Below are 55,459 nucleotides of genomic sequence, written 5' to 3' on the forward strand. Positions count from 1 at the left end.
CGGGACCCCTGAGGGAATCTGATTCCCTCAGGGGTCCCCTCACGGACTTTCCGGCCGTCTGGCCTCAGGTCAGCGCGAGAGGCAACGTCCTCCGCACCGCCGCCTCGTGCCCGCCATGCAGCGGAACCACCGAAACCCCCTGCGGCACCGGCACTTCCGCCGCCCTCGCCCCGACCCGGATGGTCAGCTCCAGCTTCTCCCGCCCGCCCGGCGTGCGCCGCAGCGTCGCGGACGTAGCGGTGAACGCCGCCCCCGGCACCGCGACCCCGAGCGTCCGGGCGAGGCCCCGGGAAGACCTCGGCGAGTAGCACGCCTGCGTGAGCCCGCCCCACTTCCACGCGCGCCAGAAATCCCCGTCGGACTCCGGGTCCCCGGTCGAAACGCCCAGTGCCACCCGAAGCTCGTTGGTCAGCTCGCCGGCTTCCAGCACCGTCGACGGGTGCCCGGCTTCCGCGAGCGCCACCATCAAGCTCAACGCCGCACTCGCCGTGCTCCGCAACGCCCCCAGTTCGCCGCCGCCGCGCGCGAGGGCGGCGATCGGCGCGTCGTCCGGCCGGTAGCGCACCGCGAGCCAGCGCACCCGGTACACCCGCGAATCCCTTGGCACTGCCCACGTCAGCAGCTGCACGGCGGCCAGCGGGATGTCCGTGCCCTGGAACGCCGTGCGGAGGATGGCCAGCAACTCGTCCGTCGAGGGCTCCCCGGCGCCGGGGGTGAGGCGGACGATCGCACTCCAGTCGCCGTCGACCTCGGCGACGCCGAACCGGTTGCCCGCGCGGTCGACGTGCTGGCGGACCTTGACCGGACCGGCGACGCGAAGCAACGAGTCCGGGCTGTCGCGGCGGCTGTCGTGGCGGCGCAGGCGATGCGCGAGCCACGTCCACGCCCATCCGGCGAAATGCCGTCCGGCGACCCGCACCGACGTCGTCGCCACCAGCAGCCCGGCCAGCGCGGCGACGGTGATCCGCATCGGCTGGGCCAGGCCGTGCACGGTGAACGCGAGCAGGATCGCGAGCGCGGCGATCTCCCATCCGGCCGCCTGCAGCGGACGGATCGGCAGCAGCCACGGCCACGGCGCGGTGCCCGAAATCCCGGCGGTCCCGGGGGCGTGGGCACGGGCATGGGCCGGGGCAGGCGGCGCGGACACGGACAACGCATTCCCCTCTTCCCCGGGCATCGACCCGGCCCCGCGAACGCTAGCGTTCCCGCGCGGGCGCGTGGGCGTAAAAATTACCCTCGTGCGCCTCCTGGGGAGCTGTCTAGCCTGCGCGGGAAGCGATGTGATCTCCAGGGGGCCGGGACAGCGTGTGGACGCAGCGGGACCAGATCCAGGCGTACCAGTTCCTGCGCCGCCGTCTCGTGTCCGCGCTCGTCGCCGCGGACGCCAACCATCCGGTGTCGCCCAGCCGCCGTCTCGTGCTCGGCACGCTGCTCGGCGTCGGCGCGGCCCTGCTCGTGACCGCGGTCTTCGGCGTGATCGGGTTGGTCAGCCCGTCCGGCGGGAAGGACTGGCTGGCCGGCGGCAAGGTGATCGTGGAGGAGGACAGCGGGGCGAGATTCGTGCTCGGCGCGGACGGCGCGGTGCACCCGGTGCTCAATTACGCGTCCGCGCGGCTGCTCGCCGGCGGCAACGGCCATGAGACGGTCACGGTGCCCGCGGAAAAGCTCGGGACGGCCCCGCGCGGAACCCAGATCGGCATCGTCGGCGCGCCGGATTCGTTGCCCAGCACGCTGATCACCACCCCGTGGACCAGTTGCAGCCGCACCACCCAGGACGCGCCCGCTTCGGCGGAACCGCTCGTCGGCGTGCTGCTGGAAGCGGCCGCGTCCGGCACCGAGCTGCCGCGCGATTCGGGCGTGATCGTCCGCGTTCCGCAGGGCAGCCGGTTCCTGCTCGCGGGCGGCCACCGGTACCGGCTGAGCGACGAAGCCGCGGCGGCCCTGCAATTCGACAGCTATCCGACGATCACCGTGTCCGCCCGATGGATCGACACCGTGCCCGCCGGACGAGATCTCGGTGAGATACCAGTCGACGGCGCTGGAAACCGCGGCCCGCGGGTCGGAACGCAGGAAACGCGCGTCGGTCAGGTGCTGTCGGTCGTCGACCCGATGGCCGGGCCCGCCACCGCCTCGACGTACTACCTCGTCCGCCCGGACGGGCTCGAACCCGTCGGCCAGACCGAAGCCGCGCTGCTCGTCACGACCCCGGCGAACGAATCGGCGTACTCAGGCCGTCCGGAACCGGCCCGAGTGCGCGCCGCGGACGTCGCTGGGGTGAAGAAGGTGAGCGAACCCCGTTCCGGCGGCGCGGATCCGGCCGCTTACCCCGACCGGATCCCCGGCAAGGCGCCGATCACCGGCAGCGCGGTGACCCTGTGCGCGCAGAACGGCCGCGTGACGGTTTCGGCGGATCTGCCGGTCCCGGCCGGTGCCCGCGCGCTGCCGGTGCAGAGCCGGACGGACGCCAGGGTCGCGGACGTCGTCTACGTCCCGCCCTCGCGCGGCGCGGTCGCGACCGACGCCGGGTCCGGAACGATTTATCTCGTCACGGACACAGGACGAAAATATCCGGTGGCGAACGGGACGGCGCTCGCTTCGCTGGGCTACGGTGCTGGGTCCGGGCATCCGGTCGCGGGCGGGCTTCTCGCGCTGATGCCGACCGGTCCAGCGCTGGATCCCGCCGTGGCCGGGCAGCCTGCGGGAACGGGGTGAGCGAACCGGTGACCACGACAGCGCAGCGATCCAGCGGCGTAGAGGACCCGGAACCGGAACACCCGGAACCCGCGCCTTCCGGTCGCGTCCAGGTGGCCGTCATCGAAGACCACCCGCTCTACCGCCGCTCGGTGGAACGCGTCCTCATCGAAGCCCCGGACGTCGAACTGGGCGCGGTGGTCGACTCGGTCGCCCGCTTCCACGTCGCGCGCCAGCCGCCCGGGAGCGTCGTCCTCCTCGACCTCGGCCTGCCCGGCGTCGCCGGCGCGGCCGCGGTGCTCGAAGTGGCGGAGCTGGGCCATCACGTGCTGGTCGTGTCCGCGCAAGCCGAACCGGAGACCGTGCTCGCCGCGATCGCCGCCGGGGCCAAGGGATTCCTGTCCAAGGACGTCGACGTCGACGAGCTGCTGATCGCCATCCGCGCGGTCGCGGGCGGCGGCGCGTACGTGTCGGCCGTCGTCGCCGGAATGATCATCAAGGACAACACCGACCGCCCGGTCACGCGGCCGGAAATGGAGCTGTCTCCGCGCGAAGTGCAGGTGCTGCGGCTCGTCGCGGCGGGGGAGCGGGACGTCGACATCGCCCGGATCCTCGGCATCGGCGTCCGCACCGTGCGCGGCTACCTCGACCGGATCCGCGACAAGACCGGCGAACGGCGGCGCCCCGGCCTCGTGAAGGAAGCGATCCGCCGCGGCCTGGTGGGGAAGGAAACAGTGACGTGAAAGCCGACGAGGGGCGGCGCCGGAGCGGACCCATCCAGGTCGGGGTGATCGAAGACCACCCGCTGTACCGGGACGCGGTCGCGCGCGTGCTGAACGAGGCCCCGGACATCGAACTGGGCGCGGTAGCCGACTCCGTGGCCCGGTTCGCGGTGCAGGACCAGCCGAAGGGCAGCGTGGTCGTGCTCGACCTGAAACTGCGCGGCGTCCAGGACGCGGCCGCGGTGCTCGAGGTGGGGCAGATGGGGCACAAGGTGCTCGTGGTGTCCGCACACGCGGAGCAGCCGGAGGTGCTCGGCGCGATGCAGGCCGGGGCCAAGGGATTCCTGTCGAAGGACGTCGACGGGGACGAACTGCTGCGCGCGATCCGGACGATCGCGGAGGACAACGCCTACGTCTCGCCGACGCTGGCCGGGATGATCATCCAGGACAGCGACGAACGGCACGCGGGGCCGAAGATCGTGCTGTCGGAACGGGAAAAGCAGGTCCTGCGCCTGGTCGCGGCGGGGGAGCGGGACGTCGACGTGGCGGAGATCCTGGACATCAGCGTCCGGACCGTGCGGTCGTATCTGGACCGGATCCGGGACAAGACGGGGGAGCGGCGGAGGGCGGGGTTCGTCCGGGTGGCGATCCGGGAAGGGTTGCTGCGCTGAGGTTTCGCCCCAATGCCGCATTGGGTGCGTCAGACGCACCGAACGCCGCATTGGGTGCGTCGCATGCACCCAATGCCGCATTGGGGGTTTCTCAGTAACGAGGGCAGTGTCGACAGGCCCTCCCGGGCTGGGCGGCGCTTCCCCTCACCGGGCCGACAAAACCCGGGTCACAGCCGCCGGTTCGCCAACGCCCCGGTAGCCGTCCGGGCCTTCCCCGCCACCTCCGGCTCGACGTCCACCACCAGCATCTCCGCCCCGGCCCCGGCCTGCGCCTCCACCCGGCCGAACCCGTCTGCCACCAGCGAATACCCGATCCCGGTCGGCGCCTTCGGATTGACCTCCACCCCGGTCACCGCCGGGTCAGCCTGCCCGCAAGCCGCCACCCAGCAGCCCGAGTCCAGCGCCCGCGCCCGCACCAGGACCTCCCACTGCTCCCGCTTCCCAGCCCCCGCACCCCACGAAGCCGGGACCGCCACCACGTCCGCCCCGTCGTCGGCCAGCCGCCGGAACAGCTCCGGGAACCGCAGGTCATAGCAGGTAGCGACCCCGAAAACCGTCCCTTCCGCCGAGAACGTCACGACCTCCGACCCCGGCGCGACGGTGTCCGACTCGGCGAACCCGAACGCGTCGTAGAGGTGGATCTTGTCGTACCCGAGATGCTGCCCCAGCCCGGTGACCAGCAGCGTGTTCCGCACCCGTCCCTCGTCCGCCGGCGTGAACATCCCGGCGATCACCAGCACGTCGTGCTCCGAGGCGATCGCCGCCACCGCCGACGCCCACGGGCCGTCCAGCTGCTGCGCCACCGGGGCGAGCGGGCGGCCGAACCGGGCCATCGCCGCCTCCGGGAACACCACCACTCGCGCGCCTTCGGCAGCCGCGGCCTCCACGCCGGAGCGAACCGCTTTCAGGTTTTCTTCCGGGTCGTCGCCCGAGTTGAGCTGGCACAACGCGATCCGGGGCACACGAGCCTCCCTGGTCCGGGGACAGCGGGTCGTCACCGAGTATCCCTGCCGGGCGTGCGCGGGCCACCTCGTACCCTGGTGTCCATGTTGAACCGCACCGACCTGCGCGGGCAGGTCCCCTCCGCTGCCGAACTCCGTGCCGCGCTTCCGCGCGCCGAGTACGACGTGGACGCGGCGCTGCATCAGGTCCGGCCGGTGGTCGAGGCTGTCCGGGACCGCGGGGTCGAGGCGGTCCTCGAGTTCACCGAGCGGTTCGACAAGGTGCGCCCGGAGACGGTCCGGGTGCCCGCCGAGGAGCTGGCCAAGGCGCTGTCCGAGCTGGACCCGCAGGTCCGCGCCGCGCTGGAGGAGTCCATCAAACGCGCCCGCAAGGTGCACGCCGACCAGCGCCGCCAGGACGTCACGACGCAGGTCGTCCCCGGCGGCACGGTCACCGAGCGCTGGGTGCCGGTCGAGCGCGTCGGCCTGTACGCGCCGGGCGGGCTGGCGGTGTACCCGTCGACCGTGGTGATGAACGTCGTCCCGGCGCAGCTGGCGGGCGTGCGCTCGCTGGTCGTGTGCTCGCCGCCGCAGGCCGCGTTCGGCGGGCGGCCGCACCCGACGATCCTGGCCGCGGCCGCGCTGCTCGGCGTGGACGAGGTCTGGGCGGTCGGCGGCGCGCAGGCGGTCGCGCTGGTCGCCTACGGCGGCGTCGACACCGACGGTGCCGAGCTGGCCCCGGTGGACATCGTGACCGGGCCGGGCAACATCTTCCTCACCGCGGCCAAACGCCTGGTCCGCGGCGTGATCGGGATCGACTCCGAGGCGGGCCCGACCGAGATCGCGATCCTCGCCGACGAGACCGCCGACCCGGTGCACGTCGCCGCCGACCTGATCAGCCAGGCCGAGCACGACCCGCTCGCCGCGAGTGTCCTGGTGACCACGTCGGAGGAGCTGGCCGACGCGGTCGAGCGCGAGCTGGCTGCCCGCGTCCCCGCGACGAAGCACTCCGAGCGGGTCGGCGAGGCGTTGGGCGGCAAGCAGTCCGGCGTCATCCTGGTGTCCACTGTGGACGACGGACTGCGCGTGGTGGACGCGTATGCCGCCGAGCACCTGGAAATCCAGACCGCGAACGCCCGCGAGGTGGCCGCGCGGGTGCGCAACGCCGGAGCGGTTTTCGTCGGCGCGTACGCCCCGGTTTCGCTGGGCGACTACTGCGCGGGTTCGAACCACGTGCTGCCCACCGGCGGGTTCGCCCGGCACTCCTCGGGCCTGTCGGTGCAGAGCTTCCTGAAGGGGATCCACGTGGTGGACTACTCCGAGGACGCCCTGCGCGAGATCGCTCCGCGCGTCGTCGCGCTCGCGGACGCCGAAGACCTGCCCGCGCACGGCGAAGCCGTCACCGCACGTTTCGAAGGAGACGGCCGATGAACGAAGCGACCCCCGGCGGCGAGGTCACCCTCGCCGAACTCCCGCTGCGCGAAGACCTGCGGGGCCGCACCCCGTACGGCGCGCCGCAGCTGGACGTCCCGATCCGGCTCAACACCAACGAAAACCCGTACCCGCCGCCGCCCGAGCTGGTCGACGACGTCGCCGAGGCGGTGCGCGCCGAAGCCGCGTCGCTGCACCGGTATCCGGACCGCGACGCGGTGGCGTTGCGCACCGATCTGGCGGACTACCTCACGGTGTCCACGCGGGTCGTGCTGTCCGAGGCCAACGTGTGGGCGGCGAACGGGTCGAACGAGATCCTGCAGCAGATCCTGCAGGCGTTCGGCGGCCCCGGCCGCACCGCGCTGGGCTTCGAGCCGTCGTACTCGATGCACCCGATCATCGCGACCGGCACGCGCACCGACTGGCTGCCGGTGCCGCGCCGCGCGGACTTCTCGCTCGACACCGAGCGGGCGGCCGAAGCGGTCGCCGAGCGGAAACCGGACATCGTGTTCGTGACCAGCCCGAACAACCCCACCGGCGGATCGATCCCGCTGGACCAGCTGCGCGGCGTGCTCGACGCGGCCCCGGGGATCGTCGTGGTGGACGAGGCGTACGCGGAGTTTTCCTCGCAGGCCAGCGCGATCGAGCTGATCGCGGAGTACCCGGCGAAGCTGATCGTGTCGCGCACGATGAGCAAGGCGTTCGCCTTCGCCGGCGGACGGCTGGGCTACCTCGCCGCCGCACCGGCCATTGTGGACGCTCTGCAGCTGGTCCGGCTGCCGTATCACCTTTCCAAGATCACCCAGGCGGCCGCCCGCGCCGCCCTCCGGCACGCCGACGCCACCCTCGCGTCGGTGCACCGGCTCTCCGCCGAACGCGACCGCGTCGTGGAAGCCTTGCTGGGCTTGGGATTCACCCCGGTGCCGAGCGACGCCAACTTCGTCCTCTTCGGACAGTTCAGCGACGCGCCGGCCAGCTGGCAGTCCTATTTGGACCACGGAGTGCTGATCCGGGACGTGGGCATCGAGGGGCACCTGCGGGTGACCATCGGCACCCCGGAGGAGAACGACGCTTTCCTGGAAGCGAGTAAGGAAGTCAAGCGATGAGCCGCGTCGGCAAGGTGGAGCGCACCACCAAGGAGTCGTCCATCCTGGTCCAGCTGGACCTCGACGGGACCGGGCAGGTGGAAATCGCCACCGGCGTGCCGTTCTACGACCACATGCTCACCGCGTTCGGCGTGCACGGCTCGCTGGATTTGAAGGTCGAGGCGACCGGCGACGTCCACATCGACGCGCACCACACCGTCGAGGACACCGCGATCGTGCTGGGCCAGGCGCTGCGCCAGGCCCTCGGCGACAAAAGCGGCATCCGCCGCTTCGGCGACGCGTGGATCCCGATGGACGAAACGCTCGCGCACGCCGCGATCGACGTCTCCGGCCGCCCGTACTGCGTGCACGTTGGAGAACCGGAGCAGTTCAACACCTTCACCATCGGCAACAACTACCCGTTCGTCCTGACCCGGCACGTGTTCGACTCGCTGGCCTTCCACGCGCAGATCGCGCTGCACGTCCGTGTCGTGCACGGCCGCGACCCGCACCACATCGCGGAGGCGGAGTACAAGGCCGTGGCGCGGGCCCTGCGGGCGGCGACGGAACCGGACCCGCGGGCGGGCGGGATTCCGTCCACGAAGGGCGTGCTGTAGCGGTTCGAGGGGGCGCGGCACCGCGTTTGCTTGTCCGGCGGCGGCTCAGCTTCCGCCGGGCAAGTGGTCGCGCTGGTCCCGTTGCGCGGGCAGAAGGAACGCGAGCGCGGCGACCAGCGCCATGAACGCGGTGATCACCGGAAGTCGAGTCCGTAGTCGGCGGCGGGCTTCCGGGAGCCTGCGTCCGGCTCAGCTTCCGCCGGGCAAGTGGTCGCGCTGGTCCCGTTGTGCGGGCAGGAGAAACGCCATCACCGCGACCAGCACCATAAGCACAGTGATCACCAGGAACACCAGCCCGTAATCCGACGCGAGGGCCTCCGGGGCCGGGCTGTGCGGTGCGGCGACGGTGACCAGCACGGCGAGGCTGAGGGCTCCGCCGACCTGTTTCGTGGTGTTCATCAGCCCGGAAGCCGCCCCGGCCTCGGATCTGGCCACGCCCGAGGTGACCGCGGCCGTGCTCGGGGTGGTGAGCAGTCCGCCGCCGATCGCGAACACGATGGCGGGGCCCAGGATCCCGGCGAGATAACCGCTGCCGGGGGTCAGCTGGCTCTGCCAGGCGAATCCGGCCGCGGCGATCAGCGCACCCGCCGCGATCAGCAGCCGTCCGTCGACGCGCCGCATCAGGCGCGGGGTCAGCCGCGCGCCCACGAGAATGGCGACCAGAGTGTGCGGAAGGAACGCGAACCCGGTCTGCACCGGCGAGTACCGCAGCACGTTCTGCATGGACAGGGTGAGGAAGTACCACAACGGATTCAGGCACGCGCCCGTCAGCAGCATCACGGCGTTCCCGCCGGAAACCGCGCGAATCCGGAACAACCGCAACGGAATCAGCGGAGTTTCCGCGAACCGTGCTTCGACGAGAACGAACAGCCCGAGCAGCACCGCGCCGAGGGCGAGACCGGCGATCGCGGACGGAGCGGCCCAGCCGGTGCTGCCCGCTTGGGAGATGCCGTAAGCCAGCGCCGCCAGCCCGGCCGTGGCCAGAACCGCGCCGGGAACATCGAGTTTCCGGCGTTGCGCGCCGTCGCGGTCGCGGGGCACGAACCGGACCGCCAGCACGATCGCGACCAGGCCGATCGGGACATTGATCAGCAGCGTGGACCGCCACGACAGGTACTCGGTCAGCACCCCGCTGAGCAGGTTCCCCGCCGTTCCGCCCGCGACCCCGACCGCGGTCCAGGTGGCCAGCGCGCGCGTGCGTGCGGCTCCTTCGGGGAAGGTCGCGGTGAGGATCGTCAGCGTCGCCGGGGCCAGCACCGCGGCACCCAGCCCCTGTCCCGCACGGGCGGCGATCAGCAGCCCGGCCGAGTTCGCCAGGCCCCCGGCCAGGCTCGCCGCGACGAACACCGCCAGTCCAGCGGCGAACACCCGCTTGCGGCCGAACAAGTCCGCCAGCCGCCCGCCCAGGAGCAGCAGCCCGGCGAAGACCAGGGCGTAGGCGTTGGCCACCCACTGCTGGCCCGTCGCGCTCAGCTCCAGCGCCCGCTGGATCGAAGGCAGCGCGACATTCACCACCGAAATGTCCAGCACCACCATGAACTGCGCCGCGCACGCCAGCGACAACACGACCCGCGACGCTGCGCCGGCCCGCACGTCCGGCGCGACAGCACCCCACTGGCTCATCGACCAGTCGCCCCCATTTCCTGATACAGCCGTACCATATACAGCTGTACCATAATTTCGCCGCCGTCCGGGAAGGGATTACGCAGTGCCGCGAACCGTCGACCACGCCGAACGCCGTGCGCACATCGCCGACGCACTCGTCCGCGTCGCCGCTCGCGACGGCCTGCACGCGGTCACCATGCGTGCGGTCGCGGACGAAGCCGGGGTGTCACTGCGCTTGGTCCAGTACTACTTCGAGACCAAAGCCCAGCTCATGATCGGTGCGCTGCGCCATCTCGAAACCGAGAGCCGCCGACGCTGGGCCGGCCGCCTCGCCGAACTGCCCGACCCCGCACCGCCGCGGGCGTTCGTCGAAGCGTTCCTGGCCGAAGCACTGCCCACCGACGAACAAAGCCGCGTCCTCCACCTCGTCGGCTCCTCCTACGCCGCACTGGCCATGACCGACCCCGAACTCGTCGCCGAACCGTTCGTCCACGGCATCGACGACCTCGACCGGCAACTGGCCGACGCCCTCCGCCAGGCCCAAGCCGACGGACAACTCGTCCCCGGGCTCGACCCCGCCCTCGAGGCGGCGCGGCTGCTCAGCCTCAGCCACGGTCTCGGCACCAGCGTCCTGCTCGGGCAGCGAACCCCACAGGCAGCGACCGAGATCGTGAACTACCACCTCGATCTTTTGTTTCGCTGAAAGTTCCCGCGCAAGGTGCTGAGGGGCCAGTCGCCGGCGGCTCACACGTGGAACACTGTGCGCGGCGCGGCGTAAGCCACCGGTCCGGAAAAGTGTTCTGCGGCTAGGCGAACCGCGTCGCGTGCGGTGACTGTGTGGCCGAGATGCGTGAGCACCAGCCGCGCCGCTCCGGCGGCCGCGCGGCCCGCCTCCGCCGGGGTCAGATGCTCCGCGGACGGCTCGACGCTGTCCGCCTCGCACAAGAACAAATCCGTTCCCTCCGCCAACGCCGAAAGCGCCGCGCACGGCCCGGTGTCCCCGGAGTACGCGAAAACCCTTGCCCCGTCAGTGATCCGCACCCCGAACGCCGGAAACCCGTGCGACACAGCCACTGTCTCCAGCCGCAGACCTCCGACCCGGGTCCGATGTCCGTCGTGCAGCTTCCGGACCGCGAACGCCTCCTCGATCGGCGCACGGCCGGTGTTGCTGAGGAACGCGGAGATCCGCGCCGCGGTGCCGGGCGGGCCGTACAACGGAATCGGCCGCCGCGGTCGCAGATTCGCGAACAACAGCGCGTATACCGCGGGCAGCAGATCCGCGACGTGGTCCGCGTGCAGATGGGAGATCCAGATCGCGTCCAGTTCCGCCGGCGAGACGTGTTCCTGCAGCGCGGCGAGGGTGCCCGGACCGGCGTCGACCCAGATCGCGGTGTCGTCGTGGCGCACCAGGTACCCGGAGCAGGGCGCGTCCGGGCGCGGGTACGGCGTCGCGCTGCCCAGTACCGTCACGGTGAAGGCCATGTGGCACGCTAACCCCTGTGAGCAAAGAGCTGATCGCGGTCCTGCTGCTGGCCCTCGGCGGCTTCCTGGCCGGCGGGGTCTACTCGCTGTGGAAGACCGCGAAGTTCTTCGCTGTGGTGCTGGGCATCGCGGCGGTGCTGGCGATCGGCGGGGCCATCGCCTGGCTCGTCAGCTGACCAGCTCGGCTCCTGTTGACCAGCTCGGTTCCAGCTGGCGAATTCTGCTCCGCCTGGCGAACTCGGCTCCAGTTGAAGAACTTGGCTCCGGCTGGCCAGCTTGGCTCTAGCTGGCCAGTTCGGCTCCGGCTGACCAGCGCGGCTCAGCTGGCCAACTCAGCTCCAGCTGGCCAACTCGGCCCCACCTGATCAACCCGGCCCCAGCTGACCAACTCGGCCCCTACCGCTCCAACGGCTGGTAAATGCACTCGCCGATCGTCGCGTGCTTCTTCCACCCCAACGTCTCGTACAGCGCCCGCCCGGCGTCCGTAGCCCCGAGAACGCCGAGGACCGCACCGTCCGCGATCGCGCGGTCGGCGAGCGAGCGCATCACGAACCCGCCCAGCCCGCGCCGCCGGTGCGCCTCCTCGGTCACCACCCGGTCCACGATCACCGCGTCGCCGACCGCCGCCATCTGGCCTTTGGCCGCCTGCTCGCCCGTCGCGTCCAGCACCCGCAGGAACGTCACGGCCCCGCTGGTCTCCGCCGTCACCGTGTACCCCTCCGGCGCGACCGGGTTCGTGGCCAGCAGATCCGTCGCCATCAGATGCCCGGTGTGCTCCCAGGCGACCACCCAGCCGTCCGGGATCCACGGTTCCAACGTCTCCGGTTCGGCGGGGGCCTTCAGCCACGTCCGAGGTTCACTGACCGCGCCGGCAGCGGCGCGGACCAGCGACTCCTCAGCTTCCGGCAGCACGTGCCTGCCCGTTTCCGCGGGATTGTCCGGGACCTCGACGTACAGCCCCCACGGCTTCTCGACCGGCGGCGGCGTCCGCCGCGACAAGGCCCATCCCGCTACCCAGGTCCGTACCGTTTCCTCGATCATCATGCCCCCAGTGGTCATGAGGCGATGGTACGAACCGGTACCGACAAAAATCAGACCCGCGTCAGCTCGCGCTCGTCATCGCCGGGAGTGCCGAGCTCGCGGACGAGGCCCTCGCCCTCGACGTCGACGTTCGGCAGGATCCGGTCCAGCCACTTCGGCAGCCACCACGCACCGCGCCCGAGCAGCGACATCACCGCGGGCACGATCGTCATCCGGATCACGAACGCGTCCACCAGCACGCCGAAGGCCAGCGCGAAACCGATCGACTGGATCAGCGTCGATTCGGCGAGCACGAACCCGGCGAACACCGAGATCATGATCAGCGCCGCGGCCACGACGACCCGCGCGCCGTGCCGGAACCCGGTCACCATCGCCTCCTGCGGTTCGGCTCCGTGCACGTGTTCCTCGCGCATCCGGGTCACCAGGAACACCTGGTAGTCCATCGCGAGCCCGAACAGGACCCCGATCAGCAGGATCGGCAGCATGCTCATGATCGGGCCGGTCGAGGCGACGCCGAGCAGATCGGTCAGCCAGCCCCACTGGAACACCGCGACCACCGCGCCGAACGTCGCGACCACCGAGCCGAGGAAGCCGAGCGTCGCCTTCAACGGCACCACGACCGACCGGAACACCAGCATCAGCAACAGGAACGCCAGTCCGACGATCAGCGCGAGGTAGGGCAGCATCGCGTCGGACAGCTTCTGCGACACGTCGATGTTGGCCGCGGTCTGGCCGGTCACCGCGAGGCTGCCGCCGGTGTTTTCCTGCAGCGGCGCGGATTGCGCGCGGATCGCCGCCACCAGGTCTTCGGTCTGCGTGCTGCTCGGGCCGCTCTTCGGGATCACCGTCAGCAGCGCGGTGTCCCCGGCCGGGTTGACCCGCGGCGGCGTCACGGCGGCGACGTCCGGCAGCTTGCCGATGTCCGCCGCGGCCTGCTTCAGCGCGGCCGGGTTGTGGTTCGGGCCGGTGTCGACGACGACCAGCAGCGGGCCGTTCGCGCCCTCGCCGAAGCCCTTGCTGACCAGGTCGTACGCCTTGCGCTGGGTGGTTTCCGGCGCAGCGGTCGAGTCGTTGGGCAGGCCGAGCTGCATGCTCAGCGCCGGGATCGCGACCACGGCCAGTCCGACGAGCGCGGTCAGCAGCACCGGAACCCGGTGCCGCGCAACGAAACGCGCCCAGCGCTCGCCGTGCGTCGGGCCTTCGGTGCGGCGGCGCACCCGGATTTTGCTGTTGCCGACGCGGGCGCCGGCGAACCCGAGCACGGCGGGCAGCAGCGTCAACGCGATGAGCACCGCGACCACGACCGTCGCCGCGGCGGCGACGCCCATCTGGCCGAGGAACGGGATGCCGACGACGGTGAGCCCGGCGAGCGCGATGATCACGGTGAGCCCGGCGAACACCACGGCGGAGCCCGCGGTGCCGACAGCTCGGCCGGCGGCCTCCTCGGGTTCGCGGCCCTCGGCCAGTTCGTGCCGGTACCGGGAAACGATGAAGAGCGCGTAGTCGATGCCGACCGCGAGGCCGATCATCAGCGCCAGCACCGGGGTGTTGGAGTTCAGCTCCATCGAGCCCGACGCCAGCATGATGCCCGCCATCCCGACGCCGACCCCGATCAGTGCGGTGAGCAGCGGGATGCCGGCGGCCAGCAGCGAGCCGAAGGTGATGATCAGGACGACCGCCGCGACCGCGACGCCGAGCCCTTCGGTGGCCCCGGTCGCCGGGATGCCCTGCACCGCGTCGCCGCCGTACTCGACCTGATATCCCAGCTGCTTCGCGTGGTCGCCGGTGGCGAGCAGCGCCTCGCGGTCGGAGTCGCTGAGTTCGAAGCCCTTGACGTGGTAGCTCACCTGCGCGAGCGCGACCCGGCCGTCGGGGGAGACGGACTTCGCCTGGAACGGGTCGACGACCGCGGCCACCTTCGGCGCGGACTTCAGCTTGCCCACCACGGCCTCGACAGCCGCCTGGCCCGCCGGATCGGTGACCTTCTGCCCGTCCGGCGCGGCGATCGCCACGCGTGCGGTGCCGCCGCCCGCCGCGGCCTGCGGGAAGTGCTCGGCCAGCCGGTCGATCGCCTGCTGGGATTCGGTGCCGGGGATGGTCACCGAATCGGACAGCTTGCCCGACAGCGTGAGCGCGCCCGCGCCCAACGCCGCGAGGACAAGCGCCCAGACCGCCGCTACGAGGGCCCGGCGGCGGAAGGACAGCCTGCCGAGCCGGTACAGGAAAGGTGCCACGAGTCGTCTCCGTTTCGCGCCCGAAGCGGGCTTTCCGCACTGGAATCGCCCTTTCGAAGCTAGCCGTTCGGCAAGGAGCTGCCAAGCCGATCGGCTAGGATGTGACTAGCCGCACGGCAAGTGTCGGACTAGTCGCCCGGCTAGTACCATGATGTGCTGCGGAGCGGCGCACTCCGCTTGACGAGGAGGGCGCGATGACGACCGTCGAACCGGTCGCGGACACCCGGACCAGGCTGCTCGCCACTGCGCTGCAGCTGTTCTCCGAGCACGGCGTGGAGGGCACGTCGCTGCAGATGATCGCCGACGAGCTCGGCGTCACCAAGGCCGCCGTCTACTACCACTTCAAGACGAAGGCGGAGATCACCGAGGCGGTCGCGGAGCCCGGCATCCGGGAACTGGACGAACTGGTCGTCGAGGCGGCGAAGCACCGGCGGCACGGTGCGCGCGTGGACCATCTGCTGGACGGTTTCGTCGATCTCGTGGTGCGGCACCGGGTGCTGGTCGCGCTGTTCTCCAGCGATCCGGGCATCGACGCGGCGCTCGCGAAATCGAGGCACGGCGTCGAAGGGTTCAAACAGGCGCTGATCTCGATCGTGGCCGGGGGACCGGAGCTGGACGTGACCGCTCGCGTGACGGCGATCGTGGCGTTCACCGGCATCGCGATGGCGGGCGGAGCGCCCGATCTGGCCGAGGTGGACGACGAAACCCTGCGCCGGGAACTGGTCGACGTGGGCAGGCGGCTGCTCGGGCGGCCGCGCCGCCGGGTCTGCTGAGCATTTCCAATATTTGAGAACTTTGTTGCAGTATCTGGGAACCGCCTCCTAGTCTCGAACCATGTCTCCGGAACGCGCGTACGGGCAGGGACACGCGGAAAGCGTTGTACGTTCCCAACTCTGGCGGACCGTCGACAATTCGGCGGCCTACCTCGCCCCGGAACTCCTTCCCGGGCGCAGCGTGCTGGATGTCGGCTGCGGTCCAGGGACGATCACCGCGGACATCGCCCGCCGGGTGGCCCCCGGCGAGGTGGTCGGCATCGACGTGTCGGAAGCCGTTCTGGAGCAGGCGCGGGCCCACGCGCGGCGCGAAGGGGTGTCCAACGTCCGGTTCGAGCACGCCGACATCACGACGGCTGCGGGGTTCGGCAGGTTCGACGTCGTGCACGCGCACCAGGTGCTGCTGCACCTGACCGAGCCGGTGGAAGCGCTGCGGCGCATGCTGGCACTGGCCCGGCCCGGCGGTGTCGTCGCCGCCCGCGACACCGATTACGCCGCGGCGTTCTGGTGGCCGGCGGACTCGCGGCTGGACCGCTGGCTGGAGGTGTACCGCGCGGTCGCGCACGGCAACGGCGCCGAACCGGACGCGGGACGGCGGCTGCTGGCCTGGGCGCGTGCTGCGGGGGCCCGCGACGTCAAGCCGAGCGCTTCGATCTGGTGCCATTCCACGCCGGAGGAACGGGCGTGGTGGGGCGGCATGTGGGCGGAACGGATCCTGGATTCCAAGATCGCCGAGCAGGCCGTGGCGGGCGGGCACGCGACCGTCGAAGACCTGCGCGACATCGCCGCCGCGTGGCGCGCATGGGCAGCCGACCCGGACGGCTGGTTCGCGATTCCGCACGGGGAAATCCTGTGCCGCGTCGCCGAATCCGGCTGAGTCGGCGGACCGATCGCGGCGGAAACGCCCCCCATGCTCCCGCTGAAGTCCGTGAAGGGCTCCTTGAGGGAATCAGATTCCCTCAAGGAGCCCTTCACGGAATCGCCCACCGCAGAATGTGGGCATCGGTCGGGGGAGACCCCTCGCGGCGGTGCCTCAGCGGGGGATGGTCCGCGGAAACCCGGGCGACGCCGCGGAACCGGCGGCACACCGGGCATTTCCGCACCCGGCGGTCGCCGAGCCGGATCGTCTTGAGCGACCCGAACGGGAGCCAGACCGTGGAGAAATAGCGGCCTCGGCTGCATTGGACGATCGGGTAGGTCGGGCACGCCCCTTCGACGCGCGGCGGACTCAGTATCCGCTATTCGACCACTGCCAGAAATTCAGGCGGCACCGCTGAAGTGAGCCAAACTCCGTTGTCGCTCACCTGAAAAACGTGCCCGCGCGCGGCCATTTCCCCGGCCGCGACCGTCAGCACCACCGGTTTCCCGTGCCGTGCCCCGACTTTCCACGCCGTCTCGCGGGTCGCCGACAAATGCACCGCGTGCCGCTTCATCGGGCGCAACCCCTCGGCCCGGATCGACGGCAGGAAACGCGTCGCCGTGCCGTGGAAGAGGATTTCCGGCGGCGGCGCGTCGGACAATTCCAGATCGACGCGGACGCTGTGCCCCTGGTTGGCGCGGATCAGCGTCCCCGTCTCGTCAAAGGCGAACCGCTGTTTGGTGCAGTTCGCGACGACCTCGTCCAGCTCGGCCCGGCTCACCGGGAACCGGTTCCGGGCCAGTGCCGCGAGCAGTTCGCCGACCGGGACCCAGCCTCCGGGGGCGAGGGTCAGGCCGAGCCCGCCGGGATCGTGGCGCAGGTGCCGGGACAGTCTTTTCGATACTCGAACTCGATGTTTCTCGTTCATTGCTGCCCGCGAGTAACCCACACCGGCGCACTGGCGCGCAACGGAATTCAGATGCCGCCCTCCAGCACCGGGCGGAGTTTGCTGGCCCCGGGCCCGAACCGGGCGAGTTCGTCGTCCGCGTTGTACAGGCCGCAGCTGCGCAGCGACAAACAGCCGCAGCCGACGCATCCGGTCAGCCGGTCCCGCAGCCGCTGCAGGGCGTCGATCCGGGCGTCGAGTTCGGTCTGCCATTCGCGCGACAGCCGGGCCCAGTCCGCCTTCGTCGGCGCGTGGTCGGCGGGGAGCGTCTCCAGCGCCGCGCTGATGTCTTCCAGCGACAGCCCGACCCGTTGCGCGGCGCGGATGAACGCGATCCGCCGCAGCACCGAGCGCGCGTAGCGGCGCTGGTTGCCCGCCGAGCGCTCGGAAGTGATCAGACCGCGCTCCTCGTAGAACCGCAACGCCGTATGCGGCACCCCGCTGCGTTCCGCGACCTGCCCGATGCTCAGCTTGTCCGCCAACCTCGTCATTGGTCCAGGTTAGCGCTTGACCTTCAGTTTGGTCGAGGTTGCATGGTCGAGACCATGACCACGACAACGCACGAGCCGGGCTACGCGGACCTGCCCCGGCTGATCTCGCTGATGACCGGCGACGACAAACACCACGCGGCCGCGGAGTCCACAATGGACGTCCTGTGGGTGCTGTTCGACCGGGTGCTGGAGCTCGGCCCGGAGACCGCCCGGCAGCCAGGGCGCGACCGGTTCCTGCTGTCCAAGGGGCACGGGCCGATGGCGTACTACGCGGTGCTCGTCGCGAAGGGCTGGCTGGACGAGGACGAGCTGGCCGGCTGGAGTTCGGCGCGTTCGCGGCTCGGCCACCATCCCGACCGCGTCCGCGCGCCCGGCGTCGAAATCTCCAGCGGCTCGCTCGGGCACGGACTGCCGATCGCGATCGGCACCGCGCTCGGCCTGCGCGCCCGCCGGTTCAGCTCGCGCATCGTCACGCTGGTCGGCGACGCCGAACTCGACGAGGGCTCCAACCACGAGGCGATCGTCGTCGCCGCGCGGCTCGGGCTCGACAAGCTGACCGCGGTGGTCGTGGACAACCAGTCCTCGACGCACGGCTGGCCGGGCGGCATCGCGCGCCGCTTCGAAACGGAAGGCTGGGCCGTGCGGACAGTCTCCGGCCGCGACCACGAAGCGCTGTACGACGCGTTCACCACCCCTCATCCCGGACGGCCGCTCGCGGTCGTCGCCGTCGTGGAACCGAAAGGCGCGCACTGATGCCGAACATGCGGGACACCTTCCTGGCCACTGCCGAAGAAATCGTCAACACCGATCAGGACGTGGCGATCGTCCTCGCCGACATCTCGGCCGCGTCGCTCGCCGAGGCCGCGCGACGGCATCCGGACCGGGTGATCAACGTCGGGATCCGCGAGCAGCTGCTCGTGAGCACCGGAGCCGGGCTCGCGCTCGCCGGGCTGAGGCCGATCGTGCACACCTTCAACGCGTTCCTCGTGGAGCGTGCGTTCGAACAGATCAAATTGGACCTCAGCCACCAGGAACTCGGCGCCGTGCTGGTGTCGTACGGCGCTTCCTACGACATGCCGATGGAAGGCCGCACGCATCAGGCTCCCGGCGACGTCGCGCTGATCGATTCGCTGCCCGGCTGGTACGTGCACGTTCCCGGCCATCCCGACGAGGCGCGGCGGCTGCTGCTCGATTCGGTGCCCGGGGACAGCCGGACGTACCTGCGGCTGTCCGCGCAGGAGAATTCCGAACCGCACCTCGGCGTCGGGCTCCAGACGATCCGCCAGGGGACGCGCGGCGTGGTGATCGCGGTCGGCCCGATGCTCGACCGGGTGCTGCGGGCGACCGAGGGCATGGACGTGACAGTGCTCTACACCTCGACGGTGCGCCCGTTCGACGCCGAGGGACTGCGCGCCGCGATGACCGACGTGGCTGACGTGGCGCTGGTGGAGCCGTACCTCAGGGGCACTTCCGCGCATTGCGTCGCCGACGCGCTCGCGGACCGGCCGCACCGGCTGCTGAACCTCGGCACCCGCCGAGACACCGAAGTGCGGATCTACGGCACGCTCGCCGACCACGATCTCGTGCACGGGCTCGACGCGGGTTCGATCGCGTTGTCCCTCAAGGAATTTTTCACCGGATAGAGCTGGGTTCCGGCAGCGGGCCACCGCCCGCGGTCACCAGCGGCCGTCGGCGCGTCGCACGGGCTTCGCCGTGCGCGCGGTCGACCGGCGCGCGAGGTCGACCTCCGCGCGGGTCTTCTGCGGCGGGATGGTCAGTTCCCTGAACTGCGGGAACGGCACGCTGTCGATGTCTTCCCGCCAGGCTTGGAACATCCGGCAAAGCAGATCGGACTCGGACATCTCGTCCTCTTTCCGGGTCCGGGGGCGCCGGCGGCGCCACGCATAGCCTGATGGGTACCCGTTCGGGGTGAGAACGAAACAGGCGCGGAACGAAATTCCCCGGGGGACTACGCTCGGGCTCGTGTCTCGTGTGGTGATCCTCGATTACGGTTCCGGAAATCTCCGCTCGGCCGAACGCGCCGTCGCGCGCGCGGGCGCCGAGGTGGAGGTCACCGCCGACCCTCAGGCCGCGCTCGAAGCCGACGGCCTCGTGGTGCCCGGCGTCGGCGCGTTCTCCGCGTGCATGAGGGGGCTGCTGGGCGTGCACGGGCATCGGGTCATCGGCAAACGGCTGGCCGGCGGACGTCCGGTGCTGGGCATCTGCGTCGGTATGCAGATCCTGTTCTCGCGCGGCGTCGAGCACGGCGAGGAGACCGAGGGCACCGGCGAATGGCCGGGGACGGTCGAGCGCCTGCACGCCGACGTGCTCCCGCACATGGGCTGGAACACCGTCCGCGCGCCCGCCGATTCGCAGCTGTTCGCCGGGATCGACCCGGAGGAGCGGTTCTATTTCGTGCACTCCTATGCCGCGCGGACCTGGGAACTGGACTCCGGCCTCGCCGGCAGGCAGCCGAAGGTGACCTGGTGCAACCACGGCGAGGACTTCGTCGCCGCGGTGGAGAACGGCCCGTTGTGGGCGACCCAGTTCCACCCGGAGAAGTCCGGCGACGCGGGGGCGCAGCTGCTGCGCAACTGGCTGGGCACGCTGGCGTAACCGGAGTTCTGCCGGGTTCGCAGGGCCGGGGGGCGGCAAGCGGCGACAGGCGGATGTGCTGCTGCTCACTTCGCCGGTTCCGGCGGGCAGCCGCCTCGCCTGGATCGCTGGGGCCGCCGGGCTGAGCGGACATCCCCCGGACAGTGCGCCGGGGCCCGCCGCTTAGTCTGTGCGCGTGACTTTCACGCTCCTTCCCGCAGTTGATGTCGCCGACGGCCAGGCGGTCCGCCTCGTCCAGGGCGAGGCAGGCACCGAGACCTCCTACGGCAGCCCGCTCGAGGCGGCCCTGCAGTGGCAGCGCGACGGCGCCGAGTGGATCCACCTGGTGGACCTCGACGCGGCGTTCGGCAAGGGCAGCAACCGCGAACTGCTCGCCGACGTCGTCAAGCGGCTCGACGTGCAGGTGGAGCTGTCCGGCGGCATCCGCGACGACGCTTCGCTCGAAGCGGCGCTCGCCACCGGCGCGCGCCGGGTCAACCTCGGCACCGCGGCGCTGGAGGACCCGGACTGGACGGCGAAGGTCGTCTCCGAATACGGCGACCGCGTCGCGATCGGGCTCGACGTGCGGATCACCGAGGCCGGGCACCGGCTGTCCGCGCGCGGCTGGACGTCCGACGGCGGCGACCTGTGGGAGGTCCTGGAGCGCCTGGACCGCGATGGGGCCAGCCGGTACGTCGTCACCGACGTGAGCAAGGACGGCACTCTGCGCGGCCCGAACCTGGAGCTGCTGCGCGAGGTCACCGCCCGCACCGACGCGCCGGTGATCGCTTCCGGCGGAGTGTCCAGTGTGGACGATCTGCGCGCGCTGGCCGGGCTGGCGTCGGACGGCGTCGAGGGTTCGATCGTCGGGAAGGCGCTGTACGCGGGCGCGTTCACGCTGCCGGAGGCTCTCGCCGCGGTCCGCTGAAATCCTTGGCGGGCAACGAAAACCTCGCCAGACTTCGCCGCGACGCGCCGTCCTCGAAGATCGTCACGCCTGCGCCAACGTTTCCCGGACCGAGACGTAGTGCGGGTTGTACATCAAGCCGAGGACGTTGCCCCACGGGTCGATGACCGACGCGGTGATGAACCCGGTGCCGCGGTCGCGCGGGACGTCGTGCACCTTCGCGCCCATCGCGACGACCCGCTCCAGCGTCGCGGGGACGTCCTCGACGTGCCAGAACACGACCGCGCCCGCGGGCTGCCCGACGGTGGCGGGGTCGGCGGTCCGGGACAGCTCGCTAGTGGCGTACGAGCTGTGAATGATGCCGAATTCGTGCTGGTAGTCGCCGATCCGCCACTCCAGGTACGCCGGGGTGTCCAGGTACGGCGCGACGCCGAGAAGGTCGGTGTACCAGCGCTTCGCCGCGTCGAAGTCGGGGGAGTAGAAGGTGGCGGTGCTGAGTCCTCGAAGCATCTCTGATTCCTTGTCTGCTCGGTGATGGGACTAGCTTCTCGCTCAAAGTGCTCATCTTCTGAGCACTTTGAGCGAGAGAATCGAAAACATGCGCGCTGACCGTCTCGTCGCTGCCGTCCTGCTGCTCCAGGCCCGCGGCCGGGTGACCGCCGCCGAGCTGGCCTTGGAGCTGGAGATCTCGGTGGCCACGGCCCGCCGCGACCTGGAGGCGTTGTCGGCGGCCGGGATCCCGGTCTATCCGCAGCCCGGGCGCGGCGGCGGATGGTCGCTCGTCGGCGGGGCCCGCACCGACCTCAGCGGGCTGACCGCGGCCGAAGCACAGGCGTTGTTCTCGATGCTGGGACCGGCGGCGTCCGGCGGTCCGCAGCTGTCGTCCGCGGTGCGCAAGCTCGTCCGCGCGCTGCCCGCGACGTTCCGGGCCGACGCCGAAGCCGCCGCGCGGGCTGTCGTGGCCGATCCGGCGGGATGGGGCGAGCGGGATCGCGAGCCGCCCGCGCTCGTCCAGTCCCTGCACCAGGCGGTCGTGCACCAGCGCAAGGTGCGGTTCGAGTACAGCGGCAAGGGCCGGTTAGCCGATCCGTACGGCCTCGCCGACAAGGACGGCGTTTGGTACCTCATCGCCGGAACCCCTGCGGGGCAACGGACTTTCCGCGTCGACCGGATGTCGGCGGCAGAGATCACCGACCTGCCTTCGCAGCGGCCGGACGATTTCGATCTGCCGGAACAGTGGGCGCGGGTCGTGGCGGAGATGGAGCAGCGGCGTTCGCTCGTGACTGCCACGGTGCTGATCGACGCGCGGTACTTGTCCGTGCTGCGGTCGCATTTCGGGCGGCATTGCGAGGTGCTCGGGGAGCAGGACGACCGGGTTCGGGTGAAGGTGGCCGCGCAGTGGGCCCGAGCTGTCGCGGAACAACTGGCCGGGTGGGGAGACCTGGTCGAGGTGGTGGAACCGGAGTCGGTCCGCGCCGAACTCGCCCGCATCGGATGAGAGCTGACGGCCCGCTACGGGGGCTGAACGATTACCCGCCAGGTAATCGACGCCATACACCGGAAGGGAGAGGATTGCTTGGCAGACAAGGAAATCGACCCGAGGAGCCGGACATGCCCGCCTACGCCATCGCCCACCTGCGCCAGCCCGGAACCGTGCACGCCGAGGTCTACGAATACCTGGAACTGATCCAGGCGACCCTCGACCCGTTCGGGGGCCGGTTTCTGGTCCACGGTGGACAGACTCGCGTACTCGAAGGCACCTGGCCAGGCGCGACCGTCGTGCTCGAGTTCCCGGACTTCGCCGCCGCCGAGGCGTGGTACGAATCGGCCGACTACCGCAAGATCCTGCCCCTGCGCACCGACCATCTGGTCGGCGACGTCATCCTCGCCGAAGGCTGCGGGCCGGACCACGATTCGGCCGCGATGGGCGCCCGGCTCCGGGCGGAGGCCCGGCAGCTCACTCCGCGATCTTGACCGCGATCCCGATCGTCCGCTCCGGCCCGCCGCGGAGGCGGCTGAAGAACATCGTCACCCGCCCGACGATGCCGTAATCCCGCGCGATCACCCCGCGAACGCGTTCGCTGTCGGCGGCGTCGAGCAGCCGGGCCGTTCCGCTCGCCTCGGCGCCGTGCACGCGGCGGCCGCGGACGTCGCACGCCTGCAGCCGGACCTCGGCGTTGTTGCGGATCCGCTTGACCTTGCCTGCGGTGCGTTCCGAGAACAGCACCAGTTCGTCGCCGTCGCGGGACGCCCACACCGGGGTCGGGACCGCGCGGCCGTCGCGGCGGAAAGTGGTCAGCACGACGTACTTCTCGGCGCCGAGACGCTCCAGTTCGGACATAGCCCTACGGTAGACGGCGTCACAGTCCCCGGCAGAGGTCGTAGGGCTGGCCGCCGGGAGTGACCGGCACGCTGACCGAGCCGCCGCGGTCAGCCACCTTCTGCATCACCGCGTGGGTCGCCGCCACGTAGCCCCAGGTGAACAGGATGACCAGAGCCGCGCAGACGCCGAGCGCCTTCTTCCGCATCCCGGTCCGCCCGAGGAGCGCCGAAATCCCGGCTCCGGCGAGCAGGAACAGCACCAGCGAGCTGGCCTGCCACAGCGTCACGCCCAGACCCGACCACGGCACGAGACTGCGCAACCGGCAGGTCAGCTGTTCGCCCGCGGTGAGCTGGGCGAGGTAATTGGCCCCCACGCACCAGGCCACCAGAACGGCGATGATCGCGGCGCCGATGCCGACGGCGGACGCTACCCGCGAAAACGCGCCCCGAGACTCCCCCAGTTCGGACATGGCTTCACGGTAGCGGTCAGCGGGTGCCGAGCCATGCGTAATCCGGTGCCGAATCGAGCACGATCCCGTCCGCCACCGCGACGAGCTGTTCGCGCGGCAACCGGCCGGAAACGGTGAGCCAGCGCCCGGACGACAGCCGCACGGCGACCAGCGCGTCGGCGGGTCCGGAGGCGGGCACGTAAGCCCCGGGGAGACCGCGCACCTGCACCGGGCCGGACCCGCCGAGAGCCGGGGAACCGCCGCCGATCGTCACGCGAACCTTGCCGCTCGGGCCGCTTGCGTCGAGCACGGTCGTCGCGTCGTCCGAATTGCTTCCCCGGACTGTCGCGGCCTCCTCGCGCAGACCGGCGGGCAGCGGTCCGAGCCGAGCCTCGCCGCGGACGCGAACCGGTTCGACGGTCACGGAATCGGCCACCTGCTCGGCCACCGCGCGCGCGTCCGGGACGCCTTCAGCCTTGGCGGTCAGCACGTGGCGGTCGTCCGGCATCCAGGTCAGCGTGGCGATCGTGCTGGTCGGGCCGGTCACCATGGCGACCCGTCCGTGCACCACGACCTGGTCCTTCAACGCCGAGATGCGCAGCGCGGTCTGAGCCCATTCCGGATCGGCAGTGGAATGCGCCGCGAGTTCCACCCGGCTCGCGCCGGACTGCCATTGCCGCACCTGCGCGGTGTTCCCGGGACCGCCTGAGCGGTATTGCTCGGTGAAGCCGTCCGGCAGCCAGCCCGGCGTGTACGCGAGCACCGGCCGCCCGGCGGCGGGCGTGAGCTGCGCGGGCGCTTCGGTGACCGTGTTGACCACCAGCGGAACCCCGGCGGCGACCGCGATCACCGCGGCGGCCGCGGCGGCGAGCGCGAGGCGCGGACGACGTTTGCGCTGCTGGGCGCGGGCGAGGGCATTGAGCACCGCGTGGCTGTCCGGTGCCCGCTCCGCGAGCCGTTCGAGGCTGTCGCGCACCAGCGTCTCGGTCTCGTTCGACGGGGTCATTCTCCTGCTCCGGTGGTGAGGGCGGTCGGCAACGAGGGCATGCCGGCGCGCAGTGTCGCCAGCGCGCGCGAGATTTGGCTGCGCACGGTCGAAACGCCGCAGCGGAGGAAATCCGCGATTTCGGCGTCGGTGTAGTTCTCGTAGTAGCGCAGCACGACGGCGGCGCGTTGTTTCCGCGGCAGGGTGGCGAGCAAAGCGAGCATTTCGTCGCGCTCGTCGTAGGCGGTGCTGGGATCGGCGGTCGGCGGCCCGAGCGAATCGAGCACCGAATGGTTCGACGGAACCACGCGGCGGGCGGCGCGGCGGCGCCACGAGAGGTATTCGTTGGTGATCATCCGGCGGACGTAGGTGGGCGGCGAATCGATCTTCGCCCAGCGCTGCTGGGCGCGCAGGAGCACGTCTTGCACGATGTCCTGCGCCAGATGCGGGTCGTCGGCGAGGACGGTCGCGTAGCGCAGCAGCCCGTCGAGGCGTTCCGCCACGAAATCGTCGAAACCGGTGGTCACGATCATGAGACGCGCGAGGGGCCGGTTTTGATGCATCGGATCCGCGAATGTGTGACGAAGCCGTGGCGGCGGGCTTGAGTGAGCGGCCGACTAGGCTGGTGGGCATGGCTGTGGCGGTTCGGGTGATTCCCTGTCTCGACGTCGACGCGGGCCGGGTCGTGAAGGGCGTCAACTTCGCCGACCTGCGCGACGCGGGCGACCCGGTGGAGCTGGCGCGGCGGTACGACGCCGAAGGCGCCGACGAGCTGACCTTCCTCGATGTCACCGCGTCGTCGGCCGACCGCGAAACCACCTTCGACGTGGTCCGCCGCACCGCCGAGCAGGTCTTCATCCCGCTCACCGTCGGCGGCGGCGTGCGCTCCACCGACGACGTCAACCGGCTGCTGCGCACCGGCGCGGACAAGGTCAGCATCAACACGGCCGCGATCGCGCGTCCGGAACTGCTGCGCGAGGCGTCGCGCCGGTTCGGGGCGCAGTGCGTCGTGCTGTCCGTCGACGCGCGCCGGGTGCCCGAAGGCAGCGAACCGACGGCGTCCGGCTTCGAGGTGACCACGCACGGCGGCCGTCGCGGCACCGGCATCGACGCGGTGGAATGGGCTGCGCGCGGCGAGGAACTCGGCGTGGGCGAAGTGCTGCTCAACTCGATGGACGCGGACGGCACCAAAACCGGCTTCGACCTCGAACTGATCGGCCTGGTCCGCAAAGCGGTCCGGGTCCCGGTGATCGCCAGCGGCGGCGCGGGCGCGACCGAGCACTTCCTGCCCGCGGTGGAAGCGGGCGCGGACGCGGTGCTCGCGGCGAGCGTATTTCACTTCGGACAGTTGACCATCGGCGACGTGAAGGGCGCGCTACGCACCGGCGGGGTGGTCGTGCGATGAGCCTTTCGCCGGAAATCGCCGCGCGGCTCAAGCGCAACGCGGACGGGCTGATCGCGGCGGTCGTGGTGGACCACGCGACGTCCGACGTGCTGATGATGGCCTGGATGAACGACGACGCGCTGGAGTCCACGCTCACCACGCGGCGCGGCACGTACTGGTCGCGCAGCCGGCAGGAACTGTGGGTGAAGGGCGAGACCTCCGGTCACGTCCAGCACGTGCGCGAAGTCCGCATCGACTGCGACGGCGACACGGTGCTGCTGCGGGTCGACCAGACCGGCCCGGCCTGTCACACCGGGACGCACACCTGCTTCGACACCGACGAACGGCTGCTGCTCGCCGACGAGAGGACGTCATGACTGTCGTCGCGAACGTGCTGGTCGGGCTGGTCGCCCTGATCCACCTGTACATCGTGGTGCTGGAGATGTTCCTGTGGACCACGCCGCGGGCGCGCGCGGCGTTCGGCACCACCGAGGAATTCGCCCGCGAGAGCAAGACGCTGGCGGCGAACCAGGGGCTGTACAACGGGTTTCTCGCCGCCGCGCTGATCTGGGGGCTGATCGCGGCCGACCCGGCGGGTTTCCAGCTGAAGCTGTACGGCTTGGCGTGCGTGATCGTGGCGGGGCTCTACGGTGCCGCGACCGCGTCGAAGCGGATTCTGTTCGTGCAGGTGCTGCCGGGGGCGCTCGCGCTGGTCTTCCTGCTGCTGTCGCGCTAGTCGATGTCCCCGGTGAGGTAGCGCTGCAACGTCGGCGCCACCGCCGCGATCAGGGTGTCCACCTCGGCCTCCACCATCGGCGGGAAGCGCGCCACGTACCGGATCAACCCCATCCCCACCACCTGCGAAGCGCACAACGCCACCCGCAGCTCGTGCCGGTCGCCGCCGAGGTCGCTCAGCAGTCCGGTGAAAAACTGCGAGAAAAACTCGCGCAGCACGGTGCTCGCCGCCTCGTGCCCGGCGATGCTGCGGATCAGCGCCTGGAACGTGTCGCCCCCGGCGCCGTCCCAGCGGGTCAGGAACGTGTGCGCGATCCGGACGCCCAGTTCGTCGTCCGGGCCGTCGCGCAGGACCGAGACCAGCTCGTCCGGCTCGAACGGCAGCTTCAGCACCGCTTGCGCGAACAGGCCTTCCTTGCCGCCGAACCAATGGTTGACCATGGCCGCGTCGACACCGGCGCGCGCGGCGATGGAGCGGACCGTCGCGCGTTCGTAGCCGTTCTCGGCGAAGACCGCGCGGGCGGCTTCGAGCAGCACCGCCCGGGTGTCCTGACCAGCGGGGCGGCGGCCGCGGCGGCGCGCGGTAGTGTCTTCGGAGCTCACCGGACCATCTTGACCGGTCGCCGCCTCGAATTCAACAGTCATTGAATTGAGAGCCCGCCGACCGGCTGATCCGGCCGTAGCGGCACAATGAGGCGCATGGTCAGCTCAGCAGCCACGTCCACGGCCGGGCCCGGCCCGGTCAGCCCGTCCCGCGCCGGGTTCCGCGCGCTGGCCGAGAGCCGCCGCGTGATCCCCGTGGTGCGCCGGGTGCTCGCCGACGGCGAGACCCCGCTGGGGATTTACCGGAAACTCGCCGCCGACCGGCCCGGCACGTTCCTCTTCGAATCGGCCGAGAACGGGAAATCGTGGTCGCGCTGGTCATTCGTCGGCGTGCGCAGCCCGGCCGCGCTGACCGTCCGCGACGGCAAAGCGGTCTGGACCGGGACCCCGCCGGACAACCTGCCCACCGAGGGCGACCCGCTGCAGGTGCTGCGCGCGACCGTCGAGGCGCTGCACACCGAACCCCTGCCCGGCCTGCCGCCGCTGACCGGCGGGATGGTCGGCTACCTCGGCTACGATTCGGTGCGCTGGCTGGAAAAGCTGCCCGAGCTGGCCGAACGGGACCTCGACATCCCCGAGCTGACCATGCTGCTCGCCACCGACCTGGCCGCGTTCGACCACCACGAGGGCACCGTCACGCTGATCGCCAACGCGGTCAACTGGGACGATTCGGCCGAACGCGTGGACGCCGCGTACGACGACGCGCTGGCCCGGCTGTCGGCGATGACCGAGCAGCTGCGGGTGCCCGCGCCGCCGACGGTCGCGACGTTCGACCGGCCCGCGCCGGAATTCCGCCGCCACCGCAGCAAGGAAGACTTCCACGCGGCCGTCGACAAGGCGGTCGAGGCGATCAAGGCGGGCGAAGCGTTCCAGGTCGTGCCGTCGCAACGGTTCGAGATCGAGACCGGGGCCGACGCGCTCGACGTGTACCGCGTGCTCCGCACCTCCAACCCGAGCCCGTACATGTACCTGCTGCGGCTGGAGGGCTTCGACATCGTCGGCTCCAGCCCGGAATCGCTGGTGACCGTCCGCGACGGCCGCGCCACCACGCATCCGATCGCGGGCACCCGCTGGCGCGGCGCGGATCCGGAGGAGGACGCGCAGCTGGCCAAGGACCTGCTCGCGGACGAGAAGGAACGCGCCGAGCACCTGATGCTCGTCGACCTCGGCCGCAACGACCTCGGCAAGGTCTGCAAACCGGGCACCGTGCACGTGGTCGACTTCTTCCAGATCGAGCGCTACAGCCACGTCATGCACATCGTGTCCACCGTGACCGGCGAGCTGAAAGACGACGCCACGGCGTTCGACGCGGTCACGGCCTGCTTCCCGGCGGGCACGCTGTCCGGTGCGCCGAAGGTCCGGGCGATGCAGCTGATCGAGGAGCTGGAGCCGGTGCGCCGCGCGCTGTACGGCGGTGTGGTCGGCTACCTGGACTTCGCCGGCGACGCGGACACGGCGATCGCCATCCGCACCGCGCTGATGCGCGACGGGACCGCGTACGTGCAGGCCGGCGGCGGCGTGGTCGCGGATTCGGTCCCGGACTACGAGGACACCGAATCGCTCAACAAGGCTCGCACCGTGCTGTCCGCGATCGCCGCGGCGGGCACGATGATCCCGGCGGGGGAGCTCGACCCGGCTGAGGACGCGGCCGGTGTCTGAGCGGTCCGGCGAGGCGGAACCACGGCGCGGCGGCGCTGAGGCGCAAGAGGCTGCTGTGACTCGTGATGCGCACGACGAGGTTCCGGCTGCCGACGCGAAATCGTCCGGCGCGGCGGAATCCGCCGCCGCGGAGGCCCCGGACAGCGGGAAATCGTCGAGCGGGTCGGCCCGCCGTCCACTGTGGACGATCATCGTCGCGCTCCTGCTGGGCGCGCTGGCCCTCTGGGGAGCTTCCCGGATGGTGTGGTTCGCCGAATTCCGCGACGAGGGCGTGCGCGGGACCGTCCTGCACACCGAACCCGGCGAACAGCGCGCCACCGCGCTCGTGCCGCTCGCGATCCTCGCGCTCGCGGGCGTCGCCGGGGCCGTCGCCACCGGCGGCTGGCTGCGCCGCGTGCTCGGCGTCGTGCTGGTGCTCGCCGGCGCGGCGGGCGTCTGGAGCGGCGTCGACGGGATCAGCTTCGGCGGCTTCGCGCCCGGGCTGCCCGGCACGGAAATCGTGCTGGGCCACCTGATCGCGGTGCTCGGCGGAATTCTTGTCGCGCTCGGCGGGTTGGCAGCGATCAAGTGGGCGGGAGCCGCGCGGAAGCTCGGCGCCCGTTACGCCGCGCCGGGAGCCAAGGCGGCACGGAAGGATCCGGACACCGAATTGTGGGAGGCGCTGTCGGAGGGCGACGACCCGACCGACCCTCCGGATCCCCGTCGCTGAGCAACCCGGGACCGGCCGGTCATCGAGCGGGGGTTAGCATCGTTTCGGCGGGAAGGGGAAGGTTTTTGTGAGCGAGCTTGCGAGTGGACCCAGGAGTGCGGCAGCGGGTAGGGGCGTCCGATGAGCGTGCTCGAAGACATCGTCGCCGGCGTGCGCGAGGATCTCGCGCAGCGGGAATCCGCGCTGCCGTTCGACGAACTGAAGGCCAGGGCGGCCAAGGCCGCCCCGCCGCGTGACGTGATGGCGGCGCTGCGCGAATCCGGCATCGGCGTCATCGCCGAGGTGAAGCGGCGCAGCCCGTCGAAGGGCGAGCTGGCCTCGATTCCCGACCCGGCCGCGCTGGCCCGCGACTACGAGGCCGCCGGCGCGCGCGTGATCAGCGTGCTCACCGAGCAGCGCCGCTTCGGCGGATCGCTCGCCGACCTCGACGCGGTGCGCGCCGCGGTCGACATTCCCGTGCTGCGCAAGGACTTCGTCGTCAGCCCGTACCAGGTGCACGAGGCCCGGCTGCACGGCGCGGACATGGTGCTGCTGATCGTCGCCGCGCTGGAGCAGAACGCGCTCGCCGCGCTGCTCGACCGCGTCGAATCGCTCGGCATGACCGCGCTCGTGGAGATCCACAACGCCGAGGAGGCCGACCGCGCGCTCGAAGCGGGCGCGAAGGTCATCGGCGTCAACGCGCGCAACCTGCACACGCTCGAAGTGGACCGCGACGTGTTCTCCCGCCTCGCGCCCGGCCTGCCGATGGACGTGTTCAAGGTCGCCGAGTCCGGCGTCCGCGGCCCCGGCGACCTGATGTCGTACGCGGGCCACGGCGCGGACGCGGTGCTCGTCGGCGAGGGCCTGGTGGCCTCCGGCGACCCGAAGGGCGCGGTCGTCAAGCTCGTCACCGCCGGTTCGCACCCCGCCTGCCCGAGGCCCTCGCGGTGACCGAGCGCGGCGAGCACGACCCGGACGAACGCGGCTACTACGGGCCGTACGGCGGCCGGTTCATGCCGGAAGCGCTGATCGGCGTGGTCGACGAGGTCGCGGCGGAGTACGAGAAGGCCCGCCACGACCCCGCGTTCACCGGCGAGCTGAACCGGCTGCTCACCGAGTACGCGGGCCGCCCGTCGCTGCTGACGGAGGCCAAGCGGTTCGGCGAGCACGCCGGCGGCGCGCGGGTGTTCCTCAAGCGCGAGGACCTCAACCACACCGGTTCGCACAAGATCAACAACGTGCTGGGCCAGGCGCTGCTCACCGTGCGGATGGGCAAGAAGCGCGTCATCGCGGAGACCGGCGCGGGCCAGCACGGCGTCGCCACGGCCACCGCGTGCGCGCTGCTCGGCCTCGATTGCGTCGTGTACATGGGCGAGGTCGACACCGAACGGCAGTCGCTGAACGTCGCGCGGATGAAGCTGCTCGGCGCCGAGGTCGTGCCGGTGAAAACGGGGTCGCGCACGCTGAAGGACGCGATCAACGAGGCGCTGCGCGACTGGGTCACCAACGCCGACACGACGCACTACCTCTTCGGTACCGCCGCCGGTCCGTCGCCGTTCCCGATGATGGTGCGCAATTTCCACCACGTCATCGGCGAGGAGGCGCGGCGGCAGATCCTGGAGAAGGCCGGACGGCTGCCGGACGTCGTCGCCGCGTGCGTCGGCGGCGGGTCCAACGCCATCGGGATTTTCTCCGGGTTCTACGACGACCCGTCGGTGCGCCTGGTCGGCCTGGAGCCGGGCGGCGAGGGCATCGAGGGCAACCGGCACGGCGCGACGCTCACCAAGGGCAGCCCCGGCAATCTGCACGGCGCGATGTCGTACCTGCTGCAGGACGAGGACGGCCAGACGGTCGAATCGCATTCGATCTCGGCGGGACTGGACTACCCGGGCGTCGGCCCGGAACACGCGTGGCTCAAGGACTCCGGCCGCGCCGAATACCGCCCGGTCACCGACGCGGCCGCGATGGACGCCTTCCGGCTGCTGTCGCGCACCGAGGGCATCATCCCGGCGATCGAATCGGCGCACGCGCTCGCCGGTGCCTTGGAACTGGGCCGCGAGCTGGGCCCGGACGGGCTGATCGTGGTCAACCTGTCCGGCCGGGGCGACAAGGACATGGACACCGCGGCCCAGTGGTTCGGGCTCGTGGACGGGGAGGGCAAGTGAGCGGCCTCGACGAGCTGTTCGCGGCGACGCGGGCGGAACACCGGGCCGCGCTGGTCGGCTACCTTCCCGCCGGATTCCCGTCCGTGGACGGCTCGAAAGACCTGCTGGCCGCGACTGTCGACGGCGGGGCGGACCTGGTCGAGGTCGGCGTCCCGTACTCCGACCCGGTCATGGACGGCCCCACGATCCAGGCGGCCGCCGAGGCGGCGCTGGCGAGCGGATTCCGGCTGAAGCAGCTGTTCGAGGTCGTGGAAGCGGTGTCCGCGCGGGGCGGTCGCGCCGTCGTGATGACGTACTGGAACCCGGTGCACCGCTACGGGGTCGACGCGTTCGCGCGCGACCTGGCCTCGGCTGGCGGCCTGGGCCTGATCACGCCGGACCTGATCCCGGACGAGGCCGACGAGTGGATCGCGGCGTCTCAGGCGCACGGGTTGGACCGGATCTTCCTGGTCGCGCCGTCGTCGTCGGAGGAGCGGCTGGCGAAGACTACGGCGGCTTCGTCGGGCTTCGTGTACGCGACCGCGGTGATGGGTGTGACCGGCGCGCGCGACGCGGTCGGGGTGCACGCTGAGGACCTGGTGCGGCGGACCCGGGAGCACACGGAGTTGCCGATCGGGGTGGGTCTCGGGGTCCGTTCGCGGGAACAGGCCGCGCAGGTGGCCGGGTTCGCGGACGCGGTGATCGTCGGATCCGCGCTGGTCACGGCCGCGGCGGACGGTCCGGACGGCGTGGCGAAGCTGGCTTCGGAGCTGGCGAAGGGCGTGCGCGAGGCGGTCGCTCCGGCCTGATCGCTCGCGGAGAGCCGGAAACTGTCGGTGGTCGTTCGTACTCTCTCGGTATGCAGACCAGCGACATCAACCCGGACACGGTGCCAGGGTTGGCAGAAGTTCTTGCCCTGCCGAACGAACAGCTCCTCGGCAACCGGATCGAAGGCGTCGACGGGACCCTGGTGATGGGCCCGGCTCCGTCCGCGCTGCACCAGCAGTGGCTGCAGCGATTGCAGCTCGCGATGGTGCCAGTCTTGCCGAAGGGCAACGAGTTGCTTCCGGGCGTCGCCGTTCGCTGCGGAGAAAGCCGATTGCTGATCCCGGACTTCGTGATTGTCACGTGCCCAGATGTGGCGACGACCTGGTACCCGGCGTCCGAGGTACTGCTGGCCGCGGAAATCGAATCGCCGTCCACCCGCGTGCAGGACCGGATCTTCAAGAAAGCCCTCTACGCCGAAGCGCTCATCCCGTACTACCTGCTCGTCGACCCGGAGCAGGAAGCCGCCACCGTCTACGCGCTCTCCGAAGGCGAGTACCTGCCGCACGCGAAGAGCGAGGGCGGCGTGCTCACCCTGGCCGAACCCTTCCCCGCGGAGCTGGATCTGCGCGCCTGAGCGGCCAGTTGTACGCATCGTGTACGCCGTCCGCGCACAGTGCGGCGCATGGCTTTCGACATCGGACAAGTTCCCCGGAGGACGTTCCTGCGCGGGGCGGCCGGCGCGAGCGCTGCCGTAGCGGCGGGGCTCGTGCTGCCCGGCCTCGCGGACGCCGCGGCCGCGCCGCGCATCTACAGCTGTGCGGAATGGGGTGCGCGCCCGCCCGCGGATCCGCTCACCACTCTCGACCATCCGGCCAACCGCGTGCTCATCCACCACATCGACTGCCCCAACAGCACCGACTATTCGCTCGAGCACGCGTTCCAGGTCGCGCGCAACGACCAGGCTGACCACATCGACAACAACGGCTGGTCCGACACCGGCCAGCACTTCACGGTCTCTCGCGGCGGCTACCGCCTCGAAGGACGGCACGGCAGCCTCGACGCCTTGCGCAGCGGCAAAAAGATCGTCCGCGCGGCGCATTGCCCCGGCCAGAACGACAACGCCATCGGCATCGAGAACGAGGGCACCTACATGCAGGTCGCCCCGCCGAAGGCGCAGTTCGATTCGCTGGTCGTGTTCGTGGCGTACGTGTGCCGCCAGTACGGCATCCCGGTCAAGGAAATCAAGGGACACCGCGACTTCTACAACACGGACTGTCCCGGCGACAAGCTGTACGCGATGCTGCCCGAATTGCAGTCCCGAGTGGCGGCGTTGCTGCGCTGAGCGGAGTCAGTGCAGGAATCGCATCGCCCGGCACAGCTCCGCCGGCTCCAGTGATCCCAGCTCGGCCACCTCAGCACGGCGCACGTCCACCAACGTCGTGGCCAGCTGGGATCCGAACGCGCCCGGCAGCACGTCGTCGGCTTCGAACGCGTCGACGGCATCCGTCAGGGACTGCGGCAGTCGCGCCACTCCAGCCGCGGCTGCGTCTGCGGGGGAGAGCGAGCCGGGGTCCACACTGACCGGTTCCGGCAGACGCGCCTCGGCGTCGAGGCCAGCCTGCCCGGCGAACAGCAGGCCCGCCACCACGAGGTACGGGTTCGCGGTGAGGTCGAAGCACTTCACCTCCAGGTTCGCCGCGGTGTCGCGCTGTCCCGCCGCGCCGCGGATCAGGCGCAGCGGTGCTTCGCGGTTTTCCAGTCCCCACGCGGTAAACACGCCTGCCCAGTGGTGCGGTTCCAGCCGCAGATAACTGACCACCGACGGCGCGCCGACGGCCAGCAGCGCGGGCAACCGGCGGAAAATGCCCGCACCGAAGGCTTCCGCGGTCGAGGTCAGCCCGAACGCTCCGGTCCCGCCCGTGCACAGGTTCCGCTCGCCGTCCCAAAGGCTCAGGTGCGCGTGCCCGCCGTTGCCGACGCCGCCGGGTTCGAACTTCGGCGTGAAGGACGCGCGCAGCCCGTGCGCGGCAGTCACCGTCCGCACCGTTTCCCTTGTCAGCACGGCTAAATCAGCTGCGCGCACCGGGTCTGTCGCGGCGATCGACAGTTCGAACTGGCCCGCCGCGTACTCCGGGTGGATTTGCTCGACCTCCACCCCGCAACTGTCCAAAGCGGACACGAGGGCGCGGAGATACTCGTGGTTCGCGCTCAGCCGGGAGTATCCGTAGGCCGGGCCGGGCAGCGGGACCTCGTCCGCGTCGGTCGCGATCCATTCCAGCTCGAACGCCATCCGCACGGTCAGCCCGCGGTCGGCGAGCTGGGCCACGGCGTTCGCGGCGAGCGCCCGCGCGTCCTGCGGATGCGGCTGTCCGTCCTGGTCGTACCGCCACGCCGGAGCCCACGCCCAGCCAGGTTGTGCGGCGAGAACGGTGAGCGCGTCGAGGTCGGGGTGCAGCCGCAGGTCGCCGACCGGGCCGAGGGAATGCTTGCCGTTCGCGATGCTGTCCGTGCCGAGGAAGAAGTCGAACGAATTCGACGCGCCGACGCCCCACGCCGCGACCTTCGCCAGCTTCGCCACCGGCACCGCCTTGACGCGGGAAATCCCGGAGTTGTCCACAAAACTCAGCGCGACGAGTTCGACGCCCGCTTGCTCCATCCGGCCGACGGCGGCGGCGCCGAGTTCGGCGAGCCGGTCGCGGTCGAGTTTGGCGGACGACGAGAAGGTGGACGACACACGGGCTCCTTCAGTGCTGGACGAGCGGGGTCAGTCGGTGAATCCGGGGAGCGGCCGACCCGAGCCCGTCCCTTGCCGGAGGTGAGCGTTCAGCCGATCGCGGTCGAGTCTGGCGGAAACCGGCGGCGGATGGCCAGAGTTGCTTCCGCACTGGACAACAGGTTCAGCCAGTCGGCGCTCGCTGACCGCGCCGAATCGGAGGTTCACTGTGTACTCCACGGGGGAAGGAGCACGTCCGTGTCCGGAAACCGTCCCGAATTGCGGCGCACCCTGTCGGTCTGGCAGGCAGTCGGGTTGTCCGTCGCGCTCATGGCGCCCAGCATGGCCGCGAACATCAATCCACAGCAAACAGCAGCGGCGGCCGGACGAGCGGTGCCGCTGGCGTTCCTGCTCTCGGCTGCGGGAGTGCTGCTGGTCGCGTACGGCTTCGTCCAGCTCTGCCGCCACTACCAGCACGCCGGATCGGTCTACGCGTTCGTCGGCGCGACTCTCGGTCCGCGCGCGGGCGTGGTGTCCGGCATCGGGCTGCTCGGCACGTACACCTTCTACGCCGTGGTCACTAGCTCCGCCGCGGGCGTGCTGGGGACGGCATTCTTGACACAAGTCGGGATCTGGCCGCATCCGCCGTCGTGGGGGCCGTTCGTGCTGACCGCGGTCGCGCTGATCGGCAGCTGGCTGCTCGCGGTCGCCCCGGCCCGTCGCGGCACCAGCACGTTGCTCGTCGTCGAGGGCGCGACCATCGCGCTCATCCTGCTGGTCACCGTGGTCATCCTGGTCCGGTTGATCGCAGGCGACGCTCCCAGCGGCCGGTTCACGCCGCAGGTTTTCGTGCCGGACACCGGAGTTTCCGGCATCTTCCTCGGCGCGGTGTTCGGCTTCTTGTCGTTCGCCGGATTCGAGGCGGCCGCGACGCTCGGCGAGGAAACCCGCGACCCGCGCCGCAACATCCCGCGCGCGATCCTCGGCACAGCCGTCTTCGGCGGTGTCTACTTCGTCCTCGTCACAGCCGTCGAGATGATGGCCTTCGGCGGCGACGCCACCGCGTTCCACAATTCCCCTTCGCTGCTGGGAGATCTCGGCAGTCGCTTTGTCGGCCCGTGGGTCGGCGACGTCATCAGCGCGGGTGCCGCGATCAGCGCGTTCGGCTGCTGTCTCGCCTGCGTCGTCGGCGGCTCGCGGCTGTTGTTCGCCCTCGGCCGGGACGCGTTCGACGGGCGCGGCATCGGACGGATCTCCGCGAAGGGCACTCCAGCCGTTGCCGTCACCGTGGTGGCGCTCGCGGCGGCGCTGATCATCCTGGGGTGCGCAGTGTTCTTCGGTGCCACCGCGGACGACACCTTCGCCTGGGCGGGATCCATCGGAACCTTGATCCTGCTGGTGATTTACCTGCTCACGACGCTCGGCGCGATTCTGTTGCTGTTCGTGCGACGGAGGATGCGGGTGCCGTGGTGGCATTTGGCGTTCCCGGTCGGTGCGTTGGTCCTGCTTGGTTACACGGTGTACGTCAACGTCATTCCGTATCCGGCGGAGGGTCCGGCGCGATGGTTTCCAGTGGTGGCGGGCGGGGTGCTGGTGCTGGCTGTCGTCGTGGTCGCCGCGGCTCCGGGTTTCGCCCGTAGGGTGGGGGAGAGGCTCGCTGAGGGAGATACATGACCGGACTGCTGGATTTCGTCGCGGACCTGCCGTTGGTCGACCATCACTGCCACGGTGTCCGCACCGGCGACGTCGACCGCGACGGGTTCGAGCGGATGCTGACCGAGGCGGACACCGTGTCGCCGCTGGGGACGTCGCTGTTCGATTCGCTGATCGGCCTTGCCGTGCGCGAACGCTGCGCGCCGATCCTCGACCTGCCGAAACACGCCCCGGCCGACGACTATCTCGCGCGCCGCGCCGACCTCGGCGCGGCGGAGGTCAACCGGCGGTTCCTTCGCGGCACCGGCAGCACGGATTACTTGCTGGACGGCGGTTTCCTGCCCGAGTCCCTCACCGGCACGCAAGACTTCGCCGAGCTGGCCGACGCCCGCGCGCACGACATCGTCCGGCTGGAACAGGTCGCCGAGGACGTCATCCGCGGCACCAGCGCTGCCAGGTTCGCCGAGGACTTCGCCGCCGAACTCGACCGCCGCACGACGAACGCGGTGGGCGTGAAGTCCATCGCCGCGTACCGGGCCGGGCTGGAACTGTCCGGCGAACGCCCGGCTCCAGCCGAGGTCGAGGCCGCCGCCGGACGCTGGCTGGCCGGAATCGAGGCGGGCGAACCGGTCCGGCTGGCCGACGAGGTGCTGCACCGCCACCTGATCTGGGCGGGCCTCGACCGGCGGCTGCCAGTGCAGTTCCACGTCGGCTACGGAGACCCCGACCTCGACCTCCACCGCTGCGATCCCTTGCGGCTCACCGGTTTGCTGCGCGCGACCCGCGACACCGGCGTTCCTGTCCTGTTGCTGCACAACTATCCGTTCCACCGCAACGCCGCCTACCTCGCGCAGGTTTTCGAGCACGTCTTCGTCGACGTCGGCCTCATCACGCACAACGCGGGCTTCCGCGCGCCCGCCATCCTGGCCGAGACGCTGGAGCTGGCTCCGTTCGGCAAGCTGCTGTTCTCCACGGACGCGTTCGGCCTGGCCGAGCTGTATCACCTGGGCACTGCGCTGTTCCGGCAGGGACTGTCCGACTTCCTGCGTACCGCCCTCGCCGCCGACGCACTGTCCGAAGTGGACGCTGTTCGGCTGGCTCGGCTGGCCGGGTACGAGAACGCGGCTCGGATCTACCGGCTGGAGCGGAAATGAACGATCTGGTCGAGCGTTGGCGCGCGGCGCTGGCCGAGGAACTTCCCGCCGCGATCGAGCTGCGTCACCGGATTCACGCCGATCCGCGTGCTTCCGGCGACGAGGACGACACCGCCCGGACCGTGGCCGCTGCGCTGGGGGAGGGCGAGCGGGTCGCGAAAACCGGTCGGCTCATCGAGATCTCCGCACCCCACCCTGGCCCAGCCGTAGCCCTGCGCGCCGAACTGGACGCCCTCCCGGTAATCGAGCGCACCGGCGTCGAATGGGCGGCGAAGACCGGCCTGATGCACGCCTGCGGCCACGACGTCCACCTCGCGGCCTTGACCGCGGTCTGCCGGGCAGCGCGGCGCGTCGAACTTCCGCGTCCGTTGTTCGCGATCCTGCAGCCGCGCGAGGAGACGTCTCCGTCGGGAGCGCTGGACCTGGTCGAATCGGGCATTCTGGAGGAGCGCGGCATCGACACGGTGATCGGCGCGCACGTCCAGCCGCGGCTGCCGTACGGCGTCGTCTCGGCCGCGCCCGGGCCGGTGAACGCGTCCACCGACGAGTTCGAGGTCGTGCTGCAGGGACAGGGCGGGCACGCCGGATACCCGCACCTGCTGCGCGACCCGGTGCTGGCACTCAGCCAAGTAGTGGTGAGCCTGCAGCAGGTCGCGAGCCGCCGGATCGACCCGATGCACGGCGCGGTGTGCACGATCGGCCGGTTGAGCGCGGGCACGGCGGCGAACGTCGTGCCGAACACGGCGTCCGCGTTCGGCTCGCTGCGGCTGATGCGCGCGAGCGACCGGGAACGCGCGCTGGAGGCGCTCGACGAGGTCGTGCACGCCACCGCACGCGCCTACGGCTGCACCGCCGACCTCCGGATCAGCCCGTGCGAGCCCGTCCTGGTGAACGATCCGGCGCTGGCCGCCTCCGCGCGGGTCTGGCTCGAACGCGGCGGCGCGGACGTCGACACAGATTTCCGCTCGTTCGGCGCGGACGATTTCGCGCATTACTGCGGCGACGGCGTCCGCGGCCTGATGCTGTTCGTCGGGCTCGGCGAGACCGCGGGCGCGCCCAGCCTGCACGGCGAGACGTTCCTGCCCGAGGACGCCGCGGTCGGCCAGGTCGCCGACGCGCTGCTGGCCGGATACCTGGCCGCGGCCTCCGACCTCGACTATCCGGAGGCGGCCGTGACCGGGCTGTGACCGGCTCTTGGCGAAGGGTTCCCCGGCACCGGGACCACGACCGGGCCCGACGCGCTACGGTGGCCGCGTGTACTCCGCAGCATTCCTGGCCACGATCCCGAGCCCCGACCAAGGCGTCTGGCACCTGGGCCCGATCCCGATCCGGGCGTACGCGCTCTGCATCATCGCCGGCATCATCGTCGCGATCTGGTGGGGCGAGCGGCGCTGGGAGGCCCGGGGCGGCACGAAGGGCACGGTGCTCGACGTCGCGGTGTTCGCGGTGCCGTTCGGCCTGGTCGGCGGCCGGCTCTACCACGTCATCACCGACCCGGAGCTGTACTTCACCGAGGGCAAGAACCCCTGGAACGCCTTCGCCATCTGGGACGGCGGCCTCGGCATCTGGGGCGCGGTCGCGCTCGGCGCGGTCGGCGCGCTGATCGCCTGCCGCCGGCGGGGGATCCCGCTGCCCGCGATGGCCGACGCGATCGCGCCCGGCATCATCGTCGCGCAGGCGATCGGGCGGCTCGGCAACTACTTCAACCAGGAGCTGTACGGCGCGCACACCGACCTGCCGTGGGGCCTGGAGATCTACCAGCGCTTCGACCCGGCCACCGGAGCCCCGGACGCCCTCGGCGGCGTCGCCACCGGGCACATCCCGCTGCCGGAAAGCCCGGTGCACCCGACGTTCCTGTACGAGCTGATCTGGAACCTGCTCATCGCGCTGGTCGTGGTGTGGGCGGACCGCAAGTTCAAGCTCGGCCACGGCCGCGCGTTCGCGCTCTACGTCGCGGGCTACACCGTCGGCCGCTGCGGGACCGAACTCCTGCGCACCGACCACGCCAACCACATCCTCGGCCTGCGGGTCAACGTGTGGGTGTCGATCCTGCTGTTCGTCGGCGCGATGGCGTACTTCGTGGCCGCGGCCAAACGCGGTCCGCGCGAAGCCCCGGAGACGTTGCGCAGCAAGGGGGACGAGCGGGACGCCGCCGTCGAGTCCACTTCGGACGACGCGGAGGAGAAGGACGAGAAGCCCGCGGACACTGTGGACGCCGGGTCGTCCCCGGGCGAGAACGGCAAGCCCGAGAAGCCCTGAGCACAACGCCGGAAACGAGGCCCTTGCCCACCCTGGGCGAGGGCCTCTTTCGCGCGACCGGCGAAGGTCCGTGAGGGGAACCCTGGGGGAATCAGATTCCCTCAGGGTTCCCCTCACGGACTTGTGCGGCGCTCAGCCGAGGAACGAGCCGCCGAAGTAGTCGTCGTCATCGCCGGAGTCCTGCCGCCGGGAACGGCGGCCGGACGGCGGCGGTGTCGGGGGCGCGGACCGCTTCGGCCGGTCGCCCCGGTCGGCGAGGGGATCGGCGAAATCGTCCTCCGGCTCCGGTTCCGGAGCGCGATGCCGCGGCGGGGCGGGCGGAACCGGCGGAGCGGGCGGCTCCTCCCGCGGCGGGGCCGGGGGAGGCGGCGTCCGGTCGGCGAGCGGATTGTCGTTCGAGTACGCGTCGGGCTCCGGCGCGGGCGGGGGCGGCGGCTGCGGCCGGGAACTGCTCGCCAGCGGATCCGCGGCGGAGAACCCGGCGGGCTTGTCCGGCGTGTCCGGATACGTCGCGCGTCCGGTGTCCGACAACGGGTTCCCGGCGCCGCCGGTGCGGGCCTCGAGGATTTCCTCGGGGCTTTGGCCTTCCTCCAGCTCCTCGAGGATGTCCTTGGCCTCGCTGAGCTTTTCGTCGGCGAGGGCACGGACCTCGGGGTCGGCGAAGGCCCGGCCCGCGGCGACGTCCTCCCAGGAGAACTCGCCCGCGTCGACCTTCCGCTTGATCAGCCGCAGCTGCGCGGGAGCGTCCGGGCGCGAGGCGGCCCGTTTGATCGCCTCGATCCGTTCCGGGGTGTCGGTTTTCGGCAGCGGGCGGAGCTTGATCTTCTCCAGGTCCTTCAGCAGCTGCTGGGACTTGCGGACCGCCCGGTCGAGCGCGGCCTCGGCCTCCCGCAGCTCAGGCGTCTTCCACGCGTCGTCCGCGGTCGCGGGTTGAGACATCTCGGCAGGTCCTCCTTAGTCGATGCGGCCGTGGATCCGGCCGCTCGCCGAGCGACGGGGCGGATGGGACGGCGGATGGTTCGCGGGCGGGTGGTTCGGCTGGTTCGGCGGGTGATTCGATTGCTGCGGCGGCTGGTGGTTCTGCTGGTTCTGCGGAGGCTGGTGCTGCGGACCGTCCGGTTGGGACCGCTGGTTCTGCCCGCGCTCGCCCGAACCTTGCGACCGGTCGCCTTCGTCGCCGGAGCGGCGGTTGCCGCTGTCACCGGAATTACTGTCGCCGGAAGTGCGATCGCCTTCGTCCTCGCCGCCTTCGCGCGAGCGCCGGTTCTCCGCGTGCGCCTCGCGCGACTCGTGGACGCCGTCCTTGCCTGCTTGCACGGCGTCCTTGGCGTCCTGGCCGATGCCCTTGGCGTTCTCCTTGATGTCGCCGATGTCGCCGCCGATGTTCTTGGCGATGTCGGCGAGATCGCCGATGCTGCCGACGTCCTTGATCTTCTGCAGCTGCGACCCGATGTCCTTGATCGAGTTCCAGATGTCCTGGACCTTGGTGATGATGTCCTGGATCATCTCGATGATCGAGATCAGCGCGTTGATCAGCGGGATCAGCTCGGACAGCGCGGTGATCGCGTCGGCGATCCAGCCCGCGATCGGGATGCACGCCTCGGCGGCCATCACCAGCAGCCGGTCGATCAGGCTCTTCAGCAGGTCCAGCGCCTTGGCCGCGAGCTTCTTCGACGTGTCCGACAGCAGGTCGAAGCCCTTGGCGATCAGCGACGCGATCCCGGCCTCGGCGGCGAGCCCGGCCCGCCACCCGGCCTGCACGTACGCCTTGTGCTCCAAGGAAGCCATGCCGTGCCAGGAATCGCTGACGATCTTCTCGTTGGCGACCATCACCTCGGAGAACGCCTTCATCGCCTCGGAGATGTTGCGCCACGCCTCGGCGTCGGCCGACATCTTCGAGAAGTCGCCGGTGAGCGGTTCGATGAACTGCTGGGTGAGCGTCGTGCCGGTGAACTTCTGATACACCCACTCGACGGCCATCACCTCGACGCCGGCGTCCTTCACCAGCGCCTGGACGTCCTCGCCGGAGGTGTCCTCCGGCGGCTGCAGCAGTTCGACGATCGAGTCGCCGCGGTCGAAGTCGCCGGTGCCGCCGGGAACGCCGCCGGGCTCTCCGCCCGAACCCCCGGTGCCGCCCTCGCCGCCGTTGCCTCCGCCTTCGCCGCCCTCGCTGCCGGAACCGCCTTCGTCGCCGCCTTCGCTGCCGGAGCCGCCCTCGTCGCCACCCCGGCCGCCGCCTTCGTCGCCGCCCTCGTTGCCTCGGTCGCGACCCCGGCCGTCGCCGCCTTCTTCGCCGCCGTCCTGACCGTCCCGGCCATCGCGACCGTCTCGGCCGTCTCGCCCATCGCGACCGTCACGGCCATCCCGGCCGTGGCCGTCGTCATTGGACTGGCCGTTGCCGTCGCCCTGGCCGCGGTGCCTGCCGTTGCCGTTGTCGTCGCCGGAGTTTCCCCCGGTGCCGCTCGGATGCGTCCGGTCGTCCCCGCCGGACGGACGGCGCCCGTCCGGGCCGGTGCCGGGATGCTGGTTTCCCCCTGGATGGGTGGGCTGCTGGCCGCCCGGGGGCGGCTGGTTGCCGGGATGCGGCTGGTTTCCTCCCGGGTGCGGCTGGTTGCCGCCGGGACGGGACGGCGGATGCGTCGTCCCCGTTCCCCCGGGATGGTGGCCGCCGCCGTGCCCGCCGCCGTGCCGTGCCATGTCTGTTCCCCCTCGTCAGAACTGTGTGGTGCGGGTGCGCATCAGGCCGCGCCGCGACCGGAGCCGATGCCGTCGAACTCGTCGATGAACTTCTGGAGCAGCTGCGCGGAATTGGCGTCGTGGTGCGCGTAGGCCTGTGCCGCCTGCTTGACCCCGTCGGACAGCGAGGTCAGCCGCGAGTGTCCGAAGTCGAGAGTGCCGCCGTAAAGGTTCGCGACCAGCTGCACCACCGGCTGCAGCACCACGAACAGGCCGGTGAACCCGGACGTGTCGCACGCGGTGGAGCGCATGTAGTCGTTGATCTTGCTGATCTTCTCGTGGAGGCTGTCGAGCACCTCGGCGTACTGGTTCATCGTCTCGACGTCGACTTCTATGCCGGACATGAAAGAAACCGCCCTCCCCGTGAGCTATTCGGTTGCCGAACACTATGGCAACCGACGATCACCGAGTGTGGGCGGTTCCCGGAAATTTGTGCGATTACCTGGGAGGATCGGGCGAAGAGGACGAAGCGGGCGCATCGACTTCGTCACGCGACAGGTGCGCGAGGCCGCTCCGGGGCTTATGCTTCGCGGACCGAAGCATCTCAGAACCCATCCGGAACTACGTCGTTCCGCGCTGCCGGATCGTTACCGTTCTTCCCCGTTCGGGGAGCTCCGAGGCGCTGCTGGGGTGTTTCCCAGGTGTTAAAGTCGCGCTAACAAGCGGGCCATCGTCGTCCCGTGCGCTCCCCGCGGCCGGTTCGCCGGCCACCGCACGAAACGACGAAGGAGGTCCCTTTTCCATGATCTTCTCCGCCATCCCCGGCAAGCAGGGTCTGTACGACCCGGACACCGAGCAGGATTCCTGCGGCGTCGCCATGGTCGCCGACGTCCAGGGCCGCCGCACGCACGGCATCGTCACCGACGGTCTCGCCGCGCTCACGAATCTCGACCACCGCGGTGCCGCGGGAGCCGAGCCGACGAGCGGCGATGGTGCCGGGATCCTGCTGCAGCTGCCCGACGAACTGCTCCGCGCCGAGGCGGGTTTCCCGTTGCCCGCGGCCGGCGGGTACGCCGCCGGGATCGCGTTCCTTCCCTCCGACGACGAGCAGCGCCGCAAGGCGATCGGGCTCACCGAACGGATCGCGGCCGAAGAAGGGCTCACTGTCCTTGGCTGGCGCGAGGTTCCGGTGGACACCGACGGCGCGGAGATCGGCCCCACCGCGCGTTCGGTGATGCCGCGGTTCGCGATGCTGTTCGTGTCGCCCCCGCACGGCGAAACCGGCCTGGAGCTGGACCGGCTGGCCTTCTGCCTGCGCAAGCGCGTCGAGCACGAAAGCCTCGCTTCCGGCTGCGGCACGTACTTCCCGTCGCTGTCCGCGCGCACGATCGTCTACAAAGGCATGCTCACGCCCGAGCAGCTGCCGCGGTTCTTCCCCGATCTGCGCGATTCCCGGCTCACCAGCGCGATCGCGCTCGTGCACTCCCGGTTCTCCACCAACACTTTCCCGTCGTGGCCGCTCGCGCACCCGTTCCGGTTCGTCGCGCACAACGGCGAGATCAACACGATCCGCGGCAACCGCAACCGCATGCGCGCCCGCGAAGCGCTGCTCGAATCCGATCTGCTCCCGGGCGATCTGTCCCGGCTGTACCCGATCTGCTCGGCCGACGCGTCGGACTCGGCGTCCTTCGACGAGGTGCTGGAACTGCTCCACCTCGCGGGCCGTTCGCTGCCGCACGCGGTGCTGATGATGATCCCGGAGGCGTGGGAGAACCACACCTCGATGGACCCGCGGCGGCGCGCTTTCTACCAGTTCCACGCCAGTTTGATGGAGCCGTGGGACGGTCCGGCGTGCGTCACCTTCACCGACGGCACGCTCGTCGGCGCGGTGCTCGACCGCAACGGCCTGCGCCCGGCGCGCTGGTGGCGCACCGCCGACGACCGCGTAGTGCTGGCCAGCGAGGCCGGAGTCCTCGACGTGGCACCGGAAAACGTCGTCGCGAAGGGCCGTCTGCAGCCGGGCCGGATGTTCCTCGTGGACACCGCCGCCGGCCGGATCGTGGACGACGAGGAGGTCAAGTCCGCGCTGGCGGGCAAACAGGCCTACAGCGACTGGCTGCACGCCGGGCTGCTCAAGATCGCCGACCTGCCCGACCGCGACCACGTGGTGCAGAGCCACGATTCGGTGCTGCGCCGCCAGCTCGCTTTCGGCTACACCGAAGAAGAACTGAAGATCCTGCTCGCGCCGATGGCCGCCAACGGAGCCGAGCCGATCGGGTCGATGGGCTCGGACACCCCGGTCGCCGTGCTGTCCAAGCGGTCCCGGCTGCTGTACGACTATTTCAAGCAGAACTTCGCGCAGGTGACCAACCCGCCGCTGGACGCGATCCGCGAAGAGCTGGTCACGTCGATGAGCCGGATCATGGGGCCGGAGCGCAATCTGCTCGCGCCGGGCCCCGCGTCGTGCCGGCATCTGAATCTGCCGTACCCGGTGATCGACAACGACGAGCTGGCCAAGCTCATCCACATCAACGACGACGGCGACCTGCCCGGTTTCGCGTGCAGTGTCCTTTCCGGACTGTACGAAGTGGACGGTGGCGCGAAGGCGCTGGCGGCGGCGCTCGAACGAGTAAGGCGCGACGCGTCCGAGGCGATCGCGGCGGGCGCGCGCACGCTCGTGCTGTCGGACCGCGATTCCGACCACCGGATGGCTCCGATCCCGTCGCTGCTGCTGGTTTCCGCGGTGCACCACCATCTGGTGCGCACCAAGGAACGGCTGCGCGTCGCGCTGGTCGTGGAGACCGGCGACGCCCGCGAGGTGCACCACATCGCGCTGCTGCTCGGCTACGGCGCGGCGGCGGTGAACCCGTATCTGGCCTTCGAAACCATCGAAGACATGATCAGCCAGGGCGCGATCACCGGGATCGAGCCGGCGAAGGCGATCCGCAGCTACGTGCAGGCGCTCGTCAAGGGCGTCCTGAAGATCATGTCCAAAATGGGCATCTCGACAGTCGGCGCGTACACCGCGGCGCAGGTGTTCGAATCCCTTGGCCTGAGCCAGGAACTGCTCGACGAGTACTTCACCGGAACGTCGTCGAAGCTCGGCGGCGTCGGCCTGGACGTGCTCGCCGAAGAGGTTGCCGTTCGGCACCGCCGCGCGTACCCGGACAACCCGACCGACCGGGTCCATCGTGGACTCGACACCGGCGGCGAGTACGCGTACCGCCGCGAAGGCGAACTGCACCTGTTCACGCCGGAGACGGTGTTCCTGCTGCAGCACGCGTCGAAGACCGGGCGCGACGAGGTGTACCGCAAGTACGCCGAAGAGGTGCACCGGCTTTACCGCGAGGGCGGCACGCTGCGCGGGCTGTTCAAGTTCCGCGACGGCGCGCGCGAGCCGATCCCGCTGGACGAGGTCGAGCCCGCGTCGGCGATCCTGCGCCGGTTCAACACCGGGGCGATGTCGTACGGCTCGATTTCGGCCGAGGCGCACGAAACCCTCGCCATCGCGATGAACCGCATCGGCGGCCGGTCCAACACCGGCGAGGGCGGCGAGGATCCGGAGCGGCTGTACGACCCGCAGCGGCGCAGCGCGATCAAGCAGGTCGCCAGTGGACGGTTCGGCGTCACCAGCGAGTATCTCGTCAACGCCGACGACATCCAGATCAAGATGGCGCAGGGCGCGAAGCCGGGCGAGGGCGGGCAGCTGCCGCCGAACAAGGTGTACCCGTGGATCGCGCGCACGCGGCATTCGACGCCGGGCGTCGGGCTGATTTCCCCGCCGCCGCACCACGACATTTACTCCATTGAGGACCTGGCGCAGCTGATCCACGACCTCAAGAACGCCAACGAGAAGGCCCGCATCCACGTGAAGCTGGTGTCCTCGCTGGGCGTCGGCACGGTCGCGGCGGGCGTGTCCAAGGCGCACGCGGACGTCGTGCTGATTTCCGGGCACGACGGCGGCACCGGCGCGTCGCCGATGAACTCGCTCAAGCACGCGGGCACCCCGTGGGAGATCGGGCTCGCCGAAACGCAGCAGACGTTGCTGCTCAACGGTTTGCGCGACCGGATCACGGTGCAGGTGGACGGTGCGATGAAGACCGGCCGCGACGTCGTGATCGCGGCGCTGCTCGGCGCCGAGGAATACGGTTTCGCGACGGCCCCGCTGGTGGTCGCGGGCTGCATCATGATGCGCGTGTGCCACCTCGACACGTGTCCGGTCGGCGTTGCCACGCAGAGCCCGGAGTTGCGCAAGCGCTACACCGGGCAGGCCGACCACGTGGTGCGGTACTTCGAGTTCGTCGCCGAAGAAGTACGGGAAACCCTGGCACAGCTGGGTTTCCGGACGCTCGACGAAGCGATCGGGCACGCCGAGATGCTCGACACCGACGAAGCCGTGCAGCACTGGAAGGCTTCCGGGCTCGACCTCAGCCCGGTCTTCGACATGCCCGCGGAAACGCCGTACGGCGGCTCGAAGCGGCGGGTGCGCGAGCAGGACCACGGTCTGGCGCACGCACTCGACCGCACGCTCATCCAGCTCGCCGAGGCGGCGCTGGAAGACGCGCACCCGGTGCGCCTGGAACTGCCGGTGCGCAACGTGAACCGCACTGTCGGCACGCTGCTCGGCTCGGAGATCACCCGCCGCTACGGCGGCGAGGGACTGCCGGAGGACACGATTCACGTGCGGCTCACCGGTTCGGCCGGGCAGTCGCTCGGCGCGTTCCTGCCGCGCGGCATCACGCTGGAAATGGTCGGCGACGCCAACGACTACGTCGGCAAGGGGCTGTCCGGCGGCCGGATCGTGGTCCGCCCGCATCCGGACGCGAGCTTCGCCGCCGAACAGCAGACGATCGCGGGCAACACGCTGGCCTACGGCGCGACGTCCGGCGAGCTGTTCCTGCGCGGCCAGGTCGGCGAACGGTTCTGCGTCCGCAACTCCGGCGCGACGGTCGTGGCCGAGGGCGTGGGCGACCACGCGTTCGAGTACATGACCGGCGGCCGCGCGGTGGTGCTCGGCCCGACCGGGCGGAACCTGGCGGCCGGGATGTCCGGCGGCAGCGCGTTCGTGCTCGATCTGGACCCGGCGAAGGTCAACCGGGAGATGGTGGACCTGCTTCCGCCTGCCCCGGAGGATCTGGCCTGGCTCAAGCAGATCGTGCAGCGGCACCACGACCTCACCCGCTCGGCCGTGGCCGCGTCGCTCCTGGGCGACTGGACCCGGCGCGCGGCGGCGTTCACCAAGGTGATGCCGCGCGACTACCAGCGGGTCCTCGATGCGGCGAAGGCAGCTCGCGCTGCCGGCCGCGATGTCGACGAAGCGATCATGGAGGCGGCTCGTGGCTGACCCCACCGGTTTTCTCAAGCACCAGCGGCAAGAGCCGAAGAAGAAGTCCTACGAGGAACGGCTTTCCTCGTGGGGCGAGGTCTACGCGGACGTCCCGCCGGACGAGCGCAACGAGCAGGTGCGCACGCAGGCGTCGCGGTGCATGGACTGCGGCATCCCGTTCTGCCACTCCGGCGGTTCCGGTTGTCCGCTCGGCAATCTGATCCCGGAATGGAACGACCTCGTCCGCCGCGGCGACTGGGCGGCGGCCAGCGATCGCTTGCACGCCACCAACAATTTCCCGGAATTCACCGGGAAGCTGTGCCCCGCGCCGTGCGAGGCGGGCTGCGTGCTGTCGATCTCGCCGTTGTCCGGCGGGCCGGTGGCGATCAAACGCGTCGAGGAGACGATCGCGGCGCAGTCGTGGGAAGCCGGATACGTGCAGCCGCAGGTGGCCGAGGTGTCCTCGGGCCGCAAGGTGGCCGTCGTCGGCTCCGGCCCGGCCGGGCTCGCCGCGGCGCAGCAGCTGACCCGCGCGGGCCACGAGGTCACCGTCTTCGAGCGGGACGACCGGCTCGGCGGCCTGCTGCGGTACGGCATTCCCGAGTTCAAAATGGAGAAGAAGGTCCTCGACCGCCGTCTGGCGCAGCTGCGCAAGGAGGGCACGAAGTTCGTCACCGGCTGCGAGGTCGGCGTCGATCTGTCGGTGGAAGACCTGCGCGCGCAGTACGACGCCGTGGTCCTCGCCGTCGGCGCCCTGCGCGGCCGTGACGACCGCACCACGCCCGGCCGTTCCCTTTCCGGGATCCACCTGGCGATGGAACATCTGGTGCCGGCCAACAAGTTCGTCGAAGGCGACGGCCCGTCCCCGGTCGACGCGAACGGCAAGCACGTCGTGATCATCGGCGGCGGCGACACCGGCGCGGACTCCTACGGCACCGCCACCCGGCAGGGCGCGCTGTCGGTCACCCAGCTCGACCAGTACCCGACGCCGCCGCAAACCCGCGACGACGAGCGGTCGCCGTGGCCGACCTGGCCCTACATCCTGCGCACCTATCCCGCGCACGAGGAAGCGGGCGAGCGGAAGTTCGCGGTGGCCGTGAAGCGGTTCGTCGACGACGGCAACGGGCACGTCAAAGCCGTGGAACTGCAGGAAGTCCGCGTGCAGAAGGACCCGGAAACCGGCCGCCGCGAGGTCATCCCGGTCAACGAAGAGGTCGAAACGCTGCCCGCGGACCTGGTCCTGCTGGCGATCGGCTTCGAAGGCGTCGAGGAAATGCCGCTGCTGGAAGGCCTCGACCTCACGCTGACCCGCCGAGGCACCCTCTCGTGCGGTGCGGACTGGCAAACGGAAACCCCCGGAGTCTTCGTCTGCGGCGACGCCCACCGCGGCGCGTCGCTCGTGGTGTGGGCCATCGCCGAAGGCCGCTCGGTCGCGGCCGCGGTGGACACGTTCCTGACCGGGGCTTCGGACCTGCCCGCCCCGGTGCACCCGACCGCATTGCCGCTCGCGGTGGTGTGATCGGTTCCAGCTCGGGCCTCGGCGCAACGGCGCGCCGGGGCCCGTTTCTTTACGCTGGATGTCGTGCGAATCGGCGAACTAGCCCGGAAGACCGGAGTCAGTGCCCGCTCGTTGCGGTACTACGAGCAGCAGGGTCTGGTGCGGAGCACTCGGTCCGCGGGCGGGCAGCGGCTTTACCTTGCGTCGGAGGTCGAACGAGTCGAGCTGATCCGCCGGTTGTTCGACGCGGGCTTGCACAGCAAGGTGATCGCCCGCCTGCTGCCGTGCGTGCACAGCGACGCCGTGGACGTCATCGAAGATGCTTTCACCACAATGGTTTCCGAACGCGACCGGCTGACCGCGGACATCGCCCGGCTTGCCGAGGCCCGCGACGCCCTGGACGTCCTGATCGAAGCGAACACCCGGTACCGGCAGGGTGCGGGCAGTTCGTGCTAGATGCTGATGACTAGCTTGCCCGAGGCGTGCCGGGATTCGACCAGCGCCAGCGCTTCCTGCGCCCGGGCCAGCGGATAGGTCCCGGTGATGTGCGGATCGAGCCGCCCCTCGGCCATCAGCTCGGCGACCCGCTCCAGACTCGTGCGATCGAGACGGCGATGAACTGATGCGCCACCGAGTTCCGTTACCGACGGGTCCCCGGCCGCGATGAGCTTCTTTCCCAGCGGGGCGACAGTGCGCAGGGATTCGCCGCCGACAGTGTCGACCACGGCGTCGAATCTGCCCTCGACGCTGTCCGCGGTGTAGTCGACAAATCTCGCCCCGTACTTCGTCGCGAGATCCCGCTTGGCCGTGCTGCCCGTGCCTGTCACGACGAGCCCCCGGTCCCGCGCGAGCTGGGCTACCGCGATCCCGACTCCGCCGCCGATCCCGTTCACCAGCAGCGACGCGCCCTTCGGCAGGTCGAGCTGATCGAGCACGTCCAGCGCGGTGGTGCCCGAGACGGGGATGGTCGCCGCCCAGGTCCACGGCAGAGTGTCCGGGATGCGAGCAGTGGACTCGCCGAGCAGCAGCGTCGTTTCCGCATAGGTGCCCGCCCCGGTCAGGGCGAACCCGGCGACCCGGTCGCCGACGTCGAGCCCGGTCACGTCGTCGCCGGTCGCGAGCACCGTTCCGGCCGCTTCCATCCCCAGGACCTGGGGAAACGGCAGGTGCCCGTTCAGCTCGGGGACGTGCCCGGACCGCAGCAGGTGATCGAGCGGATTCACCCCTGCTGCTGCGACTCGGACGAGAACCTCTTCGGGGCCGGGCACCGGGTCCGGCCGCTCGAAGAACTCCTGGACGTCGGCGGCGCCGAACGCCCGATATCCCAAGGCAGTGCCCATCAGGTACCTCTCCTGCAAGGTCATTTCGGGAACGACGCTATTTCTTGACACCGGTGTCACCTTCCATCCAATGTGACCCGGCCGACACGCTTCGTGCGAAGCTGAACCGTCGGAGGGGGACGCCAGGTGAACGACGACGAGCGGATCACGAACCAGGTCCTGGGTCCGGTCACGGGCAAGGTCGTGCAGATCGGCCACGCCGATTCGGTCACCTACGTCGGTACTCCGCCCGCCCAGTCCCGCTACCGGCAATGGGTGCGCCAGGTAGCCCCGGAACAGCTCGTCGGCCGCGAGGCGGAGCTGGCTGAACTCGCCCGGTTCTGCACCGCCCCGGACGGTGCCCCTGCGTACGTCTGGTGGCGCGCGGCTCCCTGGACGGGCAAGTCGGCCTTGATGGCCTCATTCGTCCTCTCGCCGCCCGACGGGGTGCGGGTGGTGTCGTTCTTCGTCACGGCGCGTTCGCTCGGCGACGACACGCGTGAGGCGTTCGTGGACGTCGTCCAGGAGCAATTGGCCGAAGTCCTCGGCGCGGCGAAGGACCCCGAAGCTCGAAACCTCAACGCGGTCTTCGCCGAAGCCGCCGCACACTGCCGAAACCGCGGCGAGCGTCTTGTGCTGGTCGTAGACGGCCTGGACGAGGACCGCGGCGCAAGCTCCGGCGGACACAGCATCGCCGCCCTGTTGCCGTTTCCGGAAAACGGCCTCCGCGTGATCGTCGCGAGCCGTCTCAACCCGGACGTGCCGCCCGATGTGCGCGGGGATCATCCCTTGCGCGCGCCCGGCATTGAGCGCTCTCTGGCACCTTCGCCCGCAGCTGTCGCGGCGAAGGCCGACATGGAGCGGGAACTCGACGGGCTGCTTCAAGACCAAGAGGACCTGCTGGGCTTCCTCGTCGCCGCTCGCGGCGGACTCAGCAGCGACGATCTGGCGCAGCTGACTCAGCGACGCCCACGCGACGTCGAACGGGTGCTGAACAGCGCGGCGAGCCGGTCGTTCACCCGCCGTCCGGCGCATTGGCGGCCACGCGAGGCCCCGGCGGTTTTCCTGCTGGGCCATGAAAATCTGCACCGCGAGGCCGTCGAAGCCCTCGGCGGCGAACTGTCCCGGTACCGCGCGGCGATCGACGAATGGGCCGCCGGGTACCGGTCGGCGGGCTGGCCGCCGGACACTCCCCAATTCCTGCTGCGCGGCTACTTCCGGCTGGTCCAGGAAAGCGGCGACCCGACCGCGCTAGTAGATCTCGCGGGAGACCCGGCGAGGCACGAACGCCTGCTGGACGTCTCCGGCGGCGACCTGGCCGCGATGGGAGAGCTGGACGCCGCCCGCGCGGCTCTGCTCGCTTCCGACGAACCCGATCTGGTCCGGCTGATCATGATGGACACGTACCGGGACAATTTCCGCGAACGCAACAAGATCACGCCGGAGCGCTTGCCCGTGGTGTGGGCCGCATTGGGGCAGTTCGACCACGCGGTGGCGCTGGCACAGTCCATGATTGATCCCGCGTCGCGCACGCGAGCGCTGCGCGAGCTGGCCGGAGAGCTGGTCCGCACCGGAGAGCCCGAGCGGGCCGAGCAATTGGCCGAGGACGAGCACGATCCGGACCTGCGCGACGCCCTGCTCGCGGAAACCGCCGTGACTTTGGTGCACTGCGGAAAGCACGCAGCGGCCGCACGTATCGCCGACCGGGCCAGCGCGGATCGGCGCCGGCGGATCGCTGCGGTGACCGCTGCCGTCCGCGAGCTGGATTTCTCCAGGGCTGGGCAGCTGGCCGGGGAGATTTCCCGGAAAGACCTCAGGGACTGGACGCTCAGTGAACTGGCGCTGCTGGCTGTCGGCGACCTGGACGCGGCAGCCGAACTGGCTGGCGCCATCGCGCACGAAGTGCGTCGCCGCGAAACCTTCGGGGAGCTGGCGCAGCGGCTCGTCCGGGCAGGCGAGATCGACCGGGCTCGAGCGTTCGCGCAGGAGCACGGTGCGGCCGGGGTGTTGTTCCACCTCGACCTTACCGCCGAACTCGCGGCGTCGGACGACCTGGCCGTAGCTGTCGGCGAGAGGTTCGACGAGGCGGACCGCGAGCACCGGTTCGTGCCTGTCCTGGTCGAGTTCCTGGTCGCGACGGACAGGCTGCGGGACATTCCCGCGGTGCTGGCCTCGATGACCAACCCGTTCGTCCGGCGCACGGCGCTCCTCCGGTTCGTCCAGGCCCTCGTGGCCGCGGGCGAGGCCGATCGGGCTTTCCAGTGGACGGCGCAGTACCTTTCCACCCGCCGGTCGGCCTTCGAGCTGCAAGACGACGCGCGCCGGTTCGTGATACTGGCGGACGCCCTGCTGGCGGCGGGGGATCGCGTCCGTGCCCGCCAGGCGGCGGAGCGCGCGGAAGCGATGACCCGCCGTCCGGCGGACGATCCGCGTGCGGCAGCGGCGATCGGCGCGCTGAGCAAGACCGTCGTCGCGGCAGGCGACGTGCGCCGCGCTGAGTTGCTCGCTCCTCTGGTGCGCTCGGAATGGCAGGGGCTGAAGGAAATCAAGTCGCTGGCGAGTCTTCTCGCCGGACAAGGAGATCCGCGGACCGCAGAGAAGCTGATTTGCGGCGTCAATTTCTGGACGGCGATGCGGGAACCGCTGATCCTGCTCGTCCGCAGGCTCCGGGCCGCGGGCGACCACGCCGGGCTGGCCCGGCTCGCGGACTACGTCCGGGGCCGGGTGAAGGAGACGCCCCGGGACCGGCAGTTCGGCTGGAGCGACTGGCACGCGGTCATCGTGATGCTGGCCGCCGTGGGCGAACCCGCTGAGGTCGTCGAACTGGTCGCCGCCAGTTCGACGGTTGTGGACGTCGGCGTCGCGATCGAGGACGCGATCGCGGACCTGGCGGCACGAGGAGAGGCCGCCGCTGCTCTCGAGCTGTGCGGATACCTGACCGAGCGCAGACTGGCGCAGGTCCAGCGGATTCTCGTCCGGGGCCTTGCCGGGGCCGGGCATCTCGACCAGGCCGAGGCCGTCATCGAGAGCGTCGAAGACGATCAAGAACAGGAACGCTTGATCCTTGCGTTCCTCCCGGAACTCGCCAAACACGACCTGCCCCGGGCGCTGGCGCGAACCCGGCTTGTCGAAGCCGAGGAGGATCGCGCCCGCGTCCTGGTCGAGGTCTCCGCCGCCGCCCCGCCGGACGAACGCCGCCGCATCCTCGCCGAAGCAGTCAGCCTCGACCACTGGTCCGTCATCGTCCCAGCCCTCGACACCGAAGAACTGGCCGGTCTCCTGGACGTAGCCGACCGCTTCGGCGCCCTCTACCGCCAAGAAGACCCGGACGCGTGACCCTCGACGCCCACCGCCCCGGGCAAACCCGGCAGACCCTATCCTGAGACGCGTGAACTGGACAGTCGACGTTCCCGTAGACACTCTCCCCGAGCTGCCGCCGTTGCCTCCTGAGCTGCGGGACCGCCTCGACACCGCCTTGTCGCTGCCCGCCGCGCAGCAGCCGGAGTGGCCGGACGTCGCGCTGGCCAAGCGGGTGCGCGGCGTGCTGGAGAGTGTGCCGCCGATCACCGTGCCCGCCGAGATCGACCGGTTGAAGAGCCGGCTCGCCATGGTGGCTCGCGGCGAGGCGTTCCTGCTGCAGGGCGGGGACTGCGCGGAGACGTTCGAGTCCAACACCGAACCGCACATCCGGGCGAATCTGCGCACGCTGCTGCAGATGGCCGTCGTGCTCACCTACGGGGCCAGCCTGCCGGTGGTGAAGGTCGGCCGGATCGCCGGCCAGTACGCGAAGCCGCGCTCGTCCGGCACCGACGCGCTCGGGCTGCCGGTCTACCGCGGCGACATCATCAACTCGCTCGTCGCCAAGCCGGAGCTGCGGGTGCCGGACCCGGGCCGGATGATCCGCGCCTACGCGAACGCCGGCGCGGCGATGAACCTGGTCCGCGCGCTCACCGGGGCCGGCATGGCCGACCTGCACCAGGTGCACGACTGGAACAAGGACTTCGTGTCCTCCTCTCCCGCGGGGGAGCGGTAC

55 protein-coding genes (1 of these 55 cut by a window edge) are annotated in these 55,459 nt (G+C 70.6%); 35 read left to right on the plus strand and 20 right to left on the minus strand.

The annotated features are described in order from the left end of the window. Positions 1–64 precede the first annotated feature (64 nt). Positions 65–1,177, minus strand: coding sequence for a type VII secretion protein EccE (locus tag ACWGIC_RS03840; protein WP_452074378.1), 1,113 nt, complete (start codon positions 1,175–1,177; stop codon positions 65–67). 128 nt (positions 1,178–1,305) lie between these two features. Between ACWGIC_RS03840 and eccB the strand changes: the two genes are divergently transcribed. The 3 genes from eccB (at position 1,306) to ACWGIC_RS03855 (ending at position 4,084) form a co-directional block, all read left to right on the plus strand. Then, a complete protein-coding gene (gene eccB / locus ACWGIC_RS03845; RefSeq protein ID WP_452074379.1) occupies positions 1,306–2,712 on the plus strand; it encodes a type VII secretion protein EccB in 1,407 nt (468 codons plus the stop codon). A gap of 92 nt (positions 2,713–2,804) precedes the next feature. Continuing rightward, on the plus strand, positions 2,805–3,434 hold the full coding sequence (locus ACWGIC_RS03850) for a response regulator (RefSeq protein WP_452074537.1): 630 nt from the start codon (positions 2,805–2,807) through the stop codon (positions 3,432–3,434). Beyond that, complete coding sequence (locus ACWGIC_RS03855; protein ID WP_009074915.1) at positions 3,431–4,084, plus strand: response regulator; 654 nt, start codon at positions 3,431–3,433, stop codon at positions 4,082–4,084. Before ACWGIC_RS03850 ends, ACWGIC_RS03855 begins: the two co-directional genes overlap by 4 nt. A gap of 167 nt (positions 4,085–4,251) precedes the next feature. Here ACWGIC_RS03855 and ACWGIC_RS03860 read toward each other — a convergent pair whose 3' ends face one another. Next, on the minus strand, positions 4,252–5,046 hold the full coding sequence (locus ACWGIC_RS03860; RefSeq protein ID WP_452074380.1) for a carbon-nitrogen hydrolase family protein: 795 nt from the start codon (positions 5,044–5,046) through the stop codon (positions 4,252–4,254). Between the two features lie 84 nt (positions 5,047–5,130). Between ACWGIC_RS03860 and hisD the strand changes: the two genes are divergently transcribed. The 3 genes from hisD to hisB are packed head-to-tail and all read left to right on the plus strand — an operon-like array spanning position 5,131 to position 8,158. Continuing rightward, positions 5,131–6,456, plus strand: a complete 1,326-nt coding sequence (gene hisD, locus ACWGIC_RS03865; protein ID WP_452074381.1) for a histidinol dehydrogenase — start codon at positions 5,131–5,133, stop codon at positions 6,454–6,456. Beyond that, positions 6,453–7,562: a histidinol-phosphate transaminase gene (locus tag ACWGIC_RS03870; RefSeq protein ID WP_452074382.1), complete on the plus strand. Its 1,110-nt coding sequence runs from the start codon at positions 6,453–6,455 to the stop codon at positions 7,560–7,562. The genes hisD and ACWGIC_RS03870 overlap by 4 nt, the downstream gene beginning before the upstream one ends. Beyond that, complete coding sequence (hisB, locus tag ACWGIC_RS03875) at positions 7,559–8,158, plus strand: imidazoleglycerol-phosphate dehydratase HisB (RefSeq protein ID WP_452074383.1); 600 nt, start codon at positions 7,559–7,561, stop codon at positions 8,156–8,158. Before ACWGIC_RS03870 ends, hisB begins: the two co-directional genes overlap by 4 nt. Before the next feature lie 189 nt (positions 8,159–8,347). On the opposite strand, the gene ACWGIC_RS03880 is transcribed toward hisB, so the two are convergent. Next, positions 8,348–9,781 (minus strand): MFS transporter, encoded by a 1,434-nt coding sequence (locus tag ACWGIC_RS03880; protein ID WP_452074384.1) that lies wholly within the window; start codon positions 9,779–9,781, stop codon positions 8,348–8,350. 85 nt (positions 9,782–9,866) lie between these two features. On the opposite strand from ACWGIC_RS03880, the gene ACWGIC_RS03885 reads away from it, so the two are divergent. Beyond that, the gene (locus ACWGIC_RS03885) at positions 9,867–10,466 is read left to right on the plus strand and encodes a TetR/AcrR family transcriptional regulator (RefSeq protein WP_452074385.1); all 600 of its coding nucleotides are present in this window, start codon (positions 9,867–9,869) and stop codon (positions 10,464–10,466) included. Between the two features lie 41 nt (positions 10,467–10,507). Here ACWGIC_RS03885 and ACWGIC_RS03890 read toward each other — a convergent pair whose 3' ends face one another. After that, on the minus strand, positions 10,508–11,245 hold the full coding sequence (locus ACWGIC_RS03890) for an MBL fold metallo-hydrolase (RefSeq protein WP_452074386.1): 738 nt from the start codon (positions 11,243–11,245) through the stop codon (positions 10,508–10,510). A gap of 17 nt (positions 11,246–11,262) precedes the next feature. On the opposite strand from ACWGIC_RS03890, the gene ACWGIC_RS03895 reads away from it, so the two are divergent. Further along, positions 11,263–11,421, plus strand: coding sequence for a hypothetical protein (locus tag ACWGIC_RS03895; protein ID WP_162836028.1), 159 nt, complete (start codon positions 11,263–11,265; stop codon positions 11,419–11,421). A gap of 220 nt (positions 11,422–11,641) precedes the next feature. Here the strand turns inward: ACWGIC_RS03895 and ACWGIC_RS03900 are convergent, their stop codons facing one another. Next, positions 11,642–12,304, minus strand: a complete 663-nt coding sequence (locus ACWGIC_RS03900; protein WP_452074387.1) for a GNAT family N-acetyltransferase — start codon at positions 12,302–12,304, stop codon at positions 11,642–11,644. Positions 12,305–12,336: 32 nt separating this feature from the next. Continuing rightward, entirely contained in the window at positions 12,337–14,520 is a 2,184-nt protein-coding gene (locus ACWGIC_RS03905; protein WP_452074388.1) for an MMPL family transporter, read from the minus strand. Positions 14,521–14,714: 194 nt separating this feature from the next. Here ACWGIC_RS03905 and ACWGIC_RS03910 point away from each other — a divergent pair, with 194 nt between their 5' ends. Then, positions 14,715–15,293 carry a TetR/AcrR family transcriptional regulator gene (locus ACWGIC_RS03910; protein WP_452074389.1) on the plus strand — a complete coding sequence of 193 codons (579 nt, stop codon included), beginning with the start codon at positions 14,715–14,717 and terminating at the stop codon, positions 15,291–15,293. A gap of 61 nt (positions 15,294–15,354) precedes the next feature. Continuing rightward, positions 15,355–16,170 carry a class I SAM-dependent methyltransferase gene (locus ACWGIC_RS03915; RefSeq protein ID WP_452074390.1) on the plus strand — a complete coding sequence of 272 codons (816 nt, stop codon included), beginning with the start codon at positions 15,355–15,357 and terminating at the stop codon, positions 16,168–16,170. A 361-nt stretch (positions 16,171–16,531) separates the two neighbouring features. Here ACWGIC_RS03915 and ACWGIC_RS03920 read toward each other — a convergent pair whose 3' ends face one another. Then, entirely contained in the window at positions 16,532–17,080 is a 549-nt protein-coding gene (locus tag ACWGIC_RS03920) for an RNA 2'-phosphotransferase (RefSeq protein WP_452074391.1), read from the minus strand. 47 nt (positions 17,081–17,127) lie between these two features. Next, on the minus strand, positions 17,128–17,589 hold the full coding sequence (soxR, locus tag ACWGIC_RS03925; protein ID WP_037713059.1) for a redox-sensitive transcriptional activator SoxR: 462 nt from the start codon (positions 17,587–17,589) through the stop codon (positions 17,128–17,130). A gap of 54 nt (positions 17,590–17,643) precedes the next feature. Between soxR and ACWGIC_RS03930 the strand changes: the two genes are divergently transcribed. Together ACWGIC_RS03930 and ACWGIC_RS03935 are read left to right on the plus strand one after the other, a co-directional pair. Next, positions 17,644–18,342 (plus strand): thiamine pyrophosphate-dependent enzyme, encoded by a 699-nt coding sequence (locus ACWGIC_RS03930; RefSeq protein ID WP_452074392.1) that lies wholly within the window; start codon positions 17,644–17,646, stop codon positions 18,340–18,342. Then, positions 18,342–19,232, plus strand: coding sequence for a transketolase family protein (locus ACWGIC_RS03935; protein ID WP_452074393.1), 891 nt, complete (start codon positions 18,342–18,344; stop codon positions 19,230–19,232). Before ACWGIC_RS03930 ends, ACWGIC_RS03935 begins: the two co-directional genes overlap by 1 nt. 33 nt (positions 19,233–19,265) lie before the next feature. Here the strand turns inward: ACWGIC_RS03935 and ACWGIC_RS03940 are convergent, their stop codons facing one another. Further along, the gene (locus ACWGIC_RS03940) at positions 19,266–19,451 is read right to left on the minus strand and encodes a hypothetical protein (protein WP_452074394.1); all 186 of its coding nucleotides are present in this window, start codon (positions 19,449–19,451) and stop codon (positions 19,266–19,268) included. A 130-nt stretch (positions 19,452–19,581) separates the two neighbouring features. Here ACWGIC_RS03940 and hisH point away from each other — a divergent pair, with 130 nt between their 5' ends. Together hisH and priA are read left to right on the plus strand one after the other, a co-directional pair. Continuing rightward, entirely contained in the window at positions 19,582–20,205 is a 624-nt protein-coding gene (gene hisH, locus ACWGIC_RS03945; protein ID WP_452074538.1) for an imidazole glycerol phosphate synthase subunit HisH, read from the plus strand. Positions 20,206–20,380: 175 nt separating this feature from the next. Continuing rightward, a complete protein-coding gene (gene priA / locus ACWGIC_RS03950; RefSeq protein ID WP_116202272.1) occupies positions 20,381–21,112 on the plus strand; it encodes a bifunctional 1-(5-phosphoribosyl)-5-((5-phosphoribosylamino)methylideneamino)imidazole-4-carboxamide isomerase/phosphoribosylanthranilate isomerase PriA in 732 nt (243 codons plus the stop codon). Positions 21,113–21,175: 63 nt separating this feature from the next. On the opposite strand, the gene ACWGIC_RS03955 is transcribed toward priA, so the two are convergent. Beyond that, entirely contained in the window at positions 21,176–21,601 is a 426-nt protein-coding gene (locus ACWGIC_RS03955; protein WP_452074395.1) for a VOC family protein, read from the minus strand. An 88-nt stretch (positions 21,602–21,689) separates the two neighbouring features. On the opposite strand from ACWGIC_RS03955, the gene ACWGIC_RS03960 reads away from it, so the two are divergent. Next, complete coding sequence (locus tag ACWGIC_RS03960; protein ID WP_452074396.1) at positions 21,690–22,589, plus strand: helix-turn-helix transcriptional regulator; 900 nt, start codon at positions 21,690–21,692, stop codon at positions 22,587–22,589. 113 nt (positions 22,590–22,702) lie between these two features. Continuing rightward, positions 22,703–23,065 carry a DUF1330 domain-containing protein gene (locus ACWGIC_RS03965; protein WP_452074397.1) on the plus strand — a complete coding sequence of 121 codons (363 nt, stop codon included), beginning with the start codon at positions 22,703–22,705 and terminating at the stop codon, positions 23,063–23,065. Here ACWGIC_RS03965 and ACWGIC_RS03970 read toward each other — a convergent pair. Genes ACWGIC_RS03970 through ACWGIC_RS03985 form a run of 4 tightly spaced genes read right to left on the minus strand, consistent with a single transcriptional unit; the run spans position 23,049 to position 25,380 of the window. Next, on the minus strand, positions 23,049–23,432 hold the full coding sequence (locus ACWGIC_RS03970; RefSeq protein ID WP_452074398.1) for a PPOX class F420-dependent oxidoreductase: 384 nt from the start codon (positions 23,430–23,432) through the stop codon (positions 23,049–23,051). The genes ACWGIC_RS03965 and ACWGIC_RS03970 overlap by 17 nt on opposite strands. A gap of 19 nt (positions 23,433–23,451) precedes the next feature. Continuing rightward, positions 23,452–23,883, minus strand: coding sequence for a hypothetical protein (locus ACWGIC_RS03975; RefSeq protein ID WP_452074399.1), 432 nt, complete (start codon positions 23,881–23,883; stop codon positions 23,452–23,454). A gap of 16 nt (positions 23,884–23,899) precedes the next feature. Beyond that, a complete protein-coding gene (locus ACWGIC_RS03980) occupies positions 23,900–24,868 on the minus strand; it encodes a hypothetical protein (RefSeq protein ID WP_452074400.1) in 969 nt (322 codons plus the stop codon). Next, positions 24,865–25,380 (minus strand): SigE family RNA polymerase sigma factor, encoded by a 516-nt coding sequence (locus ACWGIC_RS03985; protein WP_452074401.1) that lies wholly within the window; start codon positions 25,378–25,380, stop codon positions 24,865–24,867. Before ACWGIC_RS03985 ends, ACWGIC_RS03980 begins: the two co-directional genes overlap by 4 nt. 98 nt (positions 25,381–25,478) lie before the next feature. Here ACWGIC_RS03985 and hisF point away from each other — a divergent pair, with 98 nt between their 5' ends. From hisF to ACWGIC_RS04000, 3 genes are read left to right on the plus strand one after another with little or no spacing between them, the layout of a single operon-like run. Further along, the gene (hisF, locus tag ACWGIC_RS03990) at positions 25,479–26,252 is read left to right on the plus strand and encodes an imidazole glycerol phosphate synthase subunit HisF (RefSeq protein ID WP_452074402.1); all 774 of its coding nucleotides are present in this window, start codon (positions 25,479–25,481) and stop codon (positions 26,250–26,252) included. Then, the gene (gene hisI / locus ACWGIC_RS03995; protein ID WP_452074403.1) at positions 26,249–26,608 is read left to right on the plus strand and encodes a phosphoribosyl-AMP cyclohydrolase; all 360 of its coding nucleotides are present in this window, start codon (positions 26,249–26,251) and stop codon (positions 26,606–26,608) included. Before hisF ends, hisI begins: the two co-directional genes overlap by 4 nt. Beyond that, on the plus strand, positions 26,605–26,967 hold the full coding sequence (locus tag ACWGIC_RS04000; protein ID WP_452074404.1) for a DUF1304 domain-containing protein: 363 nt from the start codon (positions 26,605–26,607) through the stop codon (positions 26,965–26,967). The genes hisI and ACWGIC_RS04000 overlap by 4 nt, the downstream gene beginning before the upstream one ends. On the opposite strand, the gene ACWGIC_RS04005 is transcribed toward ACWGIC_RS04000, so the two are convergent. Further along, the gene (locus tag ACWGIC_RS04005) at positions 26,964–27,569 is read right to left on the minus strand and encodes a TetR/AcrR family transcriptional regulator (RefSeq protein WP_452074405.1); all 606 of its coding nucleotides are present in this window, start codon (positions 27,567–27,569) and stop codon (positions 26,964–26,966) included. The two genes, ACWGIC_RS04000 and ACWGIC_RS04005, sit on opposite strands and share 4 nt — an antisense overlap. A 96-nt stretch (positions 27,570–27,665) precedes the next feature. Between ACWGIC_RS04005 and ACWGIC_RS04010 the strand changes: the two genes are divergently transcribed. The 7 genes from ACWGIC_RS04010 to ACWGIC_RS04040 all read left to right on the plus strand — a co-directional run bounded on the left by ACWGIC_RS04010 (position 27,666) and on the right by ACWGIC_RS04040 (position 34,170). Continuing rightward, positions 27,666–29,228 carry an anthranilate synthase component I gene (locus tag ACWGIC_RS04010; RefSeq protein WP_452074406.1) on the plus strand — a complete coding sequence of 521 codons (1,563 nt, stop codon included), beginning with the start codon at positions 27,666–27,668 and terminating at the stop codon, positions 29,226–29,228. A 190-nt stretch (positions 29,229–29,418) separates the two neighbouring features. Beyond that, positions 29,419–29,937 carry a Trp biosynthesis-associated membrane protein gene (locus tag ACWGIC_RS04015; RefSeq protein ID WP_452074539.1) on the plus strand — a complete coding sequence of 173 codons (519 nt, stop codon included), beginning with the start codon at positions 29,419–29,421 and terminating at the stop codon, positions 29,935–29,937. A gap of 120 nt (positions 29,938–30,057) precedes the next feature. Continuing rightward, a complete protein-coding gene (gene trpC, locus ACWGIC_RS04020; protein WP_452074407.1) occupies positions 30,058–30,867 on the plus strand; it encodes an indole-3-glycerol phosphate synthase TrpC in 810 nt (269 codons plus the stop codon). Continuing rightward, positions 30,864–32,081 (plus strand): tryptophan synthase subunit beta, encoded by a 1,218-nt coding sequence (gene trpB / locus ACWGIC_RS04025; protein WP_452074408.1) that lies wholly within the window; start codon positions 30,864–30,866, stop codon positions 32,079–32,081. The genes trpC and trpB overlap by 4 nt, the downstream gene beginning before the upstream one ends. Beyond that, on the plus strand, positions 32,078–32,869 hold the full coding sequence (gene trpA / locus ACWGIC_RS04030; protein WP_452074409.1) for a tryptophan synthase subunit alpha: 792 nt from the start codon (positions 32,078–32,080) through the stop codon (positions 32,867–32,869). Before trpB ends, trpA begins: the two co-directional genes overlap by 4 nt. Before the next feature lie 50 nt (positions 32,870–32,919). Further along, complete coding sequence (locus ACWGIC_RS04035; RefSeq protein ID WP_452074410.1) at positions 32,920–33,462, plus strand: Uma2 family endonuclease; 543 nt, start codon at positions 32,920–32,922, stop codon at positions 33,460–33,462. 48 nt (positions 33,463–33,510) lie between these two features. After that, positions 33,511–34,170: a peptidoglycan recognition protein family protein gene (locus tag ACWGIC_RS04040; protein WP_452074411.1), complete on the plus strand. Its 660-nt coding sequence runs from the start codon at positions 33,511–33,513 to the stop codon at positions 34,168–34,170. Between the two features lie 6 nt (positions 34,171–34,176). Here the strand turns inward: ACWGIC_RS04040 and ACWGIC_RS04045 are convergent, their stop codons facing one another. Beyond that, the gene (locus tag ACWGIC_RS04045) at positions 34,177–35,484 is read right to left on the minus strand and encodes a glutamine synthetase (protein WP_452074540.1); all 1,308 of its coding nucleotides are present in this window, start codon (positions 35,482–35,484) and stop codon (positions 34,177–34,179) included. 315 nt (positions 35,485–35,799) lie between these two features. Between ACWGIC_RS04045 and ACWGIC_RS04050 the strand changes: the two genes are divergently transcribed. The 4 genes from ACWGIC_RS04050 (at position 35,800) to lgt (ending at position 40,607) form a co-directional block, all read left to right on the plus strand. Beyond that, positions 35,800–37,215, plus strand: a complete 1,416-nt coding sequence (locus tag ACWGIC_RS04050) for an APC family permease (protein ID WP_452074412.1) — start codon at positions 35,800–35,802, stop codon at positions 37,213–37,215. Beyond that, a complete protein-coding gene (locus tag ACWGIC_RS04055; RefSeq protein WP_452074413.1) occupies positions 37,212–38,348 on the plus strand; it encodes an amidohydrolase family protein in 1,137 nt (378 codons plus the stop codon). Before ACWGIC_RS04050 ends, ACWGIC_RS04055 begins: the two co-directional genes overlap by 4 nt. Further along, the gene (locus ACWGIC_RS04060; protein WP_452074414.1) at positions 38,345–39,535 is read left to right on the plus strand and encodes a M20 metallopeptidase family protein; all 1,191 of its coding nucleotides are present in this window, start codon (positions 38,345–38,347) and stop codon (positions 39,533–39,535) included. The genes ACWGIC_RS04055 and ACWGIC_RS04060 overlap by 4 nt, the downstream gene beginning before the upstream one ends. A 67-nt stretch (positions 39,536–39,602) precedes the next feature. After that, on the plus strand, positions 39,603–40,607 hold the full coding sequence (lgt, locus tag ACWGIC_RS04065) for a prolipoprotein diacylglyceryl transferase (RefSeq protein WP_452074415.1): 1,005 nt from the start codon (positions 39,603–39,605) through the stop codon (positions 40,605–40,607). Between the two features lie 132 nt (positions 40,608–40,739). On the opposite strand, the gene ACWGIC_RS04070 is transcribed toward lgt, so the two are convergent. From ACWGIC_RS04070 to ACWGIC_RS04080, 3 genes are read right to left on the minus strand one after another with little or no spacing between them, the layout of a single operon-like run. After that, a complete protein-coding gene (locus ACWGIC_RS04070; protein WP_452074416.1) occupies positions 40,740–41,546 on the minus strand; it encodes a hypothetical protein in 807 nt (268 codons plus the stop codon). 15 nt (positions 41,547–41,561) lie between these two features. Further along, positions 41,562–43,304 (minus strand): hypothetical protein, encoded by a 1,743-nt coding sequence (locus ACWGIC_RS04075; RefSeq protein WP_452074417.1) that lies wholly within the window; start codon positions 43,302–43,304, stop codon positions 41,562–41,564. A 41-nt stretch (positions 43,305–43,345) separates the two neighbouring features. Further along, positions 43,346–43,687, minus strand: coding sequence for a hypothetical protein (locus ACWGIC_RS04080; RefSeq protein ID WP_452074418.1), 342 nt, complete (start codon positions 43,685–43,687; stop codon positions 43,346–43,348). 398 nt (positions 43,688–44,085) lie between these two features. Here ACWGIC_RS04080 and gltB point away from each other — a divergent pair, with 398 nt between their 5' ends. From gltB to ACWGIC_RS04095, 3 genes are all read left to right on the plus strand, one after another. After that, entirely contained in the window at positions 44,086–48,627 is a 4,542-nt protein-coding gene (gene gltB / locus ACWGIC_RS04085) for a glutamate synthase large subunit (RefSeq protein WP_452074419.1), read from the plus strand. Continuing rightward, positions 48,620–50,128: a glutamate synthase subunit beta gene (locus ACWGIC_RS04090; RefSeq protein WP_452074420.1), complete on the plus strand. Its 1,509-nt coding sequence runs from the start codon at positions 48,620–48,622 to the stop codon at positions 50,126–50,128. The genes gltB and ACWGIC_RS04090 overlap by 8 nt, the downstream gene beginning before the upstream one ends. A gap of 63 nt (positions 50,129–50,191) precedes the next feature. Continuing rightward, positions 50,192–50,563, plus strand: coding sequence for a MerR family transcriptional regulator (locus ACWGIC_RS04095; protein WP_452074421.1), 372 nt, complete (start codon positions 50,192–50,194; stop codon positions 50,561–50,563). Here the strand turns inward: ACWGIC_RS04095 and ACWGIC_RS04100 are convergent. Next, complete coding sequence (locus tag ACWGIC_RS04100) at positions 50,560–51,471, minus strand: NADP-dependent oxidoreductase (protein ID WP_452074422.1); 912 nt, start codon at positions 51,469–51,471, stop codon at positions 50,560–50,562. The genes ACWGIC_RS04095 and ACWGIC_RS04100 overlap by 4 nt on opposite strands. Before the next feature lie 102 nt (positions 51,472–51,573). Between ACWGIC_RS04100 and ACWGIC_RS04105 the strand changes: the two genes are divergently transcribed. Both ACWGIC_RS04105 and ACWGIC_RS04110 read left to right on the plus strand, forming a co-directional pair. Next, complete coding sequence (locus ACWGIC_RS04105) at positions 51,574–54,762, plus strand: ATP-binding protein (protein ID WP_452074423.1); 3,189 nt, start codon at positions 51,574–51,576, stop codon at positions 54,760–54,762. A 52-nt stretch (positions 54,763–54,814) separates the two neighbouring features. Beyond that, positions 54,815–55,459: the beginning of a class II 3-deoxy-7-phosphoheptulonate synthase gene (locus tag ACWGIC_RS04110; RefSeq protein ID WP_452074424.1), read on the plus strand. Its footprint extends 747 nt past the window's final position; the window shows 645 of its 1,392 coding nt (coding positions 1–645); the start codon lies at positions 54,815–54,817; its stop codon lies beyond the right edge, outside the window.

This window comes from Amycolatopsis sp. NPDC054798, assembly GCF_053611505.1.

Excerpts from the sequence above, each read along its gene's own strand:
- ACWGIC_RS03840 (WP_452074378.1), bottom strand. The coding sequence starts at position 1,177 with ATGCCCGGGGAAGAGGGGAATGCGTTGTCCGTGTCCGCGCCGCCTGCC.
- hisD (WP_452074381.1), top strand. The coding sequence starts at position 5,131 with ATGTTGAACCGCACCGACCTGCGCGGGCAGGTCCCCTCCGCTGCCGAA.
- ACWGIC_RS03870 (WP_452074382.1), top strand. The coding sequence starts at position 6,453 with ATGAACGAAGCGACCCCCGGCGGCGAGGTCACCCTCGCCGAACTCCCG.
- hisB (WP_452074383.1), top strand. The coding sequence starts at position 7,559 with ATGAGCCGCGTCGGCAAGGTGGAGCGCACCACCAAGGAGTCGTCCATC.
- ACWGIC_RS03880 (WP_452074384.1), bottom strand. The coding sequence starts at position 9,781 with ATGAGCCAGTGGGGTGCTGTCGCGCCGGACGTGCGGGCCGGCGCAGCG.
- ACWGIC_RS03890 (WP_452074386.1), bottom strand. The coding sequence starts at position 11,245 with ATGGCCTTCACCGTGACGGTACTGGGCAGCGCGACGCCGTACCCGCGC.
- ACWGIC_RS03900 (WP_452074387.1), bottom strand. The coding sequence starts at position 12,304 with ATGACCACTGGGGGCATGATGATCGAGGAAACGGTACGGACCTGGGTA.
- ACWGIC_RS03910 (WP_452074389.1), top strand. The coding sequence starts at position 14,715 with ATGACGACCGTCGAACCGGTCGCGGACACCCGGACCAGGCTGCTCGCC.
- ACWGIC_RS03915 (WP_452074390.1), top strand. The coding sequence starts at position 15,355 with ATGTCTCCGGAACGCGCGTACGGGCAGGGACACGCGGAAAGCGTTGTA.
- ACWGIC_RS03920 (WP_452074391.1), bottom strand. The coding sequence starts at position 17,080 with ATGAACGAGAAACATCGAGTTCGAGTATCGAAAAGACTGTCCCGGCAC.
- soxR (WP_037713059.1), bottom strand. The coding sequence starts at position 17,589 with ATGACGAGGTTGGCGGACAAGCTGAGCATCGGGCAGGTCGCGGAACGC.
- ACWGIC_RS03930 (WP_452074392.1), top strand. The coding sequence starts at position 17,644 with ATGACCACGACAACGCACGAGCCGGGCTACGCGGACCTGCCCCGGCTG.
- ACWGIC_RS03935 (WP_452074393.1), top strand. The coding sequence starts at position 18,342 with ATGCCGAACATGCGGGACACCTTCCTGGCCACTGCCGAAGAAATCGTC.
- ACWGIC_RS03940 (WP_452074394.1), bottom strand. The coding sequence starts at position 19,451 with ATGTCCGAGTCCGATCTGCTTTGCCGGATGTTCCAAGCCTGGCGGGAA.
- ACWGIC_RS03955 (WP_452074395.1), bottom strand. The coding sequence starts at position 21,601 with ATGCTTCGAGGACTCAGCACCGCCACCTTCTACTCCCCCGACTTCGAC.
- ACWGIC_RS03960 (WP_452074396.1), top strand. The coding sequence starts at position 21,690 with ATGCGCGCTGACCGTCTCGTCGCTGCCGTCCTGCTGCTCCAGGCCCGC.
- ACWGIC_RS03965 (WP_452074397.1), top strand. The coding sequence starts at position 22,703 with ATGCCCGCCTACGCCATCGCCCACCTGCGCCAGCCCGGAACCGTGCAC.
- ACWGIC_RS03970 (WP_452074398.1), bottom strand. The coding sequence starts at position 23,432 with ATGTCCGAACTGGAGCGTCTCGGCGCCGAGAAGTACGTCGTGCTGACC.
- ACWGIC_RS03975 (WP_452074399.1), bottom strand. The coding sequence starts at position 23,883 with ATGTCCGAACTGGGGGAGTCTCGGGGCGCGTTTTCGCGGGTAGCGTCC.
- ACWGIC_RS03980 (WP_452074400.1), bottom strand. The coding sequence starts at position 24,868 with ATGACCCCGTCGAACGAGACCGAGACGCTGGTGCGCGACAGCCTCGAA.
- ACWGIC_RS03985 (WP_452074401.1), bottom strand. The coding sequence starts at position 25,380 with ATGATCGTGACCACCGGTTTCGACGATTTCGTGGCGGAACGCCTCGAC.
- hisF (WP_452074402.1), top strand. The coding sequence starts at position 25,479 with ATGGCTGTGGCGGTTCGGGTGATTCCCTGTCTCGACGTCGACGCGGGC.
- hisI (WP_452074403.1), top strand. The coding sequence starts at position 26,249 with ATGAGCCTTTCGCCGGAAATCGCCGCGCGGCTCAAGCGCAACGCGGAC.
- ACWGIC_RS04000 (WP_452074404.1), top strand. The coding sequence starts at position 26,605 with ATGACTGTCGTCGCGAACGTGCTGGTCGGGCTGGTCGCCCTGATCCAC.
- ACWGIC_RS04010 (WP_452074406.1), top strand. The coding sequence starts at position 27,666 with ATGGTCAGCTCAGCAGCCACGTCCACGGCCGGGCCCGGCCCGGTCAGC.
- trpC (WP_452074407.1), top strand. The coding sequence starts at position 30,058 with ATGAGCGTGCTCGAAGACATCGTCGCCGGCGTGCGCGAGGATCTCGCG.
- ACWGIC_RS04035 (WP_452074410.1), top strand. The coding sequence starts at position 32,920 with ATGCAGACCAGCGACATCAACCCGGACACGGTGCCAGGGTTGGCAGAA.
- ACWGIC_RS04040 (WP_452074411.1), top strand. The coding sequence starts at position 33,511 with ATGGCTTTCGACATCGGACAAGTTCCCCGGAGGACGTTCCTGCGCGGG.
- ACWGIC_RS04045 (WP_452074540.1), bottom strand. The coding sequence starts at position 35,484 with ATGGAGCAAGCGGGCGTCGAACTCGTCGCGCTGAGTTTTGTGGACAAC.
- ACWGIC_RS04055 (WP_452074413.1), top strand. The coding sequence starts at position 37,212 with ATGACCGGACTGCTGGATTTCGTCGCGGACCTGCCGTTGGTCGACCAT.
- ACWGIC_RS04060 (WP_452074414.1), top strand. The coding sequence starts at position 38,345 with ATGAACGATCTGGTCGAGCGTTGGCGCGCGGCGCTGGCCGAGGAACTT.
- ACWGIC_RS04070 (WP_452074416.1), bottom strand. The coding sequence starts at position 41,546 with ATGTCTCAACCCGCGACCGCGGACGACGCGTGGAAGACGCCTGAGCTG.
- ACWGIC_RS04075 (WP_452074417.1), bottom strand. The coding sequence starts at position 43,304 with ATGGCACGGCACGGCGGCGGGCACGGCGGCGGCCACCATCCCGGGGGA.
- ACWGIC_RS04080 (WP_452074418.1), bottom strand. The coding sequence starts at position 43,687 with ATGTCCGGCATAGAAGTCGACGTCGAGACGATGAACCAGTACGCCGAG.
- gltB (WP_452074419.1), top strand. The coding sequence starts at position 44,086 with ATGATCTTCTCCGCCATCCCCGGCAAGCAGGGTCTGTACGACCCGGAC.
- ACWGIC_RS04100 (WP_452074422.1), bottom strand. The coding sequence starts at position 51,471 with ATGACCTTGCAGGAGAGGTACCTGATGGGCACTGCCTTGGGATATCGG.